Genomic DNA, 56973 nt, shown 5'->3' on the forward strand with positions numbered 1-56973 from the left:
AAGAATTTACTGCGGTAGGAACGCTGCATAAAGACTGCTATATTTGCAACTTCATTTTACAAACAGCTAGTAAGAGTTTTGACTTTTCACGCTATGTGGAAAAAATGAAGAGGATAGGGGACACAGGGAAAACCTCATACATAAATGTAGGGGCTTGAAACCCTCTATTGCTGGGAATTTCAGAATCTTTCTGCCTTGCTCCCTGCTCCCTGCTCAAAAGTCTTTTTGGTGAGAGTTTTGGCAACCCTCCTCTAACTTGTCACCCTTGGGGGGAGGTTAGGTATGCTGTATTCTTAACTTCAGTAATAAATTGCTTTTTGAATAAATGCTTAATTTTATTTCCTATTTGTTTTTGGCTCAAGCATCGCCTCCTCCTGCACCTGCACCACAGGAAATCTTCATTCCCCAACAAACAAGACCTTTAAGAGGACATCTTGATGCAGTACCAGTATTTAACAGTAATAACCCAGAAGTAGTTCAAAGTGAAGGTATTCTGCTGTCTACATTTCCTCCCCAAGGCAAAAGAGTGCCCAGCGCCCACTTGAACTTTCCATTTCAGGGACGGTTTGATTTATTTTCTCACCACATTGCTAGAGCGATTGAGACTCCAAATGATTTGCGGACTCTTTATTTGGGGGTAATTGTTTACAATCCAAGCGATCGCCCTGCAACTGTCAACATATTGCAAGCAGCTAGTTATATTAGTCAACCTGATGCACCTTTTATCAAACTTCCCGCCATGCAGTCAAATAATTCGGGAAATATTTATGCTGGGCCTGGCGATCGCGTGATGAATGATGTGCTACGAGTCAGACGGCAGTCAGGATGGCCAGCCCAGTTGGTAATTCCACCAAAACAAAGCCGGATGTTAATGAATCATCCAATTCCAGTGCGGACTTTAACACCCCCATTGAATGGACGTTCTACTTTGTTACGTTTGTATAGTGATGGTCCAGTTTATCTGGCGAACCTGGCCATGTTTGCTAAACCTAATCCCGATGGTAGTGAACGAGCGCCCACTTTAGAAGAATGGGAGAACTTGTTAGAAAATGGTGATTTTGCAGGACCCCGTGAACCTGCCCCCAGTCCTCCAAATCACCTTGCAGGGGCAACAGAAATTTACGGACGGGTAGCGGGGGTAGCTGTTGGCTCTCGTTGGCAAGCACTAGTTACCGACTCTAATAGTTCATACCTGACAATTCCTGAATCAGGACAAGCTTTTTCCTACGGTTTAAGTACCCTTTTAGCAGGTAAAATGGGTACTGGACAAAACCAAACTGCTAAACTAGTAGCGCGTTATCCTGGTACTGCTTACGAAGCTCACGGCAACTATGGCATTGAATACGACATCTCTCTACCATTAATCAACAATACGGATAAGCCGCAAACTATAAATGTGCTTTTCCAAACACCTATCAAAGAAGATGAGTTAAGTAAACCAGGGCTTCGCTTTTCTTCACCACCCCTATCATCCGTCTTATTCCGAGGCACAGTTCGTATTCGCTACAATGACGATAATGGCTTACCCAGAACCCAATACTGGCATTTAGTTCAACAAGAGGGACAGATGGGAGAACCGCTGGCTCAATTAAAAATATCTCCTGGCCAGCGGCGAATGGTAGAAGTGGATTTTCTCTACCCACCTGATGCTGCCCCCCCTCAAATGCTGACAATTCAAACTGTAAACCAAACATAAGGCAGAGGGCAGACGGGAGCAAAAAAATTTATTGAAAAACGCTTGCCAGCGCGAGTTTCTCCGTTAAGTTAATCCAGATGAACTGCTGTGGTTCCCCTACAAATTGCGTGAAGTACACACAATTGAAAACTGTTAAAATTAGCATTTATCATCTGCATAGAATACAGGCTTTTCGTTTTGGGTTTAGTGCAATTTCTGATAAAACAGATGCTGAACTAAATGTGCTGGGGCAAAATAGAAAACATGACGATTGAATCCGATTCCTCTAATCTACCAACCCCAGAACCAGTCCCTGAAAATGACTTGCAGCCAGATGACTTTGACGGTGGTGCAACTGAGAAGAACCTAAGCTCAGAAACACTAGCGACACAACAAGCCCTAGCGGTGATTGGGTCTTTGCAATCTCCGCAGCATACAATTGCTCTACAACAAGCCCGTTCTGACTTCAAGCAACCCACTACCAAGCAATTTATAGTTAAGCCAAGGGCATTGCTGATTACTCTAATAGCGATCGCCATCACTTTTATCGGAGTTATCCTGAATAACTGGATCATTGGCATTATCGGAACGCTGATAACTTTGCTGTTATCCCTAGCAATACTATTGCCTTGGTTGCAAAAAGCCTTAGACGAGTGGTTTTCACCCGAAGAACGTACCCTGTTTGTTGCCTTTTTGGGACTAATAGTAGCCATCATCGGCTTGATCAGGTTTACAGGTGTAGGCGATCGCTTGCTTGTTTTGGGACGCCAGATTAACTGGGATATTGCTGGAACCCTAGCAGACTGGTTTGGCGCTTTGGGGCAAATTTTCATTGCTGTCATTGCTGTTTACGTAGCATGGCGACAATACGTCATTTCCAAAGACTTGACAATTCAGCAAAACCTGCTGACAGTTCAGCAAAATATTATCACCCAGCAGCAGACAATTGATTCCTATTTCCAAGGCGTTTCAGACTTAGTATTAGATGAAGAAGGATTATTAGAAGATTGGCCTCAAGAGAGAGCGATCGCTGAAGGACGCACTGCGGCAATTTTAAGTAGTGTAGATGGCAGTGGTAAAGCGAAAATTCTCCGCTTTCTCTCACGTTCCAAGTTGCTCTCACCCCTAAAACGCGATCGGTTATTAGGTCGAGCCATTCTCGACGGGACTGGCGGATATGCAGAAGACCGCCTGGAAGGTGTGCGTGTCATCGATTTAGGCGTCATGCTAGCCGCCGCAGACCTTTCTGGTACTGATTTGCGTTGGACTGACCTGAGCGAAGCTAATCTTGTCCGCGCTAATTTAGTCGGTTGTGACTTAGTAAAAGCCAATCTTTCCCGCACAATTTTATATAATGCTAATCTCAGTGGTGCTGACATCAACGGGATTCGCCTATTCTACAGTGTAGTGGAGCAAGCATCACCCCGCAGTCGCACTGAACCACCAGATTATGAAACCGGCGAACAAACTGGCGCTGTGGTGGAAAATGCCGATTTCAGCAATGTGCAACGGATGTCTGAGTCTGCACGTTGCTACTGTTGTACTTGGGGTGGCGAAAAAACTAGAGGTACTATTCCCGGCGGTTGTGAAGGTATTCCGAATAAGTTGGGAAGATAGTTATAAGACTAGATAAAAAATTAGTTAGCCGCATTAAAAATCTGCTGTGCAGTTAAATTTAATTGGGGAAAGGTAGGTGATGAAATCGCGGTGTTATCTTGAAACGGTGTCATTTGATATTCACCATCAACTAATTCGCATACAAAAATAGTGGGTTGTTTGGGATTGCCAATGAACTTTCTTGCACCCAATGCAGCATAATCAGCAATCCAATATTCGGGAATGCTCATTTCTTCATAATCCCTAAGTTTATTGTAGTAATCATCTCGCCAGTTAGTGGAAACAACTTCAATAACTATTGGAAGTGATGCTGCTTGGCTTACTGTTGACTGTTGTTGAAAAAGCGGTTCATTATCGAGATTATCAAGATTTAGCAGCAACACATCAGGCGAATAAGTGGATTCAGCAGAAGGAGTTTTAACCAATGCGGTTTTGGGTATAGTGTAGGGAAGGTTCAGGCGATCGAACTCGACAGTTAGCTTACGGGCTATAAATCCTACAACTTTTTCATGCGATCCGGTTGGAGGCGGCATTTCAATAATTACTCCTTTGTGCAATTCATAGCGTTTCCCATTGTTGGGATACCATTCGATAAATTCATTGAAGGTGAGTAATTTGGGCAACGCTTGGGTCATAATCTTACCTCCATATATGTTTTACTTTATCCTGCAATAAATATTGATTTTTAGTTGAAAAAATTCGCACTTATGTTTTTTTATTATCTTTAAGAAGTGTAAATATTTATCCCCAAGGAGCGCCACGTGTTCTCCAATCTCTAACTTTAGCGACCTGCAACAAATATCTGTTCTGCGGTCAAATTCAAATCTGGAAATGTTTTGGAGATGAGGCGTTCTGTTCCCCTAAACTGTTGTCCTTGATAAGTTTCATCGACTAACTGATAAATTGTAATTACAGGTTCTTTGGATAAGCCGATGTAGCGTTTGCCTCCTAGCCCTAGATAATCTGCGATCCAATACTCCCCAATGCCTAAAGCTTCGTAGTCTTCCACTTTCCGGGCATAGTCATTCTGCCAATTGGTGCTGACAACCTCCACCACCAATTTAACAGACTTGCCTAGTGTAATCAGTGGCTCAATTTTCCATAATGGCTCATTCGCCAAAGTCGTCTGATCAAGAATCACAACATCAGGTCTAAAGGCTGAATTTTGACCTAATGGTTTAATCAGGCATTTCATGGGAATAAACCAAGGCAAGTTGAGCAGATCAATTGCTACGTTGAGCTTACGATTAATTAACCCAGTTACCTGTTCATGAAGTCCAGTGGGTTTCAAGTCTATTAGTTCTCCATCGATTAACTCGTAGCGGACATCATCCAGATATCCAGCAACGAATGCCTCACAGTTAAGAGTACCTGTATTAATTGTGGCTGAGACCATAGAGATTTGTCCTTCCAGGTTCAGAACTAGAGCAGATATTGCTGCTCTTGATTATTTTAACTACCTTATGATCAGGCAAAAGTAAAAAGGTAAAAATGAAAATTGTAGACTTAGTTACTTTTTGTCAATTGACTAATACGCTTCAAAATCTGGAGTATATTATATAACTCATTGCCACGGTTACGCACATCAAAAATATTTGAAGTGGCATAGCGAGGAGGATAACCTTTGAGCAGTTTAATGAACATAAAACTACCACCAGAAGTAATCATGCCAAATACTACATCTTGTGATTGGGGAGCAGCTAGCATATATGCCAAAATTTGGTCAAGTCCTGCTCCTACAGAATAAGTAATCTGTTTTGACTCAATGACTGTTACCCAGAATTTTTGATTTAGAAGTAAGAAGTCAATTCTTCTTTTAATGATAGTTTGGTTGTCTTGTGTTTCAATCTCGATAGATTTCTCTAATTTGAGGTGAAAAGGAGGTAAATAAAACTTGCCAATGAATAGCAGTGGCGATAAAACAATCGTGTTAACTGTATTTTCTAATAAAGGCGGATAGTTTCGTAAATTTATGTAACCTGCCTTTATTTGATCCAATAGTTGCTTTTCTAAATTTGTCAGTTCTGGTAGGTCATCTTGCCACTCTCGAAAGAATTCTTCCAAATCAACTAACTCTAATCCATAGAGCAATATTAGTTGCTCAAGTGTGACGTTTTCCGCAGCAATAGTTTGAACCATAAGTTAATCAAGTAGTAGAAAATATACTTAATATTTGGGACAAATTTTCATCAAGCTATTAGTTTTACTTTCTATTTCGCAAGACCAGGTTCTTTAAGCATAATCTATTCGACAAAAATCCAAGTTAAATGCCTATTAGATAACCCCTATAAAGGGCGTTGCCAAGGTGAACTAAACTGGTGATAACCAACATCTTGGAATCCTCTAATCATGGGTGTGTTCAGAATGTCTGTGTCACAAAATACACGCCAAACACCAATTTTTTGAAGAAGGTAGGTAGCTTGGCACAGGAGGTCGTAAATGTAACGCTTCCCTCCCTGTTTGGGTACAACACCAATATAGTAAATTGTGCCTTCTTCTAGATTATCTTTGCGACACCCACGATATAGTACTGGTTGAATAAATCCTACTAGTTCACCCGTACTGTTATAGCTAAGTTGCCACCATTGTGGTTCATAATCGAAATCTTTGCTTGCTTGTCCGATGAATTCTGAGGCTGCCTTATCTGCTCCCAATTCTCTAACTACCTTTTGCTCACTTCGGTCTAATGAGGAACTCATAGCACAGCTGACCGCAGCAGTGAAATCTTCCATAGGGACATTGATCGTTGAGCGAACGAAATATCAATCTTTGAGGAACTGGGATTGCTGGTTTTGATTCCTCCCAAACAAAAGGAATTTTTTCATAGTATGTTGTCATACACCCCAGTAATTCTCGCCTTCAGGTAGGGTGAGGATTTCAACCCCATCTTCAGTTACAGCTAAGGTATGCTCACATTGAGCAGATAATTTGCGATCGCGCGTTAGAGCAGTCCATTTATCACTGAGAACCTCGACTTCGTAAGTGCCTTCGTTAATCATTGGCTCAATCGTAAAAACCATTCCTGGTCTGAGACGCTTGCCCTTACCGCGTGTGCCATAGTGGGGAATATCCGGCGCAGTATGGAAAATGTTACTGATGCCGTGTCCAACGAAATCTCGCACTACAGAAAAGCCTTGGGCTTCAGCATACTCTTGAATGGCTCCACCAATGTCGCCAATGCGTCCCCCAGGTTTAACTTCAGCAATACCTAAGCGGAGACATTCCTCCGTCACCTCTACCAACTTCCTCGTTTTTGGGGAAGGAGTGCCGACAAAGAATGTCTTGGATGTATCACCGTGATAACCTTCAACAATCAGCGTCACATCAATATTAATGATGTCGCCTTCCTTGAGGATTTGCTTGGCGTTGGGAATGCCGTGACAGATTACCTCATTTACACTAGTGCAAATCGATTTAGGATAACCCTTATAACCAAGGGGTGCGCTTTTTGCTCCATGCGCTTGCGTCCAACGTTCGGCTTCATCATTTAGTTCGAGAGTGCTAACCCCTGGCTTTACGAACGGTTCCAGATGCTGGAGAAGTTTGGCTGCTAAACGCCCAGCTTGACGCATTTTGTCTAATTCTCGCTGGGATAAAATAACAATTAGTTCAGTTTTCATTAACTTTTATCTAAAGTATCTTTCATAAATATAGTTAATCCTGTCTGTGCAGCTCTTTGTGCAGCATCAGCAACCTTTAGGGTATACAAGCTCTCCTCTGGGGTAACGTACAAAGGAGTGCCATCAAAAAGATGGTCTAACACCATACTCGTGTCTTTGGCAAACAAACCCCGGCGAGGGCCAACCTCTATAGGTGTTGTTTCCTCTGGCTGAATAAACAATCCTGTGTCACCATCAAAAATTAAACCACCTTTTTCACCGTGAACTTCAAACTTGCGTTCTGATTGCCAAAGACTTTCGCCTTTGCCATAGACTACTTGGGCTAAAAGTCCACTATTAAAACACAGTTCACTAGTGCAGAAACAGGTTTGGTAATATTCCGGTTCTATTTCCCAATATCGCTGGTGACAGTTAACAGTAAATACTTTACCAAATAAATCGGTGAGACGATGTAGGCGAGACAGCGCACCAATTAAGGGAAAACCGAAAAGCTCGTGGTTATAAGTCCATTTGCGGGGTGCAGGATTCTCAGGATTGATGGTGCTGTAGCGAACAAAAAATACCTCACCAATTTTGGATAAGTTTTGCTTTAAGGCTTGATGCAAACCACCCAAAAGTTCTAGGTGTTCAACGTGCAGGAGTTTTTGTTGGGCTTTTGCTAAAGCGATCAGTTCCTCAGCTTCGACCACATCCAATGAAAGGGGATACTCTACAATTACGTGTTTGCCGTTAGTAAGGGCTGCACGAGCGATCGCACCATGATCTCGATTAATAGTGGAGATCACCACTAGGTCTATATCTTCACGCTCTACTAGCTCTTGCCAAGAACTCAACGCTTCAATCTGGTACTCTTTGACAAAGGTTTCTACTTTTTCTCTTGTATGACCAACAACTGCGACTAAATGCGATCGCATTCGCTGATCATGGAGAAATGCCTCAGCCCGAAACTTTGCCACATACCCACTACCCACCAAACCTACACGCACTCTTGCTTTTTCCAAAGCTGTTTCTGGATTATACATGATCCTCACTAGTTCTGTTTTTGATCTTGCTACGCTTTTAGTGGTGAGATTCTCTCTTCATGGGAATCCAATGACTTCTACCAGTCTAGACTCTACAACATTCGTCCTACCCCCTCAAGGACATATGAAACTTTATTTGAAGCTAAACAGAAATACATATGCAGTTCGATGTAGTCGTTCTTCATATATATCAACTTAAGCAAGTGAAGCAGTGGCTCCCCATGAGCGACTGGCGTGGGTTAGGGGGGATCTAAAATATCGAAAAATTTTTACTCTTGTGATCAGACTAGTACCTAGTACAGCGGGCGCGTAAATAAACCAACCATACCCTCCGGGAAGCCGCTCTGCGTCTACAAAATGGCGCAAAAACAAGGAATATAATTCTTTTGAATGAGTGACTTTTACTTCTCTTCTTAGGCTGCGCCTTAAGCGTTGGCGCAGCCTAAGAAGAGAAGCTATGCCGCAGGCTTTACGGCTACGCTCAGTACAAGTGACTTTTAACTTCCGCCTTGCGGTACTAAGCTTTCACGTTAAGTTGACACCAATAGTCGTTCTCGTACCCCTACTTTTAAAGTCGCGAACGCACCAGAAGTGCAGAACGCACTTAAATTTAAGGAGTTGTTTAGATGGTATTAATCCTATTCATGTTTTTTCATCCCTAAGATAGCTTTTTCTAATCACAGCCTGACTAGGGCGGGAAATTATATAAATAAAACTTATCAGGATTAAGCAACTAAATTTCATTACTAATCGGGTTCAATTTCCAGTTACATCGTTTAATTTATCTCGTAGTATCAGAATTGAAGCAAATTTGAACCAGCGGCTAATCCCACAGAACAGCCGTTACCTTTGCCTAAAGATAACTTATACTGCCGTTTGCAAAAGAGAGGATTACTCAATGGCAAGTTTTAAAGTCACACTAGTCAACGAGGCCGAAGGGCTGAACCAAACCCTTGATGTTGATGACGATACCTATATTCTAGACGCTGCTGAAGAAGCAGGTCTTGACCTACCTTACTCTTGCCGCGCGGGTGCTTGCTCGACCTGTGCAGGTAAACTCTTAAAGGGTACCGTTGATCAGGGTGACCAGTCATTCTTAGATGACGATCAAATAGAAGCTGGATATGTACTGACCTGTGTCGCTTACCCAACCTCTGACGTGACAATCGAAACTCACAAAGAAGAAGAACTCTATTAAGAGTCGGACAACTCAACAATAAACCTCTTGCAAGAGTTAATGATGTTGACAAAATAGAAGCAGGGCATGTAGGGTCAACACCCTTGCAATGCTGTGTGTAGCTCTTAAAACGACTTTTACAAAAAGCCTAATTTTTCGTGTTGAGCAGGAAGACAAAGTTTAATGTGTTCCTGCTTGATTTTTTAAGGATGCTAAAAGTCTAGTGTACTGTGGCGTCAGTTTACCTACTTTTAACAAAGGGATTTTGCCCTAAGTCTTGTCAATTGAGATGGTAGCTGGATTTACGCCGTATTGTACCAGTCTCTTTGCTGAGAATTTGAATCTGAGTACCAGGATAGTAGAATTGGAGAATTTTTGGACTTGACCAACCTAATTTAGCTAAATTTTGAGCGCCAGTTTGACTCAAGCCGATTCCATGTCCTAATCCACCACCAATAAAAGCGTATCCCCACAGTTCAGATTTGCCTTTGTTCAGGGGTTCTATGTAAAAAAGCGTACTTTTAGGAGCAGCAAAGGCACTACGAACTTCGTCTTTGTGGAGAACAAAAGTGCTGTGATCAGTTTTAACAGCAAGTTCAAGGATGCGTCCACTCTGACTTCGCTTCACTACTGCCATAGCTTGAATTGTTTTAAATTTGGCATCGGGACTGTTTTTCACCTGCAAAAATTTCTGCAAGTCCTTAATAATATCCTTTAAAGGGGTTTCCTTGTGCCAACGAAACATATCCCACTTGCTTTCATTAAATCCTTGTTGCGTATTAATAAATTTTTGGAAGTTCTTTTCATCTGCTAAACTCTGCTTGGACAAGTTCCAAAAATTAGTCGCAGCATCCAGTACAGGGCGCAGATAGGGACGATCATCGCCATTCCAGACATCGCTGAAGGAGGCTGTGACGCCACCAGTCGTGGAAGAATACAAGGCGTCTACTAGTTCATTTTTATAAGTTAGTACCTTACCTCTGGTTAAGGCGATCGCTCGGTCTGTTTTGGCTGCCGCTCCATTTAGCCCATAATAAACTTGGCAGTGAGTATCAGCACACAACTGATAGTTATCTGCGGCAAACCTACGTAAATTTCTCAAGGCATAAGTCCGGGCGAGAATTGCCTGGGCTTCGAGCGCCGCTGTTGGTACATCCGTGCCTATTTCGTTAGGCAGAACCCCACGCAAATAAGTTTCTAAGGGTACTTGGTTAACTAGAGTGTATGTGCCATAGGCATTTGGCTGCAAATTCAGTCGCCCAGCATAAAGACGAGCAAACTCTTGTTTTTCGCTTTTATTCACCCGAATCAAGTTTTTATCAGTACTAATTTCTAAATCATTCGGGCTGTAGCGATTACCATCCACCACCCAACTCACTCGCGGCACTTGTTTCCAAATTTTAGTATCAAGATATACTTTTTCTTTGGTAGAAGCTTGGATGTTCTGCAATAGCAAGCGTCGCAGTAAAGGAGTGTTATAAACATCTCGTTTTGCCCAAACCTGCCAGCGTTCTGGCTGGGCTATTTCCACTTCCATTCCCTGAGAACGCCATTTATTAGCACTGTCTTCCGCAGTTTCAAAGGTGCGATATGTACCCAAAACTACCACTTCTTCAACTGCTGAGTGGGGTAAAGCTTGCATGACTGTTTCCAGCTTTACAGGGTTCTTGGTAAGCAGGATTTGCTGCTTGTTACCCGCTTTAAATTTTAGCTTTAAGCGATCGCCTTTTATCGGTTCGAGTTGCAGCTTGGCTGTGGGTTTATCGCCAAATCGCTGCACAATCCCAATTTTCAGTTCCATATCCTGAATGTTGCTTTCAGGACCTGATGCAGCAGTCAGTCCCAATAGACAAAATATTGTCAGTACAGTGTGGGAAAAACGCCAAAACGAAAATTTCATGGCTACCTGATAGCAAAGCGATAGCGAGTACTCGTTCGCGAAGCGTCTCGTAGAGAGCGTCTTCTGCCCCTTAATGCGTCCTTGGAGCTGATTTTCCAATTGCTTTATAGCGCGGTTTTTTTGTCGCATGAGTGCTCCAATGATACCATTACCAGTTTTGCCCAAAGGACTTGCAAAACGAAGTCATAATGACTATGATTTATTTAGAGACAAAAAACAGAACTAGTTGGATAAACTCCTTATGGTTAGAGTCCAAGAAATTCCATTAAATCAGATAAAACGGCCATTGCCCCGTGTAAACGATCCAAATAAAGTGCAAGCTTTAATGGAATCGATTGCGGAGATTGGGCAGCAAGAACCTATAGATGTCCTAGAAGTAGATGGACAATATTATGGCTTTTCTGGTTGCCATCGGTATGAAGCTTGCCAGCGTTTAGGCAAAGAAACCGTTTTGGCCAGAGTCCGTAAAGCACCCCGCAGCGTTTTGAAGATGCACTTGGCATAGAGAATGGGAGTGGGGAAGAAGTAGGAGAGCAGGAGGCTGCTCTTGCAAGGGGGAAAATAAAATAATTTACCTCTTTAGCGTCTGCTCCCTGCCCCAGTGCCCCATACTTCTCTTCTTAGGCTGCGCCCTAAGCGTAGCTATGCCGCAAGCTTTACGACGCTGCTCAGTCCAAGTGCCCAATGCCCAATATCCCATTCCCAATTACATATAACCTAATTAGGAGAAAATTATGTCATCGAAAGTAACAGTAAAAAATGTAAATATCGGCATTGACGAGGCGAGTAGGGCTAAAATTGCCGAGGGTTTATCTCGCCTGTTGGCTGACACTTATACACTGTATCTGAAAACTCATAACTTCCATTGGAATGTGACCGGGCCGATGTTCCAAACATTGCATTTGATGTTTGAGACTCAGTATACAGAATTAGCCTTAGCAGTTGATTTAATTGCGGAAAGAATTAGAGCGCTTGGCTATCCCGCACCAGGAACCTACAGCGAATATGCCAAACTAAGTTCGATTTTAGAAACTCCCGGAGTTCCTAAAGCTGTGGAGATGATCCGCTTACTAGTGGAAGGACAAGAAGCCGTAGTCAGAACTGCACGGTCTATTTTTCCTGTGGTAGAGGAAGTTAACGACGAGCCTACCGCCGATTTATTGACTCAGCGGATGCAAGTACACGAAAAGACAGCTTGGATGTTGAGAAGTTTACTGGAAGAATAAGATATAGGGAATAGGGCATAGGGGATAGGGGATAGAGAAAAAACTTAATCGCCAATGCCCAATACAACTCTTGAAGAGGCTTCGCCCAACTCTTGGAGAGGCTGCGCCCTAAGCGTAGCTATGCCGCAGGCTTTACAGCTTTGCTCAGGGCAAGACGCTCAGGACAAGCTCAGTACAAGTGCCCAATGCCCAATATTGATTTCACCCAAAAGTTGCAAGATTTAATGCAACAAGTGGGTATTTCTAGTTTTAAAGCGCTGAGTCGTGCTGCTGGCGTCTCAGAGTATCAACTTTTGCGGTTACGACAAGGAAAACTAGCGCAGATGCGGGTAGATGTGCTGCTCAAGCTGTCGCCAGTGCTACAGATGCCATTGAATAAATTAATTGCAACTTTTTCAACCGTAGAGTTGTTACAAGAGAAAGTAGCGCCTACTCAAGAATTATTAGAAGAAATTGCAGATTTAAGAAAAGAGTACCAGCGATCGCAGCTGCAACTAGAACAGCAGCGAGAGATGTTACTGCAAGAACTCCAACAGTCGAGTTTGCAACTGCTGGAGTCTTTATTATTGCAATGGCCAACAGCAGCACAGAAAGCGCAAGAGAATCCACAGCTAGCAGCAGCCAAAATAATCCCATTGGTGCAGAAACCCCTAGAAAAGCTTTTACAGGCGTGGCGAGTGGAAGCAATCGCACCTGTGGGAGCAGAATTACCTTATGATCCCCAGTTACACCAATTGATGGAGGGTAATGCACAACCAGGTGAAATAGTCAAGGTGCGCTACACTGGGTATCTTCAAGGCGACAAACTGCTTTATAGAGCTAAAGTAAGTCCTCTTAAAGAGAGTTAGGACGCAAATTTTCGCCTTTCTCTAATTTTTTGTGCCAGCTAAGGGATCGCGCGAGTCATTTAGCTGGCACAACTATTTCTCTGGTTAAAAATCGATAATCTTGTTGAGCAATAACAAACATTGGGAATACTAAAATACTACAGGCAATAGTCTTAGAGAACCTCAAGTTTGAGCCCAGCAGTGCTAAAACTAAATCTTTTACCTAGAGTTTCTTAATTCCCCCATAACTTATTTCAAGTATGTTAGGTAAAAGCATTATAGTTAAGAAATTCTGGTGATTGTGTTTTTTAGAGGTTTAAGGAGCGATCGCCACTCTTAATCTACTTGATACAACAGCTTTTCACCTTCACTGATGACAATCATCATGATACTTATTTGCACTCAGTGACTTCTTAGCATTAAGACTATAATTATAAGTTAACAATTAGTTTTTCTCAAAATAAAATTAAATGTTTGATAATTTATACTGCCTCATTCAAAAGGACTTATAAAGCATTGTAGGTTAAGAATTGCTTATTTTTTATCTGGTAAGCATTTTTTAAATGATCTATGATTGGGATATACTAACGAAAACAGAGCATCATTTACACAAATCAGAGTGAGGTATTATGAGAGAAGAAGTAAAAGTTATTAAACTCAGCGGAAATTTGAACGCCATAACTTCACAAGAATTTAGACAAAATGTTAGTGATATTTTAGGAAGTGGGGCTAAAATTGTGTTAGTTGATTTTCAAGATGTAACGTTTATGGATAGTTCAGGTTTAGGAGCTTTAGTATTAGCTTTTAAAACATTGAGAGCAGCGAATACTCAGCTTGTTCTCTGCTCAATTAATGAGCAAGTCAGGATATTATTTGAACTGACTAATATGGATAAAGTATTTGAAATATTCTCTAGTCAGGACGCATTTAATCAGATTTTAGTCTCAAATAATTAATTAATGAAAGTTAATTTGCAAAATAGATAAATCATCATCAAAAACATCTTTGGAGTTCAGAGCGATTAAATAACTCAGTACATGATCAAGTTGGCAATCAACAGGATGTTGTAAGCTAACTAATAGCTGAATAAAAGCATCCAAACTCCAAAGTGTACCATCTGATTTAGTGATTTCATAAGCACCATCACTAAAAATGTAAAGGGTACTGAACTCTTCAATATTGCAAAACCCATCAACATATTTTGCCTCTGGAAACATCCCAACTGGCATACCGGGACTTTTCAAGAGTTTAACTTCAGACTTTCTTGGAGATGTGCCGGTTACTAAAACTGCTGGTGGATGACCTGCACTAGCATAAATTAACTGGCGATTAATTCGGTTGTAAACTCCGTACCAAATCGTAAAGTATTTGTCATTTTGATAATTCATCTGAAAGGTATCATTCAAAGCCTTTAATACATCACTAGGTTGATAATAATCCAGACCTTTGAGCGCACGGGAACGCAGCAGATTCAGCACTGAAACAGAGGGAAGAGTCGCTTTGAGTCCATGTCCAGCAGTATCAAGTAAGTAAATTGCCAGATAATCAGCATCAAGCCAGTAGTAATCGAAACAATCACCGCCAAGTTGCCGCGAGGGAATGAATCGGAAATTTATATTGAAGGGTTCAGTCATAGAAAGAGGCAGCAGCGATCGCACATATTCTGCGGCTTCTGACATTTCTGATTCTAAAAGCAACTTTTGAGCCTGCAAATCTCTACTCAACTGATGCAGGCGTAATCCCGCTCTTACTCGTGCTTGTAATTCATTGTGCTCGATAGGTTTGGAGATAAAATCATCAGCACCAGCATCTAGACCTTTGACGCAATCGGCAACGGAATCTAAGGATGTTAATAAAATAAAGAATGTGGTGTAAAATTTGGGGTCTGTCTTAATCCGCTGGCAAACTTCCAGTCCAGTCAACCCCGGCATGATCCAATCACAAATAATTAGTGCTGGGCGGTAAGCCTGCGCTTTTTCTATTCCTTCCTCGCCGCTACTGGCAGTAACTACCTCATAACCTTGTTTTTCCAATATCCTTTTCAGAAGTGTTTTTATTGAATAATCGTCATCAATTATTAGTATTTGAAACATAGAAAGTTATAGGAAACACTCATTAATAATTTGTTGTAGAAATAGAAAAAAATCCGATAAGGGCTTATTAGTTAGTAGTTTACCTGGATAATACTACTAACTAATTTATATTTTTCCGTCGAATAAATGACTTTTTCAGGTCATAAAATATTATGGAGGTGCAAGAGGATTCACCCATAAGAGGATGGCATTTTTTAGCTGGTTTAAATCGCGGTATGCTTCTTGCTTGAACCATTGCCCTAAGGCATCAAAGGGACTGAAAGATGTTCCAGTTTGCCATTTAATGTCTTGACCTAGAGGTGTTGTGTGAGTTCCTGGTAACGTTTGTGCTGTCACCATCTCATCAAAGCGTTCTTGTAAGATTTTGGTTAAAGCTGCCGATTGATCAATGGTGTCATTGCTAAATTTTATTAATAAATTGCGCGGGATATTGTAGCGCTCTTGAACAAGCTTGTTAGTTTCCAACGGTGAGGGGGTAAACTCGATTTTCAAAGTAGAATTGAACTGTTCTACTAGGGGGATAGCTTCTTTAGCGGCGTAGTTGTTGAAGGATATAAAAATATTACCTGCACGTTCTACTTTAAAGAGGCTACCAATCAGCAAGTGAAGTTTACAGCCCATGCTGTGTCCAATGCCGTAGATGGGAAAGTAAAGCTTGCGTAATGCCCTAGAGTCATGTAAGCGTTCGAGAGTGCGGTCAAAGTTTAACAGCACGGATTTTGCGATCGCAGTATGATCCAAAGTATTGACGAAAGGCGTAGCAATTACAACATAACCTTTACTTGCCAATTGTTCGAGTAACCAGCGATAAGTGATGTGCGGTGCAGTTGCGACAAATGCACCTCCTAAAAAATGAACGATACCTATGGGATTTTGGGGAATGATTACCCAGTTGCCTCTGACCTCTTTCCAGTCCATGCTGATGAGCGATCTCTTTACGAATATGAATATTCTTTATGTTAGACCGGGGATCGCAACCGTGGGAAGGATTATGGAAAAGAGTAGATTGTCAGCCAACCCACTCAGCAGCGTCTATGGACTTATCAGGAGCATCTACGCTTTTTCCAACTCACTAACTGAGTGCTGTTAGCGGTAGGGGGCGTTTAGCCCGTACTGAATAAATTCAGGAATGCTTTCTAAATCTCCATTACAAAACTTAATTACAAATTACATATTACAAATTACGGATTATTTTAACGCTGAGTCTGTAATCTTTTCATTTCGTGTTGTACATCTAATGCAATTTGTAATGCTTCATTGAGCAACCTTCCATGCTCAGTAGCCTGTTCAGTTACTTGCATGGCTGTTAAAGTTGCTAAATTGTTGACAAATAGTTCTGTATTACTAAGGATAAAGCTCTTATTCTCCCTCAAAATCTTTTCTGTCTTCAAAGCACGAACTAAATCAGCTTTGGTAAGTTTAAGCGCTTCGATAACACCCTCTCTTTCCTTTATAACTACTTCTGGATTCCCAACTTCTTCTATTTGGTCATTGATATCTATTACTCTAATAACAGTATTATATCTATTAACCTCATTTAACAGAATTTGCAGAGATTTTGTCATATTAATTTTGACAAGTTTATTTTTAGTTTTCCAGATTAAATATAAGATAGTTTGCGTCAGACCACCAACCCAAAAACCTACAATTATTAACAATATCCAAGATGGAATTGTTATCCACGTAACAAAAAGTTTCATAATTATATCAAATAAAATATAGACAAAAACAAATGTAGAAAATCCAATAAAAACTACAGTTGCCCCTTCAGAGCTTTTAAGTTTTTGTATATATATCTTTACTAATCTTTTCAGAGGATTTGTAATGATTACAAGTTCCTCATTGACAGGCAAATTAGTCAGCTTTTGCAGTTCATTCTGACTAATTTCCAAGCCCTGTAAATCATCCCGCACAGCTTTTAAACCCTTGCCAGAATAGTTATTTAATCTAATATAGCAAGCAAATTTCTGGAATGCTGGTATTTTATCTAAACTTTTTCAGGCAAGTTAAAATTTCTAAGCAATATCAAGAATTTTTGTACAATCTGATACTTTATAAACTCCTACTTGGAAACACTAGAAATAATAAAGATGAGCATTGCCCACCTATTCTGTTTTATTTGCTAATTAGCTTTTAGGGAAGGTTTTCGCAGGCTATATCGTCGTGATCACGGTCTAGGTCAAATGGATCATTAGGATACTTATTGAAGATTTCTTTAGCCTCTGCTTGGGTTGTGAAGTCGGGACAGTTATAGTTTTTGAGCAAGTTACTCGTATTAACTGGAAAAGGTGAATATGTAGGTTGATTGCTACGCTTACCTTGTCGGAAATTCCAAGGCATTACTGGATTTTGCTGGTTCCAGAAACCCAATTTCTGTATCTTGGCATACTCTTCAGCTTGAAGATACTGGTTTGTGTTAGAAGCGCAGTTATTTAGATATGGCAGATAAACGACAGTATTTCCCTCTTGAACCATCTGTAGATTTACTGATTGACCAGCAACAAAAATTTCATAAAGTCTGATTTTTCGCAATTCGATTTTTTGACCAAGAGGTGAAATTTTTGCCAATCTATTTGTTGTTTGTTGTTCCCAAAACTGTTTTCCTTCCGGTGCGTCAATACAGGCTAACCGTACTTCGGTTTTTTTGCCATTTTTGTTAATCCAAATTGAGTCACCATCAGTAATCTGCTCTACTGAACAAAATAGTTTTGCTTGATTACTTCAATGATATTTCTCAAAAAACTAATTCTGAGTTTAAAGTAGGAGAAAACTCGCAGTCTCCTTAATAATTAAATTATCACAATCCTTAATCATTTGTGAAAAACAAGATCCCCAACTTTTTTAATAACTCGGGGATCTAAACCTGGAGATTTTCATGGCTCAGATATAATTGCTATATATCATCAGATAAGTTACCTATAAATCTGGGTGAATAGAGAATAACCGCTAACAGCAAAAATAAAAAGGATAGCAGCAGGAAAAATTACTACATCCCTGACAATAAATAAAATCCAATCTTTTCTTAGTTCCTGTTTAAATTTTAATTCTTGCAGTTTTCGCCCAAGTTCTGAGTCTTCTTGTGACTGCAAGTTTATAGTTGAGATAATTAATGGATTGTTGCCTTTGCTGGCAATTATTTTTGATAAATCTGTTCTATCTGTCATACTGTTTAGATACCAATAATTTCAGTTTCCAGATTTTGGTCATCATCTGCAATCCAAATATACTTGCCTTTTTGCTTGGCTTCTACGGCTACTTCTAAGAGTGCGATCGCTTTTAACAGAACCTCAGTATTATCTCCATTAATCTGTTGCGCCAGATTATTTAGTGTCTCATAAAGTTCTGGTGATAAATCTAAATTTATTTGAATACGTTGGATTTTTCCTTGTACAGTCATATAAATAGAGGTATAAGTGTCAAATTTATAAATAATCTTGCTTACAAACCTTATCCACAGGGAGTTTTAGTTTGCTTATACCTAACTATAGCAATCCTATCTGATTTATGAAAATTCGCGGTGTCTAAATGCCCGACTTCGTAAAAGTTGTCGGCATTTAACTTTTCACGAATGATTTAGGACTGCTATATAGGCTAATTTACTGCCGAATTCCTTTGATAAACTCTGTCCTCGCTTCAATTATCGAAGGCATTAAAACACAACGTGCTAACAAACTTATATCTAGTTCTGGTAGTAATTGACTTTCAGGAATTTGCTGATAGTTATCATTAGTGAGGTGATATACAGATAACTGATTATTTTCCCAAAACCAGACTTCAGGAATTTGAAACCGCTTATACTTTTCTAATTTATCTATGCTGCCACTAGTAATATTTATTTCAATTGCTAAGTCAGGATTTTCTTTCTTCTCACCTATATAATAAGATTCATCAGGTTCAAAGGAAGCTCCCTTTTCTTTTGCTCGACGGGTAGCGCTACCTACAGGAATAAAATTTATACCTATTTCAAAAAAGTATGTTTCTAGCAATATAGCCAGAATACTTTTGATAATTTCATGTTGTTCACCCAGAGTCATAAATTCCACACACCCATCAAGATAAGTTATCCGCAAACCTGGCGCATCTGCTGTTAAGGCTTCTAGTTTCTCAAATTCTTCCCAAGTGTAATGGCCAGGTAGGAAAAATCGTTGTTCTTGAAGGGTGGTGATTTTATTTAAGGTTTGTGGAATCATAGTTAATGTGCCTGTTTTTGCTAATCCCATCCGACTGCTAAAAGTTTCTCTCTGACTGGCTGGCGACTATTAAGCCAATAAATACACGTATCAGTGTCGAGTAAATAGTTCACAAGCTATAATTGCGTAGACGCAAAGCGGCTTGTCGTCAGACATCGCTTACAGTCCGACTTGAATATATATCATCAATAATCTCTTCTGTGGTGCGTGTATCTTCCCAGGTTCCAAATGTTTCTAAAAAAGCTTGTGGTGAATGCGCTTTTGGCTGCTCCTCAGATGAAAAAATGATTTCATTCACTATCAATTGATTTGCTTCTGGAACTCCTAATTTTTTGGTTTCCTCTTTAGCTGTAACCATAATTTGCATCAAGGTTATAGCCTGACGCAAAACATCACTTTTACTTGTGCCTATTTTCTCTGCTAATTCGTCTAGTATCTGATTAAGTTCAGGTGACAAATCTAAGTTGAAGCGAACCATCTTTTGAGTGTTAATCATGGTTCCATCCTTATATAAAATCTTAAGTACATTATAATTGGCTAAGGCTGCAAGATTGACAGCTTCCTTACCGGAGATATTTGATAAACGTCCCATTTATACTAGAATTTCCCTGATAAACACTTGTGATTCCTTAATAATATAAGGTTTGCCATGTTTAGCTTGGACGTGAAGATATCCCGTAATGATATCTTTAATACTTTCAACTCCCTCATTTAGTATTTTATCTTGACTCACACAGCCTGGAAGTTTAGGAACCTCAGCAACGTATTAAATTTTGTAATGTTTTTTATGAACAATATTGATTTTTGTATAAATTTGCTTTATGTTAAAAGCCATTCAAGCTTCAAGTAAACAATAATAAATGAACGTGCCATTTATCTTAAATATAGTAATCGGGCTAATTTTCATTTACCTAACATTAAGTTTAGTTGCTTCAGAAATTCAGGAGATATTAACCACACTTTTGCAGTGGCGTGCTGCCCACCTAAAAAAGTCAATTGAAATTCTTTTAACTGGTGGTGAGGGAACAAAAAATGATGAAAAAGTAAAGAAAATTGTTAAAGATTTATATGAAAATCCTCTCATTAAAAACATTAGTCAAGAATCTAAAGAAGGTATTGAAGCATGGCTACGTCAAGCATTTCGATTTTTTGTCACACTTGGGAGAAAAGATATTACATTGAACGGCAATGAGCCTTCATATATGCCTTCAGAAACCTTTGCAACGACATTACTGGATAGGCTTAATCTCTCTGATATCTCTCGTAAGATAACAGTATTTAACCTGGAAAGGATGATTAAATATGAAATTCTTGTGGAAGTTGAGGGTTATATTAATGATAAAAGTTTGAATATTAGCAATGAAACTCGTCAAAATTTGAAAAGCGAATTTAATACTTTCAAAAGTAAACTTAAGACTATTTGTAGAGATTTGTACAATGAAAGAACAACTCTCTTAACTAGTATAAATCGGATCAGGGATGAGATTGATTCCTTTATTGAAACATCCAAGCTATTTGCTCCTAGTATTTCTTCTTCTCTAAAGCCGGATTCAGAGGAGCAAGAAAACAATCCCTTAGGTTCACAAAGTCAGACTCTAAGTGAAAAAAACGAAAATACTGAGATTACAAAATTCATTGCTCAGTTAAAGTCTTTGAAAAATGGGATTTTCTACGAGGGTGATTCTAAGTATAACAATGCAAGCTACAACAACACTGATGAATTAATACGCCGACTACAACCCAGTCCTGCTTATATTTTGGATCTGGTAATCGGAGAAGTAAAAGTTAAAGGACAGGAAATAGTGAGGCTGAGTAAGACTTACAAGGCTTTTCAAGATGAGTTTCGGAATCTTGACACGAATGATGAAATTTATAAAGCTTACGAAGATATTAAGAAGGAGATTGAAGAAATAGGAGAACAGCTACCTGACTCAACTCGAGAAAGCTTGGCTGTTTTAGCAAAACGCGCTCAGATTAATCTTAGATATGCTCAAGCTCAAGTCCAATCTATAGAGGATGAAATATATCAGTTCAAAACTGAAGTTCAGGTCTGGTTTGATCGCTCAATGGAGCGAGCATCAGGAGTTTACAAACGTAATGCCAAAGGAATTGCCTTCCTAATTGGTTTCTTACTTGCTTATGTTTTGAACGCAGACACCTTTCATATCATCAGTCGGCTAACAACAGACTCTGCATTGCGGGATGCCCTTACCACAAATGCAGAATTGGTGACAAAAGATTGTTTGCCTACTCAAGGTAATACAGGTGCAAACACTGAGTATTTGGAATGTGTTCGTCAAAAGGTCAATCCATCTATTTCATTGCCCCTCGGTCGGGACGAGGCTAATTTGAAGCAGCAGGCAGAAGAGAGTAAAGGATGGTTCTGGTCACCACTTAGGAGGTTTTTGGGTTGGATTGTCAGTGGCTTTGCGATCATGATGGGTGCGCCCTTCTGGTTTGAATTGCTTGGCAAGATTATCAACGTTCGTAATGCAGGTAAACCTCCTGAAACATCTATTGATCGACAAAGCACAAATCAGTCTGTTTCCTCTAGTCGCATTGATCCGAGATAACTGTTAAATCAGCAATTAAGACTCAAATTGCCTCATAATCTGGTTTAGCTTCTTGTCTATCACTAGCTAGATGTTCATAGGCTCCCCAAAACATTCGTCTATCTTTGTGTAATGTACCCCCAGCAGATAAAAATCAAGCAGGGGTGTCTGACTCTAATGCACTAAGGCGATGTCTACGACGGGCTACGCCTACGCACGTTTCGTTAACGCTTCAGCACTGGCTCGTACAAGTACGTCCCATTGGTGGAAGGAAAATTGTGCGATCGCGGCTGATGAATTTATAATTTATCAAGGCATACAGCCAAATAATATTTTAAATTTTAAAATATATTACTTGATACCAGAGGTTAGAGAAAATGAGTATTGAGCAAATTATTCTAGACAAGGTAAAAATATTACCTCTTGATAAGCAAAAAGAGGCATTATCTTTTGTAAAATTATTACTTGCGAAAAGGCAAAATCAAGAGTTATCTGCTCAACAAAGAAAGTTAGGGGTTTCAGCTTTGACCCTTGCTCAAGAATACATTTTATAATTACTTCAAAATAGGAGATTTTCAAAAGGATAACTTTGCTTCCAACGATAGGTATTAAAGTCACGCTGATCTACTGAGAAAATGCGTCCATGCCCTAAGTATTCTGCTAAAATTACTAGGGAAGCATCAGCTAAATCCATTGGAAGATTAGCATATTTTTTTATTAATTCAATAATTCGAGGAGTATGGTGAGGTTCTAAATTAAAAATCGTAAATAATTCTTGCTGTAGACTATTTAGAAAAATAATTTCAGTGTCAACTCCCTTGCGGGTTAGCAAAAGATAGCAAGTTTCTGTGACAACACACCATGTTGTAATTAAAGGTTCATTATATTGTTTTAAAGCTTGTTTTGCTCTTTCGTAATAAGTGTCTTTTTTATCAATAAGAGCCAACCAAAATCCTGTATCAACGATGATCATATTTTTTATCTAATGTATTAGATAAAACTTCTTTATATGTGGTTGATAAATTTTCTTCTACAGAACAACAACCAATTAATCCAATTTCATCAAACTTTTCATAGAGATTTTTTTCCTGACTATGATTTTTTGATTCTGTTTGTAGATAACGCTTTTTGAGTAACTGAATAAAATCAAGTAGTAAGATTTGAGCTTCTTCTGGTAAAGTATCAATATCTCTATATATCTCTTCAAATTTTATATGCATAATTAACTTCTAAGATTGAGGAAAATTTTCAGTATGACCATATTATAGACTAATTTTAAACCTGAATGAGGTAACGCGATCGCGCCTGATAAATTAATGTGAACAGTGCGATGTCTACACACTTCCTAAATTTATCCTCTTGAGTGCCTAACGATTGAAGTCGCGGCTAAAGGCATACAGCCAAATAATACTTTAAAGTTTAAAATATATTAGTTGATACTAGAGGCTAGAGAAATGAGCATTGAAAAAATTATTATAGACAAGGTAAGAATCTTACCTCCTGATAAGCAACAAGAAGCGTTAGATTTTGTAGAATTTTTACTTGCGGAAATGCAAAAGCACGAGTTATCTGATAAAGAAAAAAATCAGGGGTTTCAGCTTTGACTCTGGCTCAAGAATACATTGGTTGTGTGGAAGCAGCAAGTGACTTATCTACTAATAAAGATTATATGGATGGTTACGGTTTGTGAGAATATGATATGTATTGCTAGATACAAAGATAACTTTATCTTGTCATTGAGTTTTAGCTAAAAAAGTAAAAAATACTTCCTACAGCAGCGCCTACTACACCACCAATTGCAGCACCGATTGGCCCACCAACTACTGCTCCAGCACTTGCACCCGTCGCTGCTAAAGCTGGAATAACCTCTATAAGTTTTTTCTTAATTAATTCTTTTTGTATGCCATTAAATATAAAATCATTAACATTAAATTCACGATTTACATCTTCTTCGCCTTCATTTTTAAATTCGGATTGATTATAAAAAGTCCAGTTTGGATCTTTATTAGTTTTATTAGATTGTGTTTTATTTATTCTATGAGCGGTTGCCATCAAAAAAGGAATAGCACCTCTTTCAGACATTCTTATCAATACTTGCGTATACAATTCTTCTAACCATCTTTTTCCATCCGGTGTTGTTTCGCTTTTGTTATCTACGGCAACTGAAGGGATTTTCTTTGCAATTTCATGACCTGTATGTTTTGCAATTTCATCTCTAATACGCTTCGTTCTTTCCTGTAATTCTTCTAAATAGTCGTCAGCTTTATTAGCACGTGTGAAAATAATTACAGAATGTTCCCAAACTTTTGATGTAAATGCTTCTGAAATAATTTGTATACCTTTCTTTTCATCCTCACCAACTCTTGAATCATCAAGACGAGTTACAAACCAAAGTAAATCTATTTGGTTTATTTTGCTTTGAATCAATTTTATATACTTTTGGTTATTGCCTTTTTCTGGAAGATCGTCACACAGCCCAGGCGTATCAATTATTGAACATTTAACACCATTTATTTCATGCTCATATTCCTGAACTTCCATTGTTGTAGCATCATATTTGCCGACAGGAGCAATTTTCTGACTCAGTAATGAATTAATAGTACTAGATTTGCCAACACCTGTTTTACCTAATAAAACAAATACAAACTTTTTATCTTGAGATAGCTGTAGTTTATCAATTAATAAATTTAACAGTTCTCCAAAAGAAGAAGATATAGATTCTTGGCCTGCAGCCAAATTTTTTGTAATTTCATCAACTAGCTTTTTAGTTGTCTTATTAAGCATATAATTTCTGTTGTTAATTAATTTTTTCATATAATAATACATTAAAACTATAAAAATAACCGTAAATATACGCTTAAAAATGCCAATCTATCGGTGTCTATCTGCGTATATATGCAGCTAAAAATTCCGACTTTTCTACCGACAAAACCCAGCTTAATGCACTAATGCGATCGCACCTTTTGTCAAGCCTCCATAGCCAATCTATTAAACGCCATCAACTCAGTAGCACTGACGTAGTTTCCCTACGTTTGCAAGCGAATGTGTCATATTTGTTTGTAAATCAAGTTTTAAACTCAGAAATCTAGTTTTGAACTTCTAAACTAAGTTTTGAACTTCTAAATCGAGTTTTGAACTTCTAAATCGAGTTTTGAACTTCCAAATCGAGTTTTGAACTTCTAAATCAAGTTTTGAAATTCTAAACTAGCTTCAAAACTCATAAATCAGTTTTTTAAGTCAAAAAGTTACCTTCCATCTCATATAGCTCTTATTATCAAAAGATTTAAGCCAATATCACTGTATCAGGACTTACGCATAGGTAATGGAAAATCGAACCGCAGAGGACGCAGAGGACACGGAGGAATAAGAGTTTGAGAGTTTTTTTGCGTAAGTCCTATGTATTTCTCTTGTTCCCTAATCCCAATACCTCAAAAGTTCTCTGAAATAAAAAAACGCAAATATACGCATTGCAACACAATTTTTCAGCGTTTATATCCGTATAAATGCGATAAGAGGAGAAACTATTCCAGCCTTAATGCACTAAGGCGATCGCACGTTTCGTTAACGCTTCAGCAGTCAATCCATTAAACGCCATCAACTCACCAGCACTGGCTGTAGTTTCCCCACGTTTCCAAGCGAAAGTGTCGCGCTTGGCCGTACTCCGTAACAAAATTGGTTCTAGCATCGCCGCAGCGCCACCAGTGACAGCAATTAGCGCATCACCATCAAATAATTCGGCAAATTTGGCATCATTTAAGAAACCGCCTTCAGGTTCAGAACATATATCCCAAGCGGTATCATGGCTACGGTACAATTGCCGAGGATTAATTACAGAAACTATCTTCGCACCAATACCTTCAGTTTCCAAGAAAGCAGCAGCTTCAAATACTGGCATTAATGTCATATCGCCAATCACAGCAAATACAACTTGCTTATCACCAGCGACTTCATGCAATAGTACCGCACCATCGCGCAACCCTTGACGAGTTTGTTCAAAAGTGGTGCGAATTTGTAATGGCGATTTACTTGCAGTAATTACAATTCCCTTATTTTTACTTTTCAGTGCCCAGTCATAACAGACTTGAATACTATTAGCATCGGGGGGAAATAAAGGGAAAATATTGCCATTTCGCATCAAGGAAGCAAAGTAAGCTTCAATTTCTGGACGTTGGTGAGTCCAACCGTTACGCCCTTGCTCTAATGCGCCAGCCGTGAATAAAGTAATAGTCGAGGGAGTTTGACGGCGCAATTCTGCCATTGCTTGAGTCACAGTTTGCCAAATTGGTAATCCGTTGATGGCAAAAGATTCATAAGAACACCACAAAGTTCTCGCACCCATTAATGCCAAACCCGCAGCTAAACCAGCACAAGCATCTTCACTCAATGGTTCATAAACTTGTCCATTTGGTGCTTGGTAATATAAATCGTCGGTTGTGGGGTGGATAATTTTTAATGCTTGGTTGATATTGGCAATTCCAGATGCTTCGTTACCGTCGGCGTTGGTGACGAGGAAATTCTGATCTTTATTTCCAACTATTCCTACCAATCGTCCCATCGCTGTTGTGGAAACTTTGGGTTCAGCACCGACTGCATATTCTTCTAAAGGTAATTCACCTAAATCTGGTAATGGAAATTCAAATTCTGTCACCACAGTTTTCGCTGCTGGGCCACCGCCTGCACGTTCTGCATTTGTCCGCACTAATTGCCAAGCTTCCGCAGACAAAGCACGGCTTTGCAATGCACTGATAATATGGGGAGCATTTAGCGTATCTTTGGGATAGAGGTTGTGAGATTTTGCCCCCCGTGCGTGGACTCCTGCACCTTTGAGTTGTTTAATTATAAATACCGTAAGTTTACCGCCCAGTGCCGATCGCGCTGCTTTATCTACACCCGAAAGTACTGCTTGAGTGAATTCTAGGCGCTTTTCAAAAGAAAAAGCAGTACTATCAACGTAATCCCCTGGTTGGTTTTGATCGTCGAAGTCTTTGGCATTAACTAATATAACTTCATCAAAACCGTTACCTTGCCAATATGCTTGCATCTGTTCATTGGTTTTCAGGGAAACCATGCTGTGATGTTCTTGGCTGTAACCGTTCCACACCAACACGGGTAAGAAGTTGGTAACAGCAGGATAAGCAGTATGGAAGTGGGCGATCGCACTTACAATATATGGTTCACCCAATCCACCATCACCAACTGTAAAGGGGAATAACTTATCTTTGTGCAACAGTGCAGCCGCCATTGCAAAGTGTTGCCCTTGCCCCAAAGGCCCCGCAGGTGCGAGAATACCGGGAATAAAACCAGAAAGGTGTCCTAAGAGTCCGTGCTTTTCTCGGAAGCGATCGCGTAATTGTTGGACTGTAAAAATTCCCATGTCCTCTAGCGAACGATCCAAGAACATGGCACTATAAAATCCAGGGGCGTGGTGTCCGACTTCAGTGATAATGTTTTTGTATCCCAGCATGACAAGAGATGCGTAAGCTTCTGCTTGGCTGGCGAATCCACCGGGATGCCCAGAGGCTTTAGTAGCAGTAACTTGCAAAATCAGGTAGCGGAGGGCATCAGCAGCCAGTAAAGTTTGATATACAGCTGCTTTGTCTGTGGGATCTGCGATCGCTACTTTGCCCGATTCTATAGCAGGTGTTGCACCATGAGTTTCAAAATCTGGTAACGCTTCACCAAAATATTGAATACCTTCAAAAAAATCAGGAAGCGCTGAAGATGCCTTTGGGGAGATTGCAGTCATGCTGAGTACCTTTTGACGATGAGGTGAAACTGTAGATGCTCGTTGAATTTAACAAAAATTTTACATCTTTGAGGTTGTAACAGTTTATTGCTTTTTCGCAACGTTAGAATAAGTACTTTAAATGGTTACGCAACTAAAATTCCAGTTAGTTTAGGTAATAGAAAAATATTAAGTAGCAAAAAAGTTATGAAATTTCCAAACGGCCCTCAAACTCCAGCAGTTTTACAGCTGCTGCACTGGATTGCTAATCCGATGTCATTTATGGAGGCTTGTGCCAAAAGCTATGGCGATATTTTTACAATCAGGTTAAAAAATCTTCCTCCTTTGGTGATGGTCAGCAACCCTCAAGCGTTACAGCAAATTTTGACAAATGATACCAAGGCATTGGAAGCACCTGGTGATCTGAATGATCTGCTTGAATCTTTAGTGGGCAAGCATTCTGTCATGACTCTCAGCGGCGCAGAACACCAGCGCCAACGCCAGCTGTTAATGCCTCCCTTTCATGGCGAAAGAATGCGAAACTATAGCCAAGTGATTACCGATGTTACCAAGAAAGTTATCAGCCAATACCAGATAGGCAAACCTTTCAATATTCGGTCTGCTACTCAAGCCATTACCCTGCGGGTGATTATGCAAGCTGTGTTTGGCCTACATGAAGGGCCTCGCGCTGAAAAACTACAGAATTTTTTGAGTGATATTTTAGAAAAGGGCAGTTCTCAGTTAAGTGTGGCTTTGCTTTATTTTCCAGCTTTGCAAAGGGATTTTGGCCCAATTAACTTCTGGGGAAAACAGATGCGCCGTCAGCAGGAAGCTGACCAACTCATCTACGAGGAAATTTGGGAACGTCGAAAACAACTAGATTCATCACGCACAGATATTCTCAGCTTACTCATGGCTGCCAGGGATGAAGCCGGTCAACCGATGACTGATCAAGAGTTGCGCGATGAATTGATGACTCTGTTAGCTGCTGGTCACGAAACCACAGCGACAGCCTTAGCATGGGCATTGTACTGGATTCACAAAATACCATCAGTGCACCAAAAGCTACTCCAAGAATTAGATAGCTTGGGCGATAACCCAGACCCCAGCATGGTTTTCAAATTACCTTATCTTAATGCTGTTTGTTCCGAGACATTGCGGATTTACCCAGTAGCTATGTTAACTTTTCCAAGGGTAGTAAGAACACCGTTATCACTAGGCGGTTATGAATTAGAGCCGGGTACAGTCCTACTTGGTTCCATTTATTTGACCCACCAACGGGAAGATATTTATCCAGAACCTAAGCAGTTTAAGCCAGAACGCTTTTTACAACGGCAATTTTCTGCCTATGAATTTTTGCCCTTTGGGGGTGGTGCTAGGCGTTGTATTGGTCTAGCATTTGCCCAGTTGGAAATGAAGCTAGCACTCGCTAAAATCCTTTCTAGCCTAGAATTAAAACTAGTTGACAATGGTGAAGTGCGACCTAAACGCCGTGGTTTGGTGACAGGGCCAAATCGTCCTATCCAGATGGTTGTCACTGGTCAACGTCAGGTGAAGTCTCCCATCTTACAGACAACCACTATTTAATACTGCGGGGGTTGATAGTTGCATTCAGCAAATTTTCAACTCCCATCTATAGCGTTTTTCAGTTGAGTCTAATAAAGACCTAACCCCCAACCCCTTTCCTTTGTAGCCTTGGAGAGTAAGATTCAAATCCTCTCTCCTAAAAGGCTACGGTGTACACATAAGTCTGAAAATAGCTGAAGGATGCAGATTTTACCGCACCCTAACCCTCCCCTTTATAAGGAGAGGGAGCCGGAAATCTCATTTCCCCCCAATATATCGGGGGGATTAAGGGGGGTGATACGACTTGTGTGTACACCGTAGCCTTTTAGGACAGAGGTAAAAGTCTATTGCATACAAACGAAAAACGCTATATATATTTAGACATATTTTAAAACTAATTCCTAATTAAAAGCGTTTGTAATCGGTGCTTAACGATGGTAGTCCTGTTTACAAATTACGAATTATGAATAACTGTAATCTTCCAAATTAACATATACCCCAATATAGATTCACTCTTTAGAAGTAGCCTTTACAGTAAATAGGAAGAGGACATTTATGAGATTAATAATTCATGCCTGATGATAATCGGTTGGAAGAGAAATTTCTATCCCAGGAAGCTGAAAAAAGAATATCCGAAAAGCTAGATGAAGCAGAAAAAATAGATATAGATGTCCAAACCGATTTGTTGAAAATAGTTCAGGGACAGGCGGATGGAGTTTCGGTTGCTGGTAAAGGATTAGTGATCAAAGAAGACATTCGCATACAGGAAATAAAACTGCAAACAGATAGTATTGCCATCAATCCCTTCAGCGCTCTTTTTGGTCAAATAGAACTCAATGAGGCTGTAAATGCCATTGCTCGGATTGTACTCACAGAAGTGGATATGAACCGCGCTTTGGCATCAGAATTTGTCAGCAGCCAGATGCAAAACTTTGATTTGGATGTAGATGGCGAGATTGTAAGTTTTGAGCCGCAAAAAATTCAAGTATTTTTACCTGGTGAAGGCAAAATTGACTGTAGGGGAAGATTGCTGTTAAAGGAAAAGGGAAATACTCGTCCTTTAGCTTACACTGCGCTGCTTCGCCCACGGACTAATTCACAACCCGCGATGCTGGAAAGTTTTAACTGCACTGAGGGAGGCGGGGTTTCAATAGAATTAGTTACAGCTTTAATGCAGAAAGCCAAAGAACTGATGAATCTACCATCTTTGAAATGGGAAGATATGGCGTTCAAGATTAAAGATATAAAAGTAGAAAAGGGTAGTTTGACACTTCTGGTAGAAACTCAAGTGAAGCAAATACCCTCATCAATAACTGAACTATCTCTTTAGTAGTATTGACACTAGTTAAGAATAATTTTTGTAACTAGGGAATGATGTAAATTTTTGAAAAGTTTTGTAAGCTTTTAAATAGCTACTTAATTTAAAAATGACAACTATGCAAGAGTATGATGTTGTGCTAATCGGTGCTGGGCACAATGGGCTAGTTTGTGCAGCTTATTTGCTAAAAGCTGGTTATAGCGTCCTGTTACTAGAAAAGCGTTCTGTTATCGGTGGTGCAGCAACAACTGAAGAATGTTTACCCCAAGAAGCTCCGGGATTTAAATTTAACTTGTGTGCTATTGACCATGAATTTATTCACTTGGGGCCAGTTGTTGAAGAATTAGAACTAGAAAAATACGGCTTGCATTATCTGGAATGTGATCCGGTTGTTTTCTGTCCTCATCCTGATGGCAAGTATTTCTTAGCACATAAGTCAGTGGAAAAAACTTGTGCAGAAATTGCTCGTTACAGTGAACGTGATGCCAAAAAATACGCCGAATTTGTAGACTTTTGGCAGCGATCGCTAGGTGCAATGATTCCCATGTTTAATGCACCGCCAAAGTCAGTTATAGATATCCTTGGTAACTACGACATCACCAAACTGAAAGATTTATTTTCTGTTATTGGTTCCCCAAACAAAACGCTGGACTTTATTCGTACAATGTTGACCAGCGCTGAGGATTTACTTAACGAGTGGTTTGATGAGGAATTTCTGAAAGCGCCACTAGCCAGACTAGCAGCAGAACTTGGTGCGCCACCATCGCAAAAAACCCTTGCTATTGGTGCAATTATGATGGCAATGCGTCACAATCCCGGAATGGCCAGACCTCGCGGCGGAACTGGCGCACTTGTGCAAGCTTTGGTGAATTTAGTCAAAAGTAAAGGTGGCGTTATTCTCGCAGATCAGCAGGTTGAAAAAGTTTTAATTGATGGTGGAAAAGCTGTAGGTGTGCGGGTTGCTGGTGGTAAAGAATATCGCGCGAAACACGGGGTTATTTCTAATATTGATGCCAAGCGGTTATTTTTGCAAATGACTGATAAAAGCGAAGTTGATGGAGCTGACCCAGATTTATGGGAAAGATTAGAACGCCGCATCGTTAACAATAACGAAACCATCCTCAAGATAGATTTGGCTTTAGACGAACCACTGCGCTTTCCATACCACGCCCACAAAGACGAATATCTCGTTGGTTCCATCTTAATTGCCGATTCCGTGGCTCATGTAGAACAGGCTCATAGCAAATGTACCTTGGGAGAGATTCCTGATGCTGACCCATCGATGTATTTGGTAATGCCTAGCTATTTAGACCCCACATTAGCACCACCAGGTAAGCATACCGTATGGATTGAGTTTTTTGCCCCTTATCAAATTGCGGGTGCAGAAGGTACTGGTTTAAAAGGTACTGGTTGGACAGATGAATTGAAAAACAAAGTTGCAGATCGGGTGATTGATAAATTGGCAGACTATGCACCAAATGTCAAGGATGCAACTATCGCTCGTCGTGTAGAAAGTCCAGCAGAACTAGGAGAAAGATTAGGTGCGTACAAAGGGAATTATTACCATGTTGACATGACTTTAGATCAGATGATATTTTTCCGTCCCTTGCCAGAAATAGCGAACTACAAAACACCAATTGATAATCTATTTTTGACTGGTGCCGGAACTCATCCAGGTGGTTCGATTTCGGGAATGCCAGGACGCAATTGTGCCCGTGCATTTTTGCAAGCAAAACATCCTATTAGCCAAACTTTGAAGGATGCAAGAGATTCGATTAAGTCTACTGTCGAGTCAGTGTTTGGCATTAGTTAGGCATTGTAAAGTTAAAGCCTATTATCTGTTTTGTGCTTTTGTGTCTTCCTGCTGAAAATATAATTTTGGTATCATGAAGATACAAAAGTATTAGATCAATTCCGGTTGAACACTTATCATTAGGGCTGACACGGGGACACGGGTACACGGAGAGTTTTTTTGACAAGTAATTAGACGGACATGATATTAGGTATAACGCCCAACACTTTTTAAATAAGATTCCTCCATTTACTCCCCTTTATAAAGAGGGTAAATGGAGGGATCTTTAACCTTTAATTTTACTGAATTGATTTGGTCAGTTTTAAAATAACATAGCTATCAAAGCTCTCTCGTAACATTCAATATTCATTATTTTGTGATTTGCATTCCAAAACGCAAATCTACCAAGTGTGATAATGCCTAATGCTACGATAACAGAAGCATGAAAGCGTGAATACAAAACTCCTCATTTCTCCTCGAGAACTCACGTCTCTGTTAGCAGAAAATTCATCACAGACCGTCATTATCGATACGCGAAGTCCAGAAGATTATAGTATCTCTCATATTCCTCAATCCATAAATATTAGAGATTTTTTCACCTATCTTTTAGAGAATTCTTACCCAGCAGGATTAAAGAAATTGCAAGAGGATTTTGCAGAAATTATCAGCAGGGTAGGAATATCTGGTGCAGAATGGTTAATTGTTTATGAAGATACTTTAAATAAAGGTTATGGTCAATCTTGTCGAGCAGCTTTCTTACTGAAGTATTTGGGTTGCGCTCAGGTATCTATCTTACACGGAGGATATAGAGCATGGCAGACAGCGGGATTACCTACTACCAATGAAGTCCCTAAACGTAAAAGCAGCATATTTAGATTGCATCCCAACACTGACATGATGGTGACTACTGCCGAGATGTTGCAAGCAATTGACAATCCAGCAATTATAAAATTAGATGTGCGCGATCGCAACGAATGGCTTGGGCTGAGTTCTTCTCCCTACACTGTTGATTTTTGTCCTCGCAAAGGTAGAATCCCTAATGCTGTATGGCTAGAATGGCATCGGATGATGACATCTGAATCGGAAATCTCCATGTTCCGCTCAAAAACGGAAATCTTAGAAATTTGTCAATCTGTAGGTATTACTGAAGACTCTATTGTGTACGTTTACTGTTTTAAAGGTTCTAGGGCGGCGAATACTCTGATTGCTCTGCAAATAGCAGGAATTTCCGCCAGAAATTATTTTGGATCTTGGAATGAATGGTCTCGCGACTTTTCATTACCCGTTGATAGCAGAGTAATGTGAAGAAGGCAGTTCTTGCTGGAGGTTGCAACGAGTGTGTAAGCTTCAGATAGTTAGGGATCGCACCCTCGTTAATTAAAAGGGAAATTACCAAATGCGGGCGATGTCTACGACAGGCTACGCCTACGCTACCTATATTGCAACACAAATAATCATTCTTTGAGTGAGATCGGCTCTAAGAGGATGTTTGAAAAGTCTCCTTGTCGGTATCAAAACGTTCTAGATCCCTCTAAATCCCCCTTTTTAAGGGGGACTTTGATTCCGGTTCCCCCCTTTTTAAGGGGAGCCAGCGCGGTCTTGGGGGGTTCCCCCATGAGCGACTGGCATGGGCTAGGGGGGATCTATAAGTGCTTAAAATCACAGCTAAACACTTTTCAAACATCCTCTAAGCAATTGCTTTATGTGTATTTAATATGATAATGTAACATCCAGTTAATTTTTAGAAGCTTCTATACATTGTCAAAAAATTTATTTATCAAAATATATCTAAGTAAGTAAATTAATGGGTAAAAACTAGTGTATTTTAATAATACTCAAAAAAAACAACTTTTAAGATCATCTTTATCAGTTTTGTAGGTACAGCATGGTTTTTCAGCGCTGCTTCATTGCATCTGGCTTAATAGTTTTCTTTGCATTTGGCTGTAGTGGTGGGGCAAACTCATCAACAGAAAATACTACACAAGTTGTGCAAGAAAGTAATGTAACCCAACTTTTGATAGAAGCGAAGGCTACGCAAAAAGCAGAAGATTTATTTCATCAAGGCAATTATTTATTAGATGGACAACGTTACGAAGATGCAATAAAAGCATACGATGAAGCGATCGCCATCAAAGTTGAGAGTTCTGAAGCTTGGATTAACCGTGGCATAGCCTTAACATCGTTGCAACGCTACAAAGACGCTCTTGTATCTTACGACAAAGCGATCGCCATCAAACCCGACAAATATGAAGCTTGGTATAATCGTGGTATAGCCTTAACATCGTTGCAACGCTATAAAGACGCTATTGCATCTTACGACAAAGCGATCGCCATTAAACCCGACAAATATGAAGCTTTAATTAACCGCGGCATAGCTCTGACAAAGTTGCACCGCTACCAAGATGCTATTGCATCTTATGATAAAGCGATCGCCATCAAGCAAGATTTGCACCAAGTATATTACAACAAAGCTTGCTGTTATGCTTTACAAAGCAATCTCGGATTAGCAATTGAGAATTTAGATAAAGCAATCGAGCTTGTTCCTGATAAATACAAGAAGTTAGCAAAAACTGACCCCGACTTTAGCAAAGTGCGTAGTAAAAAACAGTTTCAGGAATTACTTCAATAGTATTTTATAACCAACACTCAATGTGAAATATAAGCTTGCTATAATAAAATTTTTTTTATTGAGCGGTTTACGATTAGACATGAAAAAATTGTTAATCACTGGAGCAAGTGGTTTTTTAGGATGGCATCTTTGCCAGCTTACAAAACAAGAATGGGAAGTTTTTGGCACTTATTTTTCCCATCCTTTAGAGATTCCTGGCATCAAAATGCTAAAAGCGAACTTAACAAATTTTCAGGAATTGAAACGTATCTTTAATGATGTCAAACCAGCAGCAGTAATTCATACTGCTGCCCATTCGCAACCAAATTTTTGTCAAACTTATCCTAAAGAATCACACGCAATTAACGTTATAGCATCCGGCAATATTGCCGGACTTTGTGCAGATAATTCTATTCCTTGTGCTTTTACCTCAACCGACTTAGTTTTTGATGGCTTAAATGCCCCCTATCGAGAAACAGACGCCGTGTGTCCTGTCAATCTTTACGGTGAGCAAAAAGCGATCGCAGAAGCAGATATGCTAGAAAGATATCCGATGACCGCAGTGTGTCGAATGCCCTTGATGTTTGGTGCAGCAACACCTACAGCAAAAAGTTTCATTCAGCCATTTATTCAAACTTTACAAGCCGAAGAAGAACTAAGTTTATTTATAGATGAATTTCGTACACCAGTAAGTGGAACAACTGCCGTCAAAGGACTTTTATTAGCATTGGAAAAAGTTAACGGCATAATTCACTTAGGTGGAAAAGAGCGGATTTCACGTTATGATTTTGGACAGTTATTAGTTGAGGTATTTCAACTTCCCGCTACCAAGCTTAAATCCTGCCGACAACATGATGTGAAAATGGCAGCACCTAGACCAGCAGATGTTTCTTTGGATAGTTCCAAAGCTTTTGCATTGGGGTATCAGCCTTTATCTTTACGAAAAGAATTGGAGGAGTTAGGAGTATTAATTCCTAACTCCTAACTCCTAACTCTTGACTCCTAACTCTTGACTTTGTATTTAATAAGCATCCATTGGCAGACAAGAACAAACAAAATTCCTATCACCAAAGGCTGAATCAATGCGGCCGACAGTCGGCCAGAATTTATGTTCACGAGTCCAAGGCGCAGGATAAGCAGCTTGTTCACGAGAATAAGGATGATGCCATTCTCCGGTGATGAGACTTTCGGCAGTGTGGGGTGCGTTTTTCAAAACATTATCTTGAGCATCCATCTTGCCAACTTCTATTTCAGCAATTTCTTGGCGAATAGAAATCAACGCATCGCAGAAACGATCTAACTCTTGTTTAGATTCACTTTCTGTAGGTTCTACCATGATTGTACCCCCTACAGGCCAGGAGACAGTTGGCGCATGGAAACCATAATCCATCAGACGCTTGGCAACATCATCGATTTCGATCGCAGCTGATTTTTTAAGCGATCGTAAATCTAAAATACATTCATGGGCAACTAGACCATTTTTCCCCTGATACAAAACTGGATAGTACGATTCCAGTTTCTTAGCGATGTAGTTAGCGTTGAGAATCGCTACCTTAGTTGCTTGGGTTAAACCTGCTGCACCCATCATCGCAATGTACATCCAAGAAATTACCAAGATACTAGCACTACCCCAAGGCGCAGCAGCAACCGCACCAATTTGTAAGTGCTGAGTAGAGTTGTCGATAGTGACAACAGGATGTCCAGGCAAAAATGGCACGAGATGAGAGGCAACGCCAATCGGCCCCATACCAGGGCCACCGCCACCATGAGGAATACAGAAAGTTTTGTGCAGATTCAAGTGACAAACATCCGCGCCAATATCTCCAGGACGGCAAATCCCTACTTGGGCGTTCATATTTGCCCCATCCATGTAAACTTGTCCACCGTGACTATGGACAACAGCGCAGATTTCCTGAATTGACTCCTCAAAGACACCGTGAGTTGAGGGATATGTCACCATTAAGGCGGCTAATTCATTGCTGTGTTTTTTTGCCTTAGCCTTCAGGTCATCAACGTCAATATTACCTTGTAAGTCACAGGCAACTGCCACTACCTTCATTCCGCACATCACTGCACTTGCTGGGTTTGTCCCATGTGCCGAAGTGGGAATCAAACAAATATTACGGTGTGCTTCACCCCGACTTTCGTGATACTGACGAATTACTAAAAGTCCAGCATACTCGCCCTGAGAACCAGCATTTGGTTGCAAAGAAATTCCCGTAAACCCGGTAATTTCAGCTAACCATGTCTCAAGTTGCTCAAACAGGATTTGATAACCCTGAGTTTGCAACGAGGGGGCAAATGGATGAATCTTGCCAAATTCTTCCCAAGTTACCGGAATCATCTCAGCTGTCGCATTCAACTTCATTGTGCATGACCCCAAAGGAATCATCGATGTTGTTAGCGACAAGTCCTTGCTTTCTAGCTTGTGCAGATAGCGTAACAACTCAGTTTCTGAGTGATAACGGTTAAAGACTGGGTGAGTGAGATATGTACTTGTACGGGAGAGAGGGAAATGGGGAAGAGAGGCAGAAGTTAATTCTTCTAGGGTAAAAGGTAAATTATCTGTACCAGCGAAAATCTGCCACAGGTCGATTAAGTCTTCAGGTCTAGTTGTCTCGTCCAACGAGATACCGACAGCAGTTGCATCAAAAACCCGCAAGTTAATTTGAAGCTGTTCGGCATTTGCCAGAATATCTTTTAAATTGTGTGTTCCTAGTTCTACTCGCAGCGTATCAAAGAAAGATTCTGAAACGACGCTGTAACCCAAACGCTTCAGTCCTTGTGCCAGTAACACCGTCAAGGAGTGGATATTTTCAGCAATTTGCTTTAGTCCAGTAGGGCCATGATAGACTGCGTACATACTTGCCATCACTGCCAGCAGCACCTGTGCAGTACAGATATTACTAGTAGCTTTTTCGCGGCGGATATGCTGTTCACGGGTTTGCAAGGCGAGACGCAATGCAGGCTTACCTTGGGCATCTTTTGATACTCCCACAATTCGCCCTGGAAGCAGCCGCTTATGCTCTTCCTTCGTAGCAAAGTATGCCGCGTGAGGCCCCCCAAACCCCAACGGAATACCGAACCGCTGGGTGCTACCGACAGCAATATCAGCGCCAAATTCCCCAGGAGGGGTCAGCAAAGTTAAACTTAAGGGATCTGCTGCTACCGTCACCAATGCACCCTTAGCATGGGCTTTTTCTATAAAAGCGCGGTAGTTGTAAATGGTGCCATCACTTGCAGGGTATTGCAGAACAGCCCCAAAAATTGGTTGATCAAAATCAAATGTTTGATGATCGCCGACAATGATCTTAATTCCTAATGGTTTAGCACGTGTTTGCAACACATCGATGGTTTGGGGATGGCAGTCACCAGAGACAAAATAGGCATTTGCCTGATTTTTACAAACACCATAGCTTAGGCTCATCGCTTCAGCTGCTGCTGTGGCTTCATCAAGTAAGGAGGCATTGGCGATTTCCAAACCTGTGAGGTCGATAATCAGGGTTTGAAAATTCAGCAGTGCTTCTAGTCGCCCTTGGGCAATTTCTGGCTGATAAGGAGTGTAGGCAGTATACCAACCGGGGTTTTCTAGGATGTTGCGCCCAATTACAGGTGGGGTAATACTGTCGTAATATCCCATACCAATGAATGAGCGGAAAACCTGATTTTTGGCAGCAACTTTTTTTAACCATGCCAGTGCTGCGTACTCACTTTCTGCTTCTGGTAATTTTAGCGGTTCGTTCAGCCGAATTGCCTGTGGGACTGTTTGATCTATTAGGGCATCCAGGCTGGGAAACCCCAAAACCTTAAGCATTTGCTGCATGTCATCAGAGTTAGGGCCAATGTGTCTTGGCGCAAAACTACTTAACTTTTGACCTCTTTCGTCCAGCACTTGCTGCTGATCAGATTTGAGAATAGGGGCGTGTGATACCACAAATTACTCTCCAGATGGTACTATTTCATATTTTGCAACAAATACTCATGAGAAGTAAGTGTAATTTTTCTGATCATCTAAATTTCATGACTTATTTTCAGGTGGAATAGCAGATGGGGGAGACAAGGGAGAAAATTTTACCTTGTCCCCCTTGTCCCCCTCATCCTCCATTCCCTAGTCCCCTTCCACCTGGGCGCGATACTCATCTGCTGTCAAGGCATCCTCAACTTCGCCAGGGTCATTGACGCGCACTTTCAAAAACCACCCTTCCCCGTAAGGGTCTTCTGTTACTTGTTCGGGAGAATTAATTAAGGCTTCATTGCGTTCTATAACTGTGCCTGTGACTGGTGAATTCAGTTCTTCAACCGCTTTCACTGATTCAATTGTGCCAAAGTTTTCTCCCCTGCTAAGAGCGTCGCCAATTTCTGGCAGTTCCAAAAAGACGATATCACCCAATTCATGCACGGCAAATTCAGTAATGCCAATGGTGGCAATTTCACCATCTATTCGCACGTATTCATGAGAATCCAGGTATCTGAAATCTTGAGGATATTCAAAAGACATATCACTTCCTCTCCCTTATCAAAAAAATTATTGCCTCAACAGTCATCCAAGCCATGTCTGGTAATGAACCTGACTGTAGATTGAGTAACTTACAACACATTATTCCTCAAAAACCTCGGCGCTTATCAGTTGGCGACACGATTTTTTAACCGATAAAAAGGACGTTTAACTACAACTGCTGGATAAGCTTTGCCGCGAATTTCGACTTCTAGCTGCTGACTGACAGTTGCTAACTGGGTGGGAACGTAGGCTAAGGCAATGGGATAACCAAGTGTGGGCGATATAGTGCCACTGGTAACTTCTCCCACAATTTTACCTGCGGATAACACTTGATAGCCGTGACGGGCAATGTTGCGTCCTTGGGTTTGTAAACCTACCAATCGGCGCTGCACTCCAACGGCTTTTTGCTGTGCCAAAACTTCCCGACCAATAAAATCGCCTTTGGTATCTAAGTGAACTAGCCACCCCAATCCTGCTTCTAAGGGTGTGGTGGTGTCATCGATATCTTGTCCGTAAAGTGCCATTGCCGCTTCTAGCCGCAGGGTATCTCTTGCACCGAGTCCACAGGGAATAACACCAGCATTATGGAGACTTCGCCACAATTCTACTCCCACATCCGGATCTACCATTACCTCAAAGCCATCTTCTCCGGTGTAACCTGTGCGGGCCAGGAAGGCAGGTTTACCTAGTAGCGTTGCTTCTAAATGTCCGAAGGCTTTGATTGGTTGTAAGTCTTCTTGCACTAATGGCTGGAGATATTTAATCGCTTTTGGCCCTTGCACGGCGATTAAGGCTTTTTCTGGTGAAAGGTCTTGGAATTGCACTTTATCCAAGTCAAGGTGTTGCAATAGCCATGCTTTATCTTTACTGGAGGTGGCCGCATTGACTATGATGAATGCCCTCTGTGTGCCAGTGGCATCTTCACCTTGGTAATAGACAATGATGTCGTCAATAATTCCGGCTTGGGGATTTAACAATACGGTGTATTGTGCTTGACCAGATTGTAAACGACTCAAGTCTGAAGGCACTAGAGGCTGGAGTTGGGAAATCAGGTTTTTACCTTGGAGGGTAAATTTGCCCATGTGGGAAATATCGAACATTCCGGCTGTATTTCTTACAGCCTCGTGTTCACGGCTAATGCCACTAAATTGCACAGGCATTTCCCAGCCGCCAAAGCTGGTAAGGCGGGCTTTGAGTTCTACACCCAGTTGATATAAAGGGGTTCGCGCCAGAGATTGGGCGTTTTCTTCTTGATTAGCCACAGATAATTATTATGCGATCGCACCTCAACATCTATCATCCTACGAGATGCTTTCCGGTTTTACAGTCTTGTGTATCGTAATTGGGACATTAGGCATTGGCCAAACAGGGCATGGTTATTTTCCTTGTCCCTCTTGTTCCCCTTGTCCCCTTTGTTCTCTTCTGTAAGCTTTAATAGTTAATGGTGGAAGTGTTGAGATTTATTAAGAAGACATTATGAAATATTGGCGACTACTAGCTAGCTTTCTCTTAGCTATGGTTCTTTTTTTGTTTCCCCTATCGGCGCAAGCTGCAAGTTCTTCCAGTATTACCCGTTCTGTGGGTAATGATGAACTTAAAGGCAAGGATTACTCTGGTCAAAGTTTAATTGGCACTGAGTTTACCAATCTGAAATTAAAGAATGCTAATTTCAGCAATGCTGACTTACGTGGTGGTGTGTTTAACGGTACCCTATTGCAGGGAGTAAATCTACATGGTGCTAATTTTAGTGAAGGCATAGCCTATCTAACAAGATTTAAAGATGCTGATTTAAGTGATGCTGTGTTGACTGATGCAATGATGCTACGTTCTACTTTTGATGGCGTAGATATCACAGGTGCTGATTTTACAAATGCAATTTTAGATGGGACGCAAGTGAAAAAACTTTGTGTTAATGCAAGTGGTGTGAATTCTAAAACTGCTGTGGATACTCGCAAGTCTTTAGGATGTAAGTAGACCTCACCGAATTTTAGATTTTAGATTTTGGAAAATGGAATTGAATAAGACTTGCGTTCCATTATTTAATGCATGTTTGAGACTTGCGAATTTAAACGCGAGAATAATTCTATTATCTAAAATCAAAAATTAATTGACTTTTCAAGTGACTTGATTACTGGGGTCAATCTAAAATCTAAAATCCAAAATTTCTTGACCCCTTCTTTGCTGGTGGAGAGGGGGATATTTTTTTAAGTAATCTTTGGAAAAAGGGGAATTCAACCCAAAAATTACGTTAGCGCAGCGGTAGCGAGTCTGCAAGCGTCATTACGAATTACGAATTACGAATTACGAATTACGAATTACGCGCAGCGATCGCTAGTGATATGCTTCTCTTAAAAAGCTAGCATAATTGGCCCGAACCGTCATAGTAGTTGGATGACTTACACCTAAAGTCCGTTCACAAATTGTTAAAGCTTGCTCAAACAAGGGTTTGGCTTTCCTGTAGCGTCCTCTATAACGGTAGAGTGCTGCTAGATTGTTCAGACTAATAGCGACATCGGGATGGTTATCTCCCAGCAGGTGTTTACTCAGTTCTAAAGCTTGCTTATACAAGGGTTCGGCTTCGCTATAGCGTCCTGTAGATTCGTAGAGTTGGGCTAAATTGTTCAGGCTAGTGGCAACATCAATATGTTCTTCTCCCAGCAGGCGTTTTCTCAGTTTTAAAGCTTGCTTAAGTAAGGGTTCGGCTTCACTGTAGCGTCTTGTATAACAGTACAATGCTGCTAAATTGTTCAGGCTAGTGGCGACATGGGGATGTTCTTCTCCCACTAGGCGTTTCCACAGTTTTAAAGCTTGCTGATACAAAGGTTCGGCTTCGTTATAGCGTCCTGTAGATTCGTAGAGTAATGCTAAATAGCTCAAGCTAGTGGCAACATCGCTATGTTCTTCTCCCAGCAGACGTTTCTGGAGTTCTAAAGCTTGCTCAAGTAAGGGTTCGGCTTCCTTGTAGCGTCCTGTAGATTCGTAGAGTAATGCTAAATTATTCAGGCTAGTGGCGACATCAAGATGGTTGTCTCCCAGCAGACGTTTTCTGAGTTCTAAAGCTTGCTGATACAAAGGTTCAGCTTTGCTGTAACGTCCTGTAGATTCGTAGAGTCCTGCTAAATTGTTTAGACTAGCAGCGATATAGGAATGTTCTAAACCAAGACGATTTTGAGTCAGTTCTACGCACTGTTGCAACCAAGTTTCTGCTTGCTGATAAAGTCCTTGACCTTTATAAAACCAGGCTAATTTGGTAAACAGAGTGATTAGATTTTCATCGCCCAGATATTCGGATAGGTGGGTTGCAACTTCTGTAATGTGCGGGATATGTGGAGTGAGGTTGAGAATATCTTCAGGATTAGGCTGTTGCGGAATTAGCTTTGCTATCTCTAACATCATCGCTGCAAATTTAGTTTTTGCTTCATCCACCTCACTTGACTTATCCAACTTCATTTGGAAAAATTGCCGAATCAGTGGATTTAGATGATAAATTCCTTTACTTTGCCATTGTAGCAAATGCAATTCCAATAAATCGGCTATGGCTTTCTCATTGAGTTGTTGTTTTTTGTTATCTTCTATCGTCTCAACAGATAAGGGAATGTCAGCTAAGGCACACAAACTTAGCAAACAGCCAAAGCTTTGTGCATTCTCATCTAGCTGTTCCCAACTCAATTCAAAAGCTTCAGCTACACCGTATTCATAAGCCATCAATGAGTTAGCATTGACTACTAATTCATGTTCCAATCGCTTTTTCTCTAGCCGGATCAGCAGTGTTTCCAGAGATAAATCTGGCATTTTATCCAGATATCGCCCCACTAACTCTAACGCTAAAGGTAAATATCCCAAAAATTTACAAATTCTTCTCGCAACCCAAGCTTCTTGTTGCAGTCGTTCCCGAACCACCAGCGATTTTAATAATTTCATCGCCGCTAATGGTTTGAGAACATCCGATTCGCTATTATATTTCGCGCTCAGATAAGTTTGTAACTTTTCTAGTTTGCCTCGACTGCTGGAAATAGCTAACTCAGGATAATTCTGAGCAAACTTGCCATATACCTCCCTCATCCACTTTCTAAAAGCAGCAACATCAACGTTTAATTCCCTCGCAAGTTTAGCTTCACTTTTACTTAAGTTTTCAGTGTTTTCAGTATTAAAATATTTTAAAAAAGCTGCCGTTTGCTTTAGAGATAAGCCATGAGTAGCAGCTTCTTTGGCTAGAAAATTAGCCCATTGCATAAACAGTTATGATATTTATTTTTAATTCTACTTCGTCTCCATTTGGAAAGCTCCTCTCTTTGGGATAGAAACACCATTTGCATAGAAACATTTAAAAGCAGTGGCTTACGGTTAGGCATCGCCGCTTGAGCCTTTGAACCTCAAGTTTCGAGTTTTGTACTCAAAAATGGCTATGGGATGCCTAACGGCAAGCCACTGCGCGTCTAAACTCCTAAACATTTAAACTACAACTGTTGTGTGGCATCAATTATAGGACTAGCCCTTTCAAGGTGACTCATAAAATAAGATTGTTTTTCTCAGCGCTCTCTGTGCCTCTGCGGTTTAAAAGTAAATTATTTAACCGCAGAGGCGCATAAAACACAGAGATAAGAGGTTAAAGAAGAATTTATGGACTAAAATTTCCACCCACCTTGAAAGGGTTAGCGATCGCTAGCGATATGTTTCTCTTAAAAAGATTGCATAATTTCCCCTTACCGTCATTGTATTGGGATGAGCTACACCTAAAGTATGTTCAGAAATTGTCAAAGCTTGCTCAAACAAGAGTTTGGCTTCGCTGTAGCGTCCTGTAAATTTGTAGAGTAATGCAAGATTGTTCAAGCTATTGGCGACATGGTGATGGTTGTCTCCCAGTAAGCGTTTTCTCAATTCTAAAGCTTGCTGATACAGGGGTTCGGCTTCGCTGTAACGTTCTGTAGAACCGTAGAGTAATGCGAGATTGTTTAAGCTAGTGGCAACATCGGGATGGTTGTCTTTTAGTAAGTGTTTTCTCAGTTCTAAAGCTTGCTGATACAGAGGTTCAGCTTCACTGTAGCGTTCTGTATAACGATAGAGTTCTGCGAGATTGTTCAGGCTAGTGGCGATATCGGGATGGTTGTCTCCCAGTAAACGTTTTCTCAATTCTAAAGCTTGCTGATATAGGGGTTCTGCTTCGCTGTAGCGTTCTGTATAACGGTAGATTTCTGCGAGATTATTCAGGCTTTGGGCGACATTGGGATGGTTATCTCCCAGTAAACGTTTCTGGAGTTCTAAAGCTTGCTCAAACAAGGGTTCGGCTTTGCTATAGCGCCCTGTAGATTCGTAGAGTATTGCAAGATTGTTCAGGCTAGTAGCGATATCAGGATGGTTGTCTCCCAGTAAACGTTTTCTCAGTGACAAAGCTTGCTGATACAAAGGTTCGGCTTCGCTGTAGCGTCCTATGGAATGATACAGTGCTGCGAGATTGTTCAGGCTAGTGACGACATCAGGATGGTTGTCTCCCAATAAGCGTTTACTCAATTCCAAAGCTTGCTCAAACAAAGGTTCGGCTTCGCTGTACCGTCTTGTAAATTTGTAGAGTCCTGCGAGATTATTCAGGCTAGTAATGACATCGGGATGGTTGTCTCCCAGTAAGTGTTTGCTCAGTAACAAAGCTTGCTGGTACAGGGGTTCGGCTTCGCTGTACCGTCTTGTAAATTTGTAGAGTAATGCAAGATTGTTCAGGCTAGTGGCAACATCGGGATGTTCTAAACCAAAACGATTTTCAGCTGCCTCAATACATAGTTTGTACCAAGGTTCTGCTTGCTGATCAAGTCCTTGACCGTTATAAAACCAGCCTAAGCCTGTGAAAGGCCAAATTAAATCCTCATCACTGAGATACTGGGATAGATGGGTTGCAATTTCTGCAATGTGGGGGATAGCGGGAATGAGGTTGAGAATATCTTCAGGGTTAGGCTGTTGAGGAATTTGCTTTGCTGGCTCTACCATCAGTGCGACAAAAGCAGTTTTCACTTCATCTGCTTCACTTGACTCATCCAACTTCATTTGGAAAAATTGCCGAATCAGTGGATGTAGACGATATATTCCTTGACTTTGCCATTGGATTAAATGCAGTTTCCGCAACTGGGCTATAGCTTTCTCCCAGAATTCTTGTTCATCGTCATTTTCTATCGCCTCAACCAATAAGGGAATGTCAGCTAAGGCATACAAACTCAGCCAACACCCAAAGCTTTGTGCATTCTCATCTAATTGTTCCCAACTCAATTCAAAAGCTTCAGTAACGCCGTATTCATAACACATCAATGGGTTAGCTTTAGCTACTGCTTCGTGTTCCAGTCGCTTTTTCTCTAGCTGCTTCAGCAGTGTTTCCAGAGACAAATCTGGTATTGTATCCAGATATCGCCCCACTAACTCTAACGCCAAAGGCAAATATCCCAAGAATTTACAAATTCTTCTGGCAATCCAAGCCTCACTTTTAAGTCCTTCCCTGTCAACTAGCGATTTTAATAATTTCATCGCCGCCAATGGTTTGAGAACACCCAAACGTAATTGCGGCAAAATTAGATCAAATTCCTGACGCGTTGTCAGCAATACTTTAAACCGGGGTGATTCTGGGGGTAGATAAGGCTGAACCTGTGTTTTGTAGTCGCTGACATCATCAAACACCAGCAGTACTTCACCTTGTTGCCAATTCTCCCAACAGTATCTCAGCCTATCTGTTAATTCCCTATCGTCAGGTGCAATGAGGTTAAATTTCAATTCTGCAAATCTGAGAATCTGAATTCCGACATCTATTCCCTGTGCTGATAACCAGCAAACCCCACCTTGATAATTCTGCAAATGCTGTTTGGCGTATTGGGTAGCAAGTTCAGTTTTGCCAACTCCACCCATACCCGCCCCAGCTACAATCGCAACTTGCCGAGATGTTTGTAATGAGGAGTGCAGGTTTTGTAGTTCCGCCTCACGTCCCACAAATTTTTCCAATGGGACAGCAGGGGGAATATTTTGATGAATTTCCTTTATTGTGGTGTCGGCAGCGTTCGACTGACTTGTACTGAGCATCTCGACTTCTCTACGAGACGCTACGCGTAGCTTGCTTACCCGTAGGGGTACGCTCGATGGAGCCGTTGTCATTGGCGTAGCCTCTTGTAGAGTTGTAGTGCTCACGCCGAAGTCTTGCCCGCCATTATATTTTGCGCTCAGGTAAGCCCGTAGCTTTTCTAGTTTGCCCCGACTCTTAGAAGTCCCTAACTCAGGACAACTTTGAGCAAACTTGTTATACACCTTAGTCATCAGCTTTTTGAAAATACCAACACTGATATTCAATTCGCTGGCAAGTTTCACCTGACTCTTACCTAAGTTTTCATTCTTCAAACACTCTATAAAAGCTGCCGTTTGCTCTGGCGATAAGTTATGAGTAGCAGCTTCATTGGCTAGAAAATCAACCCATTGCATAGACAGCTTGTGAGATTTCTTCTCGATTCTACTTAATTTCTACCCATTTCGAGGGAATCTCCTCTTCTTCTGGCAGAAATACCAATGTATTTTGGATATGAGGGGCGATGTCTATTAGAGATTACGCTTACGCACGTTGTTAATTAGCATGAGAATTGAACCGCAAAGGACGCAAAGGAAGAGAAAAGGGGGAGCGATCGCTATTTGAAGTTACAATTTGGAGGCGATCGCTGCTAAAATTTGAACTACAACTGTTGTGTGGCATCAATTTGGTGTGATTTGGGGAGAAAGGGTGCGTAGGCGTAGCCCGTCGTAGACATCGTTAGCGATATGTTTTTCTTAAAAAGATTGCATAATTTCCCCGAACCCTCATTGTATCAGGATGACCTACACCTAAAGCCTGCTCACAAATTGCCAAAGCTTGCAGATACAGGGGTTCGGTTTCGCTGTAGCGTCCTGTAGATTCGTAAAGTTCTGCGAGATTGTTCAGGCTAGTGGCGATATCGGGATGGTTGTCTCCCAGTAAGCGTTTTTTCAGTTCCAAAGCTTGCAGATACAGGGGTTCGGCTTCACTGTAGCGTCCTGTATAATCGTAGAGTGCTGCTAAATTGTTCAAACTATTAGCGACATGGGGATGGTTGTCTTCCAGTAAACGTTTTCTCAGTGCCAAAGCTTGCAGATACAGGGGTTCAGCTTCGCTGTAGCGTCCTGTAGAACAATAGAGTACTGCCAGATTGTTAAAGCTATTGGCGACATGGGGATGGTTGTCTCCCAGTAAACGTTTTATTAATTCCAAAGCTTGCTGATATAGGGGTTCGGCTTCGCTGTAGCGTTCTGTAGAACAATAGAGTGCTGCGAGATTGTTCAGGCTAGTAGCGACAGTGGAATGGTTGTCTCCCAGTAAACGTTTTCTCAGTTCCAAAGCTTGCAGATAAAGAGGTTCAGCCTCGCTGTAGCGTCCTGTAGATTCGTAGAGTCCTGCGAGATTGTTCAGGCTAGTGGCGACATCGGGATGGTTGTCTCCTTGTAGGCGCTTTGTTAGTTTCAAAGCTTGCAGATACAGAGGTTCAGCTTCGCTGTAGCGTCCTGTAGATTCGTAGAGTCCTGCGAGATTGTTCAAGCTAGTGGCGACATCGAGATGGTTGTCTCCTTGTAGGCGCTTTGTTAGTTCCAAAGCTTGCATATACAGAGGTTCAGCCTCGCTGTAGCGTCCTGTAGATTTGTAGAGTCCTGCTAGATTGTTCAGGGTAGCGGCGACATTGGGATGTTCTAAACTAAGACGATTTTCAGCTACCTCTACACATAGTTTGTACCAAGGTTCTGCTTGCTGATAAAGTCCTTGACCTTTATAAAACCAGCCTAAGCGTGTGAAAGGCCAAATTAAATCCTCGTCGCCCAGATATTGGGATAAGTGGGTTGCAACTTCTGCAATGTGGGGGATAAAGGGAGTGAGGTTTAAAATATCTTCACGGTTAGAGAATTGCGAAATTTGCTTTGCTACCTCTACCATCTGAGCGGTAAAAGCAGTTTTCACTTCATCAGCCTCGCTTGACTTATCCAACTTCATTTGGAAAAATTGCCGAATCAGTGGATGTAGACGATAAATTCCTTTAGCCTGCCATTGTATTAAATGCAGTTTCCGCAACTGGGCTATAGCTTTTTCCTTGAGTTCTTGTTCATCGTCATTTTCTATCGTCTCCACAGATAACGGAATATCAGCCAAAGCATACAAACTCAGCCAACAAGCTAAATCTTGTGCATTTTTATCCAACTGTTCCCAACTCAATGCAAAAGCTTCAGCGACACCATATTCATAACGCATCAATGGGTTAGCCTTGGCTATTGCTTCATGTTCCAGTCGCTTTTTCTCTAGCCGCTTCAGCAGTGTCTCCAGAGATAAATCTGGCATTGTATCCAGATATCGCCCCACTAACTCTAACGCCAAAGGTAAATATCCCAAGAATTTACAAATTTTTCTCGCAACCCAAGATTCACTTTTGAGTCGTTCTCTGTCAACCAGCAATTTTAATAATTTCATCGCCGCTAATGGTTTGAAAACACCCAAAGGTAATTGCGGCAAAGTTCTATCAAACCCCAAGCGCGTTGTCAGCAGTGCTTTAAACCGGGGTGATTCTGAGGGTAGATAAGGCTGAACCTGTTTTTTGTAGTCGGTGACATCATCAAACACCAACAGCACTTCACCTTGTTGCCAATTCTGCCAGCAGTATCGAAGCCTATCTGCTAATTCCCATTCGTCCAGTGCAATTCTGTCGAATTTTAATTCAAAAAATCTGAGAATCTGAATTCCGGCTTAAGGTTTTTGGCGCTAACCCAAGCGTATTGGTTTCTAAACGCTGATTTAATTCACCATATCAGAGAGTAAGAATTCTGCGTAGGCGTAGCCCGTCGTAGACATCGCCACTTGAGCCTTTGAACCTCTACGTTGAACCTCTAAACCTCAACGTTGCACCTTTTAACCTCGAAGTTGAACCTCTGAACCTCGAAGTTGCACCTTTTAACCTCAACGTTGAACCTTTGAACCTCAACGTTGCACCTTTGAACCCCAACGTTGCACCTCTGAACTTCAATGTTGAGCCTTTTATCCTCAACGTTAAGCCTTTTATCCTCAACGTTGAGCCTTTTATCCTCAACGTTGAGCCTTTTATCCTCAACATTGAGCCTTTGAACTTCAACGTTGCACCTTTTAACCTCAAGTTTCGAGTTTGGTACTCAAAACAGCTAGTTAAATCCTGTATTCCTCCTGCCTCCTGCCTCCTAATACTAAGGTGACTGATTTAACACCCACTTCAACCACTGCCCAAAAGAACTTACAACATTCAACCTTTGAACTCCAGGCGCACGGGCGGCGGCGAGTCCATCAACAGCGACTAATGCGGCATATTGCAACCCCAAGAAACTATCAACTGCTGCATAAGGGCCACCTAAAGTAATAGCCCCAGCAGCATACATTTGACCTTTATCACTACGCATTTCTACTAATTCAAAATTGTTTGCTACAGCCAATCGCCCCAGGTGATTCACTGGGAGGTTGTAATGTTTCACCAAATCTGCTATAAGCAGATTAGCATCTACTTTGGCATCCAGTCCAGTAGCATCAACAATAAAGTCAGCTAGCAACTTCATTTCCCCAAAGCTTTGCTCTCGGATACGGGTAATAGTCCGGTTTTGGGCATCTCGTTCTACATCTAAAACCTCTCCGAAGGTAATTTGATACCAACCTTCGCTGATGCCTTGGGCAGTAATTTGCTGCCAGTCGTGGCGGTCGGCGGTCGTAGTTCCACCCCAGTCTGCTAGTAAACGCTTGCGTTCATCAGGACTAGCTTTTTCTAACATTGCCCGGAGTTCGCCGCCCCAACAAGCTTTCGGCCAGTTAAAAGGTTGAAATTCATAATGATTTTTGACTAGGCGCTGGGTATTTTGAAATTTGTTGCCTTGGGGTTTAGGCGATCGCATTAAATGCAAAACTGCAATATTCCGATTCCGCTTTCTGGCTTCATAAATCCGCTGCACAATCCGCGAAGCCACAATTCCCCGTCCACGAATCAATACTGTACCACCCTGTTGCTCTAGTTGTTCATAAACATGATCGTGGGCTTCATAAGCATTAACGACAGATTTAAAGTCTTGATATTTTTCCCTATAAGCTTGCAAATCTGGGAGAAACTGAATTGCTGGATACCCAGTAGCTAAATGTAAATAACGAGTAATTAAAAAAGCATAATTTCCTGGGCCGCGAGAATAGGCTACGCAATATCTGCCGTCATCAGTTTTGCGAATTACCCTAACTCGCCCATAGCGATAAATTTGATTCCAGCCAATGCGCTTCGCCTCTCGGTCTATAGAATCAAAGACATTACCCGCACGGGGTGTATAAGTTTGTGCAAATGTTGGTTCAGCAAACACTTGCCACAAATACTTAAATGCTGATTTCATCTCTCCCTTGCTGAAATCGTGCCAAGCTTCACGCAAGGCATAACTAGGCCAGCCCCAAATATTATCAGGACAAGAGTCGGAATTAGAACGCAGTCTTTCATGTAAGGGAATTTGCGAATTCAAACACAGGCGCTTATAACGAGCATAAGGCTCCGCCTCTAATCCCAAAGCCACAATTTTTTCAGCACGCACACCACTAATTCGCAGCAAATCAGCCCAAAAAAAGCTACCCAGTCCTGCCCCGATCGCTAGATAATCAGATTCATCTACTGGCAGTCCCGTAGCATGAAGTGCTTGCACAGCAATATTTTGTGCCTGAAACGCTAATGGTGGGAAATTACTCGCCAAGGGCATTATCGGCTGGACTACAGGCAAACTGGGGTCTGGGAGGTTGGTCTTTGCATTGAAGTGAATCGTTGAAGGGGGGCTGGTATCTGGGTCAGAGCCGCTAGCAGCAAATGTCACCATAATCACATAGGGGCCAATTTGCAACGTATCGCCATTAACCAGAACACTACGCATTTGTGGTTGACCGTTGACATACACACCGTTAACGCTACCTTGGTCAATCACCATCAGATGGTCTTGTTCCCAGTCAATTAGGGCATGGTAACGAGAAACTTCATTACTGTTAAGCAGCATCCTAGAAACCCGGTGTCCCCTAAGTTCAGCAGGTAAGCGAGCGAATTCTCGACCAAAAGCGATCGGCATACTCAACATTGGTTCTCGCCGTTCTCCCGTCGCTGGATCTTCCCAACTCAATTGGATTTGTAAGTCATTAGTCATTTGTCATTGGGCATGGTTATTTTCTTTGTCCCCCTTGTCCCCCTCATCTCCCCTTGCTCCCCCTGCTCCCCGCTCCTGCCCCCTTCCTTCTCAACTACCCGGTGCTACTAACACACTCACAGCCGCAGCTAAAGATGTCCCACACCAATGACAGCCAATTTGTAGATTCTCTCCTGGGGAAACTTTATGACATTTGGGGCATTCTAAGCCATAAACTCCTGGGGGTGTTGGTAGATGATGGTGATGTCCGTGTACTGGTGGATGCGGTGACAGCAAAATTGTTGCTGGAATGCTATTTGCGGAAATGCTAGTAACGTTAAGTTTTATTTGTCCCAAAGAGATGCTAGTACCCTTAGTTAAAGGCATTTCACCTTGGACTAATTGCCGTCCATCAACAACAGGGGGATTTTGCGATCGCAAATTCCTGATATAGAAGCGCTGTTGCTGGTGATGAAAAAAGATTTCAACGTGCAAACCAGAGACAGTGGGGTGACTCAGAAGAATGTCGCACCGGAGTGGATCGCGACCGATGCGGACAGTGCCAGGATTTTGACTTGGCTGTTGTTCGTAAATGTTCTGAGTTTTATCTTGACCTGCATCGTGCCACTGTAAAGTCAGTGCGTTCATTGTTCTAACTTCGTAACTCGTATTTAGCTACTTCAACTTCTTTCTGTGCGATTCCTAACACGATTGAGTAGGTGTAAGCAAGTATTTAGAAAAAACTTCAACAAGCTTTATTTTGCCGACGCTAATTTATCAGCAATGCGTGTAGTTTCTGGTAGCCGATATTTTGGCGTGCAGCGTAATACATAGTCAATTGCCGTAGGTAAACTCACTCGATGACCACTGGAGATGTACAGAGGTTTTACTCCTGTGCGTGTGCGTAAAACTGCCCCAATCGTTTCACCCTTATATATTAGTGGTTGCCTGCTGCCTTTGGTTTGGGCCAATTCTTCATACTTGCCTACCAACAACGACTTGGCTACACCAATTGTCGGCATATCTATAAGTAACCCTAGATGGCTAGCTATACCTAATCTGCGAGGATGAGCAATTCCCTGACCATCACACAGGATGATATCTGGTGTGATTTTAATCTTCTCCAAAGCATCAAGAACAGCTGGAATTTCCCGAAATGAGAGGAAACCAGGAATGTAGGGAAAGGAAGTAGGACGGTGTGCTAGGCTCGTCTCAATTACTTGCAAATCAGGAAAATTCAGGACTGCAACAGCTGCACGGCTAATTGTTCCATCAGCTTCAAAACCCATATCCACTCCAGCAACGTACTGAATAGGTTCTTGCAGTTGATCTGACGTAATTACTTGATCTCGTAGCTTTTCTTGGATAAGTATGGCTTCTTCCAACGTTGAGGGCCAAGCATGATCTTGATAAATCTTCATATTGAAAATTGTAATTAAACTGATTAATATTAATCCTGTTAATTTGGCAAGTACAAAAACAATAGTTTTTGATGTTGATACAGAGAAAATCTATTTATTGCAAAAGTCTAGTGAAAGACTATCTTTATACTAAATATTTTAGCCCAGTTAGTTGATATCTTGGCTCATAATGTTACTTAAGGCTGTGAAAAGGGAATCCTGAGAATATAAATTTATTTTCCCAGATTTTCTCTTTTACTGGTTATGACACAGCTGAATATTCTGGAACTTGCAAAACAGGGAGATACCCAGGCGATCGCATTTCTGATGAACCGCCACCTACATCCCAAAGGGATCACTGCCAAAGTTGCCTTCAAAGATGCTTCCTTAGAGGTAATCTTAGAATCTGCCGAAGTACCAAATCAGCAAATTTTAGTTGCATTTATCCGCAAAGGGTTAACTGCTTTAGGGGCTGCATCTGTTGAAATAGTGAAAGTTTACGGACAACAAACAGGTAAGGAGTTTCCAGCTTGGAGTAAAGAGTTTGATTTGGGCATAGCAGAAGCTGAACTAGAAGTAGTAGATAATGACCAATTTTCCAGTAATCCTCAAATCCTAACTATTTCTATTAACTTAAGCGGCGATACTGCACAGAGATTAACAAACCAAGATTTTGAATTTATTGCTAATCAAATAAGTACTGATATTTTATCATCTTGGACTGACATTTTTATTCAAAAAGTAAGTATTAGTAATGGTATATCTGTGATAACAAAGGAACGTTAGTGTTTAACTTGGCTCAGGCATAGGTGCAGAGAAAGAGTCAAAAATCCGGTTTTTTGCAAAAAGTATAATAAATCTAAATAAATTTTAAATATAGGACTTGAAAGATTCTGAAAATGTTGCTTTTGCCTGTAAATGGGGAATTCTAAGATAAACGCTAATTTCTCAGTTTTTCGTATTTATTGATTATGACACATCTGACTCTTTTAGAACTTGCTAAACAGGGAGATGCACAAGCGATAGCTTCAGTAATTAATTACCTTTTGCAACCAAAAGGCGTTACTACGAAAGTAATCTTGAAAGATGATTGCTTACAGATAATGCTGGAATCTTTTCAAGTACCGGAACAAGAATCATCAGTCACTTTTATTCATAAACTAATAATAAAGTTGGAAGCTACACCTATTAAGTCTGTAAAAATTTATGGAAAAAGTAAAGGACAAACCTCAGTAGCTTGGATTGATTATTTAAATTTAACTCCTAAGAATGAAGAGACTAAAAAACATTCCAGTATTTTAGAACTTGCTAAACAGGGAAAAGACAAAACACCATCTCAAATATGGCCAGTTTGGTTTCCTTATCCTATTTTTTGGTTGAGGGCGATTATTCTAGTTCCCATAGCATTTCCTGGTACACGTTTAATAGTCTTTGGATTGGCCGGAGTGTTTATATCAGTTCTCGGCAACAGCCCTATATTATTAATATTTTCTGTTTTATTCGGCTTATTAATACCAACGATTTTTTTAGCCTTTTTCTACCATATTTTCTGGTTTAATTGGCAAAAGCCTAAATCATCTAATAAATTACCTAAATGGATACCTACTTTGAATAGCTTATGGGCAGATTTCTATGGCACAGTTGTGATGGGATTATCTTTTATGCTAATCTTAACTATCTTTTCGGAATTAGCTTTTTCTAGTTGCAACTTGTACAATAAAATACCTGAATACTTCGATGGTTGTACTGGACATTTAACAGGACGTGCAACAAACGGAATTTTTGACAGCATTGAAAATAATGATTTTTTAAGTCAACGTTGGTTCATAATTTGGATGTTTACTGCCGCATATTTATACCAATTAGAACACTTAGTAATAAAACGCTTTATTCCGAAGCTGAAAGTTATACTCCAAAACTTTCAAATTAGACCTAAGAGCTACAGTATTGAGCGCACAGATTTAGAAATTGACAGATTGCGTAGTGATATGAGTCTAACTCAAATCAAAAAAGGTAAAAAGCAGCATTCGGCTATACTATCTCAAGATACTTATCAAACGCCTAAAAATTTTAAGAAAAAACTGCTGATAATTATGCTCATTTCCTTGGTTGCGATCGGAATATATTTATTAGCAAAAATTCCAAAAATGAAAGGAAAAGCACCAACTTCTATAGCTTCTAAAGTTACGTCGTCAACTCCATTTATAACAGCACTCATACCTCAACCTAATACATTCCGAGAGGCTGTTAATCAAGCAATCAGTGCTACCAAACTAACCCAGCTAGCAAAATCTTCAGATGATTGGAAAATAGTTACGAGTGAGTGGCAAGCTGCGATCGCACTTATGAAAACTGTGCCATCTTCCAGCCAAAATTATGTAGTAGCTCAACAAAAAATTAGAGAATATCAGAAAAATCTCAACTACGCTGAAAAAAATTCCATTGGTAATAAAGAAAGCGATCGCCCCTCAAAGCTAAACTAGAAAAAGCAGTGCGACGCCGAATAGCCCGTCGTAGACATTGCTCTGATTTTCACCTACCCTGATGAAATGCGATATTCTGACAGTTTTGATTTGTACCCAATGCTCTTGAGCAAAATCCTGTAGAAGATATTTGGTTACAGACCAAAAACTTTTTGAGAAACTTTTGGATGATATGCAAATCTTTTACTATTGTCAAATGGCTATTTAAGTTCTTTATCAATCATCAAGAATTTGATTTTCCGAACTTGCATCAGTATGTACCCGGTTCGGATCTCAAATAGGATTCCTATATCTCTAATCTATCAAATAATCTGTCGTTTTACACAAGAGGAGATTTTAAAGCTCTATTGAGGTAATGGCCTAGTACCGCAAGGCGGAAGTCAAAAGTCACTCATTCAAAATGAAAACAGCGTAAGCGTTTCGTTGATTTTGAAATGGTGAGGCAGTCCGGTCTTCTCCCAAAGGGAGAGGCTAGCGCCAAGGGGGTTCTCCCCATAAGGAACTGCCGAACCCGTTAGCGCAGCGTAAAGCCTGCGGCATGGCTTCTCTACGAGACGCTACGCGAACGCTTAGAGCGAGTCCTCGAGCGTCAGGGGTTGTTTATTTCTGCCGCACTGTACTAGTGCTGATGTACTAAAAGTATTTCAAGTGCGGGTTATTTTCAAGGTAGGAGTCCGTCAGGTGAGATTAGACTCAGGAATTAAGCTATCTTCTGGCTCATCATGAATGATCTTATCCAGAGAATTTTCAGCTTGATGCAGTTCAAAGAAGATATCATCCAATATCTCGTTGTTTTGCCGGAATCAGATGCGATATCCTCTAAATTAGAAGACAGTAAATAGACTGTTGAGGCTGTTATCTATCACGCAAAAGCACAATAACATGGCTTTTTCTCATGAATTTCAGCGTTATCGGAGCGTGCACTCCCGGGATATGCTCCCAGGTCTAGTTAGTTCCATCCTCCTACACTTTACTTTACTGATAGGGATCAAATATTGGCTCACAGCTTTTACGCCTGAGCCTAAGCAAGAGATTCCAATTGAGGTAGTTGAAGTTTATCCTAATGAAACACGCATACCCCAAAAAACCCCATTCCGGGCTACTAAAGATTCAATTGCAGGTGGTAAAGCTTTACTAAAAAAACCTGTTTCTGCTGTGAAGTCAGCTAATTCAGATGCACATAAGTCTTCTAGCAAGAGTCCTTTGAACTCAACAGCCTTATCTTCAGCAGAGGTATTCTGGCCAGAACCAAGGCAGCAGAAAGCGAAATCACCAAATCTATCTCCTCAACAACCGAAAGTTCAGCCAACTGCGATCGCAAGAGCAATACCACCAGCACCGAAAGTTCAGCCAACTGCAATCGCAAGAGCAATACCACCAGCACCGAAAGTTCAGCCAACTGCAATCGCAAGAGCAATACCACCAGCACCGAAAGTTCAGCCAACTGCGATCGCAAGAGCAATACCACCAGCACCGAAAGTTCAGCCAACTGCAATCGCAAGAGCAATACCACCAGCACCGA

The 56973-nt window shown here is 40.9% G+C and carries 50 protein-coding genes and 2 pseudogenes (1 of these 52 cut by a window edge); 23 read left to right on the forward strand and 29 right to left on the reverse strand.

Translation table 11 applies throughout. From position 1 onward, the window contains the following. Positions 1–29, reverse strand: the beginning of a protein-coding gene (locus tag V7K48_RS10860; protein WP_335072239.1) for an FAD-binding oxidoreductase. It extends 1303 nt beyond the left edge of the window; the window shows 29 of its 1332 coding nt (coding positions 1–29); it begins with the start codon at positions 27–29; its stop codon lies beyond the left edge, outside the window. A 296-nt stretch (positions 30–325) separates the two neighbouring features. Between V7K48_RS10860 and V7K48_RS10865 the strand changes: the two genes are divergently transcribed. Continuing rightward, positions 326–1696, forward strand: coding sequence for a DUF3370 domain-containing protein (locus V7K48_RS10865; protein ID WP_335072241.1), 1371 nt, complete (start codon positions 326–328; stop codon positions 1694–1696). Positions 1697–1939: 243 nt separating this feature from the next. Then, positions 1940–3292, forward strand: coding sequence for a pentapeptide repeat-containing protein (locus V7K48_RS10870; protein ID WP_335072243.1), 1353 nt, complete (start codon positions 1940–1942; stop codon positions 3290–3292). A 20-nt stretch (positions 3293–3312) separates the two neighbouring features. On the opposite strand, the gene V7K48_RS10875 is transcribed toward V7K48_RS10870, so the two are convergent. The 6 genes from V7K48_RS10875 to V7K48_RS10900 form a co-directional block, all read right to left on the reverse strand. Then, entirely contained in the window at positions 3313–3927 is a 615-nt protein-coding gene (locus V7K48_RS10875) for a Uma2 family endonuclease (protein WP_335072245.1), read from the reverse strand. Between the two features lie 146 nt (positions 3928–4073). After that, positions 4074–4688, reverse strand: a complete 615-nt coding sequence (locus V7K48_RS10880) for a Uma2 family endonuclease (protein ID WP_335072247.1) — start codon at positions 4686–4688, stop codon at positions 4074–4076. A 110-nt stretch (positions 4689–4798) separates the two neighbouring features. Then, complete coding sequence (locus tag V7K48_RS10885; RefSeq protein WP_335072249.1) at positions 4799–5431, reverse strand: restriction endonuclease subunit R; 633 nt, start codon at positions 5429–5431, stop codon at positions 4799–4801. Between the two features lie 146 nt (positions 5432–5577). After that, positions 5578–5991 carry a GNAT family protein gene (locus tag V7K48_RS10890; protein WP_335072251.1) on the reverse strand — a complete coding sequence of 138 codons (414 nt, stop codon included), beginning with the start codon at positions 5989–5991 and terminating at the stop codon, positions 5578–5580. A gap of 135 nt (positions 5992–6126) precedes the next feature. Next, positions 6127–6912: a type I methionyl aminopeptidase gene (gene map / locus V7K48_RS10895; RefSeq protein ID WP_335072253.1), complete on the reverse strand. Its 786-nt coding sequence runs from the start codon at positions 6910–6912 to the stop codon at positions 6127–6129. Further along, on the reverse strand, positions 6912–7934 hold the full coding sequence (locus V7K48_RS10900) for a Gfo/Idh/MocA family protein (protein ID WP_335072255.1): 1023 nt from the start codon (positions 7932–7934) through the stop codon (positions 6912–6914). The genes map and V7K48_RS10900 overlap by 1 nt, the downstream gene beginning before the upstream one ends. 898 nt (positions 7935–8832) lie before the next feature. Here V7K48_RS10900 and V7K48_RS10905 point away from each other — a divergent pair. Then, positions 8833–9132, forward strand: coding sequence for a ferredoxin (locus V7K48_RS10905; protein ID WP_334976061.1), 300 nt, complete (start codon positions 8833–8835; stop codon positions 9130–9132). A gap of 259 nt (positions 9133–9391) precedes the next feature. Here V7K48_RS10905 and V7K48_RS10910 read toward each other — a convergent pair whose 3' ends face one another. After that, positions 9392–11140 (reverse strand): SpoIID/LytB domain-containing protein, encoded by a 1749-nt coding sequence (locus tag V7K48_RS10910; protein WP_442949429.1) that lies wholly within the window; start codon positions 11138–11140, stop codon positions 9392–9394. A 112-nt stretch (positions 11141–11252) separates the two neighbouring features. Between V7K48_RS10910 and V7K48_RS10915 the strand changes: the two genes are divergently transcribed. From V7K48_RS10915 to V7K48_RS10930, 4 genes are all read left to right on the forward strand, one after another. After that, on the forward strand, positions 11253–11516 hold the full coding sequence (locus tag V7K48_RS10915) for a ParB N-terminal domain-containing protein (RefSeq protein WP_094329374.1): 264 nt from the start codon (positions 11253–11255) through the stop codon (positions 11514–11516). Between the two features lie 229 nt (positions 11517–11745). Further along, positions 11746–12237: a Dps family protein gene (locus V7K48_RS10920; RefSeq protein WP_334976065.1), complete on the forward strand. Its 492-nt coding sequence runs from the start codon at positions 11746–11748 to the stop codon at positions 12235–12237. Positions 12238–12422: 185 nt separating this feature from the next. Next, complete coding sequence (gene grpE, locus V7K48_RS10925; RefSeq protein WP_335072259.1) at positions 12423–13085, forward strand: nucleotide exchange factor GrpE; 663 nt, start codon at positions 12423–12425, stop codon at positions 13083–13085. Positions 13086–13693: 608 nt separating this feature from the next. Continuing rightward, positions 13694–14020 carry an STAS domain-containing protein gene (locus V7K48_RS10930; protein ID WP_334976071.1) on the forward strand — a complete coding sequence of 109 codons (327 nt, stop codon included), beginning with the start codon at positions 13694–13696 and terminating at the stop codon, positions 14018–14020. Here V7K48_RS10930 and V7K48_RS10935 read toward each other — a convergent pair whose 3' ends face one another. The 8 genes from V7K48_RS10935 to V7K48_RS10970 all read right to left on the reverse strand — a co-directional run bounded on the left by V7K48_RS10935 (position 14021) and on the right by V7K48_RS10970 (position 19939). After that, complete coding sequence (locus V7K48_RS10935; protein ID WP_335072261.1) at positions 14021–15157, reverse strand: PP2C family protein-serine/threonine phosphatase; 1137 nt, start codon at positions 15155–15157, stop codon at positions 14021–14023. It abuts the gene before it with no gap. A gap of 150 nt (positions 15158–15307) precedes the next feature. Then, entirely contained in the window at positions 15308–16075 is a 768-nt protein-coding gene (locus V7K48_RS10940) for a DUF1350 family protein (RefSeq protein WP_335072263.1), read from the reverse strand. Positions 16076–16350: 275 nt separating this feature from the next. Next, positions 16351–17070 carry a hypothetical protein gene (locus tag V7K48_RS10945; protein WP_335072265.1) on the reverse strand — a complete coding sequence of 240 codons (720 nt, stop codon included), beginning with the start codon at positions 17068–17070 and terminating at the stop codon, positions 16351–16353. Positions 17071–17290: 220 nt separating this feature from the next. Beyond that, positions 17291–17842 carry a thermonuclease family protein gene (locus tag V7K48_RS10950; protein ID WP_335072326.1) on the reverse strand — a complete coding sequence of 184 codons (552 nt, stop codon included), beginning with the start codon at positions 17840–17842 and terminating at the stop codon, positions 17291–17293. Positions 17843–18069: 227 nt separating this feature from the next. Further along, the gene (locus tag V7K48_RS10955; RefSeq protein WP_334976079.1) at positions 18070–18321 is read right to left on the reverse strand and encodes a hypothetical protein; all 252 of its coding nucleotides are present in this window, start codon (positions 18319–18321) and stop codon (positions 18070–18072) included. A gap of 5 nt (positions 18322–18326) precedes the next feature. Next, the gene (locus V7K48_RS10960) at positions 18327–18554 is read right to left on the reverse strand and encodes a DNA-binding protein (RefSeq protein WP_334976081.1); all 228 of its coding nucleotides are present in this window, start codon (positions 18552–18554) and stop codon (positions 18327–18329) included. 199 nt (positions 18555–18753) lie between these two features. Beyond that, on the reverse strand, positions 18754–19347 hold the full coding sequence (locus V7K48_RS10965) for a Uma2 family endonuclease (protein ID WP_335072267.1): 594 nt from the start codon (positions 19345–19347) through the stop codon (positions 18754–18756). A gap of 148 nt (positions 19348–19495) precedes the next feature. After that, positions 19496–19939, reverse strand: coding sequence for a CopG family transcriptional regulator (locus tag V7K48_RS10970; protein ID WP_335072269.1), 444 nt, complete (start codon positions 19937–19939; stop codon positions 19496–19498). 268 nt (positions 19940–20207) lie between these two features. On the opposite strand from V7K48_RS10970, the gene V7K48_RS10975 reads away from it, so the two are divergent. The 3 genes from V7K48_RS10975 (at position 20208) to V7K48_RS10985 (ending at position 22453) form a co-directional block, all read left to right on the forward strand. Further along, on the forward strand, positions 20208–21920 hold the full coding sequence (locus tag V7K48_RS10975) for a hypothetical protein (protein WP_335072271.1): 1713 nt from the start codon (positions 20208–20210) through the stop codon (positions 21918–21920). A gap of 169 nt (positions 21921–22089) precedes the next feature. Further along, positions 22090–22287: a hypothetical protein gene (locus V7K48_RS10980; RefSeq protein WP_335072273.1), complete on the forward strand. Its 198-nt coding sequence runs from the start codon at positions 22090–22092 to the stop codon at positions 22285–22287. Continuing rightward, entirely contained in the window at positions 22277–22453 is a 177-nt protein-coding gene (locus tag V7K48_RS10985) for a hypothetical protein (RefSeq protein WP_335072275.1), read from the forward strand. The genes V7K48_RS10980 and V7K48_RS10985 overlap by 11 nt, the downstream gene beginning before the upstream one ends. Positions 22454–22458: 5 nt before the next feature. On the opposite strand, the gene V7K48_RS10990 is transcribed toward V7K48_RS10985, so the two are convergent. Together V7K48_RS10990 and V7K48_RS10995 are read right to left on the reverse strand one after the other, a co-directional pair. Continuing rightward, on the reverse strand, positions 22459–22872 hold the full coding sequence (locus V7K48_RS10990) for a type II toxin-antitoxin system VapC family toxin (RefSeq protein ID WP_335072277.1): 414 nt from the start codon (positions 22870–22872) through the stop codon (positions 22459–22461). After that, the gene (locus V7K48_RS10995) at positions 22859–23119 is read right to left on the reverse strand and encodes a DUF2281 domain-containing protein (protein ID WP_335072279.1); all 261 of its coding nucleotides are present in this window, start codon (positions 23117–23119) and stop codon (positions 22859–22861) included. Before V7K48_RS10995 ends, V7K48_RS10990 begins: the two co-directional genes overlap by 14 nt. A 234-nt stretch (positions 23120–23353) precedes the next feature. On the opposite strand from V7K48_RS10995, the gene V7K48_RS11000 reads away from it, so the two are divergent. Further along, positions 23354–23503: a DUF2281 domain-containing protein gene (locus tag V7K48_RS11000; protein WP_335072281.1), complete on the forward strand. Its 150-nt coding sequence runs from the start codon at positions 23354–23356 to the stop codon at positions 23501–23503. 139 nt (positions 23504–23642) lie between these two features. Here the strand turns inward: V7K48_RS11000 and V7K48_RS11005 are convergent, their stop codons facing one another. Both V7K48_RS11005 and V7K48_RS11010 read right to left on the reverse strand, forming a co-directional pair. Then, a complete protein-coding gene (locus tag V7K48_RS11005) occupies positions 23643–24713 on the reverse strand; it encodes a GTPase (RefSeq protein WP_335072284.1) in 1071 nt (356 codons plus the stop codon). Between the two features lie 718 nt (positions 24714–25431). Further along, on the reverse strand, positions 25432–27645 hold the full coding sequence (locus tag V7K48_RS11010) for a phosphoketolase (protein WP_335072286.1): 2214 nt from the start codon (positions 27643–27645) through the stop codon (positions 25432–25434). Between the two features lie 186 nt (positions 27646–27831). On the opposite strand from V7K48_RS11010, the gene V7K48_RS11015 reads away from it, so the two are divergent. The 6 genes from V7K48_RS11015 to V7K48_RS11040 all read left to right on the forward strand — a co-directional run bounded on the left by V7K48_RS11015 (position 27832) and on the right by V7K48_RS11040 (position 35893). Further along, entirely contained in the window at positions 27832–29211 is a 1380-nt protein-coding gene (locus V7K48_RS11015; protein ID WP_335072288.1) for a cytochrome P450, read from the forward strand. A gap of 550 nt (positions 29212–29761) precedes the next feature. Beyond that, the gene (locus tag V7K48_RS11020) at positions 29762–30520 is read left to right on the forward strand and encodes an LmeA family phospholipid-binding protein (protein ID WP_335072290.1); all 759 of its coding nucleotides are present in this window, start codon (positions 29762–29764) and stop codon (positions 30518–30520) included. Between the two features lie 106 nt (positions 30521–30626). Further along, positions 30627–32321, forward strand: a complete 1695-nt coding sequence (gene crtO, locus V7K48_RS11025; RefSeq protein ID WP_335072328.1) for a beta-carotene ketolase CrtO — start codon at positions 30627–30629, stop codon at positions 32319–32321. A gap of 429 nt (positions 32322–32750) precedes the next feature. Next, the gene (locus V7K48_RS11030; RefSeq protein ID WP_335072292.1) at positions 32751–33605 is read left to right on the forward strand and encodes a sulfurtransferase; all 855 of its coding nucleotides are present in this window, start codon (positions 32751–32753) and stop codon (positions 33603–33605) included. A gap of 580 nt (positions 33606–34185) precedes the next feature. Continuing rightward, positions 34186–34929 carry a tetratricopeptide repeat protein gene (locus V7K48_RS11035; protein ID WP_335072294.1) on the forward strand — a complete coding sequence of 248 codons (744 nt, stop codon included), beginning with the start codon at positions 34186–34188 and terminating at the stop codon, positions 34927–34929. A gap of 79 nt (positions 34930–35008) precedes the next feature. Next, a complete protein-coding gene (locus V7K48_RS11040; RefSeq protein ID WP_335072296.1) occupies positions 35009–35893 on the forward strand; it encodes an SDR family oxidoreductase in 885 nt (294 codons plus the stop codon). 36 nt (positions 35894–35929) lie between these two features. On the opposite strand, the gene gcvP is transcribed toward V7K48_RS11040, so the two are convergent. From gcvP to gcvT, 3 genes are all read right to left on the reverse strand, one after another. Next, positions 35930–38842: an aminomethyl-transferring glycine dehydrogenase gene (gene gcvP, locus V7K48_RS11045; RefSeq protein ID WP_335072298.1), complete on the reverse strand. Its 2913-nt coding sequence runs from the start codon at positions 38840–38842 to the stop codon at positions 35930–35932. A 174-nt stretch (positions 38843–39016) separates the two neighbouring features. Continuing rightward, a complete protein-coding gene (gene gcvH, locus V7K48_RS11050) occupies positions 39017–39406 on the reverse strand; it encodes a glycine cleavage system protein GcvH (RefSeq protein WP_334814481.1) in 390 nt (129 codons plus the stop codon). 125 nt (positions 39407–39531) lie between these two features. Then, entirely contained in the window at positions 39532–40668 is a 1137-nt protein-coding gene (gene gcvT, locus V7K48_RS11055; RefSeq protein WP_335072300.1) for a glycine cleavage system aminomethyltransferase GcvT, read from the reverse strand. Between the two features lie 214 nt (positions 40669–40882). Between gcvT and V7K48_RS11060 the strand changes: the two genes are divergently transcribed. After that, positions 40883–41380 (forward strand): pentapeptide repeat-containing protein, encoded by a 498-nt coding sequence (locus V7K48_RS11060; protein ID WP_335072302.1) that lies wholly within the window; start codon positions 40883–40885, stop codon positions 41378–41380. A gap of 357 nt (positions 41381–41737) precedes the next feature. Here V7K48_RS11060 and V7K48_RS11065 read toward each other — a convergent pair whose 3' ends face one another. Both V7K48_RS11065 and V7K48_RS11070 read right to left on the reverse strand, forming a co-directional pair. Continuing rightward, positions 41738–43639, reverse strand: coding sequence for a tetratricopeptide repeat protein (locus tag V7K48_RS11065; RefSeq protein WP_335072304.1), 1902 nt, complete (start codon positions 43637–43639; stop codon positions 41738–41740). A 429-nt stretch (positions 43640–44068) separates the two neighbouring features. Next, positions 44069–46849 (reverse strand): tetratricopeptide repeat protein, encoded by a 2781-nt coding sequence (locus V7K48_RS11070; protein ID WP_335072306.1) that lies wholly within the window; start codon positions 46847–46849, stop codon positions 44069–44071. Between the two features lie 155 nt (positions 46850–47004). On the opposite strand from V7K48_RS11070, the gene V7K48_RS11075 reads away from it, so the two are divergent. Further along, complete coding sequence (locus tag V7K48_RS11075) at positions 47005–47127, forward strand: hypothetical protein (protein ID WP_335072308.1); 123 nt, start codon at positions 47005–47007, stop codon at positions 47125–47127. 44 nt (positions 47128–47171) lie between these two features. Here the strand turns inward: V7K48_RS11075 and V7K48_RS11080 are convergent. Further along, positions 47172–49157, reverse strand: a pseudogene (locus V7K48_RS11080) (tetratricopeptide repeat protein); the annotation flags it as partial. Between the two features lie 122 nt (positions 49158–49279). Here V7K48_RS11080 and V7K48_RS11085 point away from each other — a divergent pair. Beyond that, positions 49280–49639 (forward strand): hypothetical protein, encoded by a 360-nt coding sequence (locus tag V7K48_RS11085; protein WP_335072310.1) that lies wholly within the window; start codon positions 49280–49282, stop codon positions 49637–49639. Here the strand turns inward: V7K48_RS11085 and V7K48_RS11090 are convergent. From V7K48_RS11090 to nfi, 3 genes are all read right to left on the reverse strand, one after another. Next, complete coding sequence (locus tag V7K48_RS11090; protein WP_335072312.1) at positions 49631–51589, reverse strand: FHA domain-containing protein; 1959 nt, start codon at positions 51587–51589, stop codon at positions 49631–49633. The two genes, V7K48_RS11085 and V7K48_RS11090, sit on opposite strands and share 9 nt — an antisense overlap. Positions 51590–51679: 90 nt before the next feature. Then, positions 51680–52216, reverse strand: coding sequence for an FHA domain-containing protein (locus V7K48_RS11095; RefSeq protein WP_335072314.1), 537 nt, complete (start codon positions 52214–52216; stop codon positions 51680–51682). A gap of 107 nt (positions 52217–52323) precedes the next feature. Further along, complete coding sequence (gene nfi / locus V7K48_RS11100; RefSeq protein ID WP_335072316.1) at positions 52324–52989, reverse strand: deoxyribonuclease V; 666 nt, start codon at positions 52987–52989, stop codon at positions 52324–52326. 243 nt (positions 52990–53232) lie between these two features. On the opposite strand from nfi, the gene V7K48_RS11105 reads away from it, so the two are divergent. The 3 genes and pseudogenes from V7K48_RS11105 to V7K48_RS11115 all read left to right on the forward strand — a co-directional run. After that, positions 53233–53754 (forward strand): hypothetical protein, encoded by a 522-nt coding sequence (locus V7K48_RS11105; RefSeq protein ID WP_335072318.1) that lies wholly within the window; start codon positions 53233–53235, stop codon positions 53752–53754. Positions 53755–53939: 185 nt separating this feature from the next. After that, positions 53940–55451, forward strand: a complete 1512-nt coding sequence (locus V7K48_RS11110) for a hypothetical protein (protein WP_335072320.1) — start codon at positions 53940–53942, stop codon at positions 55449–55451. A gap of 933 nt (positions 55452–56384) precedes the next feature. After that, positions 56385–56973, forward strand: a pseudogene (locus V7K48_RS11115) (hypothetical protein); the annotation flags it as partial.

The organism is Nostoc sp., from assembly GCF_036919615.1.
GTDB lineage: Bacteria > Cyanobacteriota > Cyanobacteriia > Cyanobacteriales > Nostocaceae > Nostoc.

What these genes read in the sequence shown, in the direction of transcription:
- V7K48_RS10865 (WP_335072241.1), top strand. Translation starts at nt 326, where the DNA reads ATGCTTAATTTTATTTCCTATTTGTTTTTGGCTCAAGCATCGCCTCCT.
- V7K48_RS10870 (WP_335072243.1), top strand. Translation starts at nt 1,940, where the DNA reads ATGACGATTGAATCCGATTCCTCTAATCTACCAACCCCAGAACCAGTC.
- V7K48_RS10875 (WP_335072245.1), bottom strand. Translation starts at nt 3,927, where the DNA reads ATGACCCAAGCGTTGCCCAAATTACTCACCTTCAATGAATTTATCGAA.
- V7K48_RS10880 (WP_335072247.1), bottom strand. Translation starts at nt 4,688, where the DNA reads ATGGTCTCAGCCACAATTAATACAGGTACTCTTAACTGTGAGGCATTC.
- V7K48_RS10885 (WP_335072249.1), bottom strand. Translation starts at nt 5,431, where the DNA reads ATGGTTCAAACTATTGCTGCGGAAAACGTCACACTTGAGCAACTAATA.
- V7K48_RS10890 (WP_335072251.1), bottom strand. Translation starts at nt 5,991, where the DNA reads ATGAGTTCCTCATTAGACCGAAGTGAGCAAAAGGTAGTTAGAGAATTG.
- map (WP_335072253.1), bottom strand. Translation starts at nt 6,912, where the DNA reads ATGAAAACTGAACTAATTGTTATTTTATCCCAGCGAGAATTAGACAAA.
- V7K48_RS10900 (WP_335072255.1), bottom strand. Translation starts at nt 7,934, where the DNA reads ATGTATAATCCAGAAACAGCTTTGGAAAAAGCAAGAGTGCGTGTAGGT.
- V7K48_RS10905 (WP_334976061.1), top strand. Translation starts at nt 8,833, where the DNA reads ATGGCAAGTTTTAAAGTCACACTAGTCAACGAGGCCGAAGGGCTGAAC.
- V7K48_RS10910 (WP_442949429.1), bottom strand. Translation starts at nt 11,140, where the DNA reads ATGCGACAAAAAAACCGCGCTATAAAGCAATTGGAAAATCAGCTCCAA.
- V7K48_RS10915 (WP_094329374.1), top strand. Translation starts at nt 11,253, where the DNA reads ATGGTTAGAGTCCAAGAAATTCCATTAAATCAGATAAAACGGCCATTG.
- V7K48_RS10920 (WP_334976065.1), top strand. Translation starts at nt 11,746, where the DNA reads ATGTCATCGAAAGTAACAGTAAAAAATGTAAATATCGGCATTGACGAG.
- grpE (WP_335072259.1), top strand. Translation starts at nt 12,423, where the DNA reads ATGCCCAATATTGATTTCACCCAAAAGTTGCAAGATTTAATGCAACAA.
- V7K48_RS10930 (WP_334976071.1), top strand. Translation starts at nt 13,694, where the DNA reads ATGAGAGAAGAAGTAAAAGTTATTAAACTCAGCGGAAATTTGAACGCC.
- V7K48_RS10935 (WP_335072261.1), bottom strand. Translation starts at nt 15,157, where the DNA reads ATGTTTCAAATACTAATAATTGATGACGATTATTCAATAAAAACACTT.
- V7K48_RS10940 (WP_335072263.1), bottom strand. Translation starts at nt 16,075, where the DNA reads ATGGACTGGAAAGAGGTCAGAGGCAACTGGGTAATCATTCCCCAAAAT.
- V7K48_RS10955 (WP_334976079.1), bottom strand. Translation starts at nt 18,321, where the DNA reads ATGACAGATAGAACAGATTTATCAAAAATAATTGCCAGCAAAGGCAAC.
- V7K48_RS10960 (WP_334976081.1), bottom strand. Translation starts at nt 18,554, where the DNA reads ATGACTGTACAAGGAAAAATCCAACGTATTCAAATAAATTTAGATTTA.
- V7K48_RS10965 (WP_335072267.1), bottom strand. Translation starts at nt 19,347, where the DNA reads ATGATTCCACAAACCTTAAATAAAATCACCACCCTTCAAGAACAACGA.
- V7K48_RS10970 (WP_335072269.1), bottom strand. Translation starts at nt 19,939, where the DNA reads ATGGGACGTTTATCAAATATCTCCGGTAAGGAAGCTGTCAATCTTGCA.
- V7K48_RS10975 (WP_335072271.1), top strand. Translation starts at nt 20,208, where the DNA reads ATGAACGTGCCATTTATCTTAAATATAGTAATCGGGCTAATTTTCATT.
- V7K48_RS10980 (WP_335072273.1), top strand. Translation starts at nt 22,090, where the DNA reads ATGTCTACGACGGGCTACGCCTACGCACGTTTCGTTAACGCTTCAGCA.
- V7K48_RS10985 (WP_335072275.1), top strand. Translation starts at nt 22,277, where the DNA reads ATGAGTATTGAGCAAATTATTCTAGACAAGGTAAAAATATTACCTCTT.
- V7K48_RS10990 (WP_335072277.1), bottom strand. Translation starts at nt 22,872, where the DNA reads ATGATCATCGTTGATACAGGATTTTGGTTGGCTCTTATTGATAAAAAA.
- V7K48_RS10995 (WP_335072279.1), bottom strand. Translation starts at nt 23,119, where the DNA reads ATGCATATAAAATTTGAAGAGATATATAGAGATATTGATACTTTACCA.
- V7K48_RS11000 (WP_335072281.1), top strand. Translation starts at nt 23,354, where the DNA reads ATGAGCATTGAAAAAATTATTATAGACAAGGTAAGAATCTTACCTCCT.
- V7K48_RS11005 (WP_335072284.1), bottom strand. Translation starts at nt 24,713, where the DNA reads ATGAAAAAATTAATTAACAACAGAAATTATATGCTTAATAAGACAACT.
- V7K48_RS11010 (WP_335072286.1), bottom strand. Translation starts at nt 27,645, where the DNA reads ATGACTGCAATCTCCCCAAAGGCATCTTCAGCGCTTCCTGATTTTTTT.
- V7K48_RS11015 (WP_335072288.1), top strand. Translation starts at nt 27,832, where the DNA reads ATGAAATTTCCAAACGGCCCTCAAACTCCAGCAGTTTTACAGCTGCTG.
- V7K48_RS11020 (WP_335072290.1), top strand. Translation starts at nt 29,762, where the DNA reads ATGCCTGATGATAATCGGTTGGAAGAGAAATTTCTATCCCAGGAAGCT.
- crtO (WP_335072328.1), top strand. Translation starts at nt 30,627, where the DNA reads ATGCAAGAGTATGATGTTGTGCTAATCGGTGCTGGGCACAATGGGCTA.
- V7K48_RS11035 (WP_335072294.1), top strand. Translation starts at nt 34,186, where the DNA reads ATGGTTTTTCAGCGCTGCTTCATTGCATCTGGCTTAATAGTTTTCTTT.
- V7K48_RS11040 (WP_335072296.1), top strand. Translation starts at nt 35,009, where the DNA reads ATGAAAAAATTGTTAATCACTGGAGCAAGTGGTTTTTTAGGATGGCAT.
- gcvH (WP_334814481.1), bottom strand. Translation starts at nt 39,406, where the DNA reads ATGTCTTTTGAATATCCTCAAGATTTCAGATACCTGGATTCTCATGAA.
- V7K48_RS11060 (WP_335072302.1), top strand. Translation starts at nt 40,883, where the DNA reads ATGAAATATTGGCGACTACTAGCTAGCTTTCTCTTAGCTATGGTTCTT.
- V7K48_RS11065 (WP_335072304.1), bottom strand. Translation starts at nt 43,639, where the DNA reads ATGCAATGGGCTAATTTTCTAGCCAAAGAAGCTGCTACTCATGGCTTA.
- V7K48_RS11070 (WP_335072306.1), bottom strand. Translation starts at nt 46,849, where the DNA reads ATGCAATGGGTTGATTTTCTAGCCAATGAAGCTGCTACTCATAACTTA.
- V7K48_RS11090 (WP_335072312.1), bottom strand. Translation starts at nt 51,589, where the DNA reads ATGACTAATGACTTACAAATCCAATTGAGTTGGGAAGATCCAGCGACG.
- V7K48_RS11095 (WP_335072314.1), bottom strand. Translation starts at nt 52,216, where the DNA reads ATGAACGCACTGACTTTACAGTGGCACGATGCAGGTCAAGATAAAACT.
- nfi (WP_335072316.1), bottom strand. Translation starts at nt 52,989, where the DNA reads ATGAAGATTTATCAAGATCATGCTTGGCCCTCAACGTTGGAAGAAGCC.
- V7K48_RS11105 (WP_335072318.1), top strand. Translation starts at nt 53,233, where the DNA reads ATGACACAGCTGAATATTCTGGAACTTGCAAAACAGGGAGATACCCAG.
- V7K48_RS11110 (WP_335072320.1), top strand. Translation starts at nt 53,940, where the DNA reads ATGACACATCTGACTCTTTTAGAACTTGCTAAACAGGGAGATGCACAA.